At 61.0% G+C, this 47777-nt stretch carries 48 protein-coding genes and 1 pseudogene (1 of these 49 cut by a window edge); 32 read left to right on the forward strand and 17 right to left on the reverse strand.

Annotated features, from left to right (window positions below; translation table 11 throughout):
• The 3 genes in view from JZ00_RS24140 to JZ00_RS24150 are tightly spaced (at most 10 nt apart) and all read left to right on the forward strand, a layout consistent with a single transcriptional unit that may run on beyond the window.
• Positions 1 to 1026: the 3' portion of an FUSC family protein gene (locus JZ00_RS24140; protein ID WP_039593835.1), read on the forward strand. Its footprint begins 975 nt before the window's first position; only the last 1026 of its 2001 coding nucleotides appear in the window; the start codon falls outside the window, past its left edge; it ends in the stop codon at positions 1024 to 1026.
• Complete coding sequence (locus JZ00_RS24145) at positions 1013 to 1219, forward strand: DUF1656 domain-containing protein (protein ID WP_039593791.1); 207 nt, start codon at positions 1013 to 1015, stop codon at positions 1217 to 1219. The genes JZ00_RS24140 and JZ00_RS24145 overlap by 14 nt, the downstream gene beginning before the upstream one ends.
• Before the next feature lie 10 nt (positions 1220 to 1229).
• Positions 1230 to 2093: an efflux RND transporter periplasmic adaptor subunit gene (locus tag JZ00_RS24150; protein ID WP_039593792.1), complete on the forward strand. Its 864-nt coding sequence runs from the start codon at positions 1230 to 1232 to the stop codon at positions 2091 to 2093.
• A gap of 54 nt (positions 2094 to 2147) precedes the next feature.
• Here the strand turns inward: JZ00_RS24150 and JZ00_RS24155 are convergent, their stop codons facing one another.
• Together JZ00_RS24155 and JZ00_RS24160 are read right to left on the reverse strand one after the other, a co-directional pair.
• A complete protein-coding gene (locus JZ00_RS24155; protein ID WP_030139345.1) occupies positions 2148 to 2618 on the reverse strand; it encodes a MaoC family dehydratase in 471 nt (156 codons plus the stop codon).
• Positions 2619 to 2657: 39 nt separating this feature from the next.
• A complete protein-coding gene (locus tag JZ00_RS24160) occupies positions 2658 to 3602 on the reverse strand; it encodes an alpha/beta hydrolase (RefSeq protein ID WP_039593793.1) in 945 nt (314 codons plus the stop codon).
• Positions 3603 to 3828: 226 nt separating this feature from the next.
• Between JZ00_RS24160 and fadD2 the strand changes: the two genes are divergently transcribed.
• On the forward strand, positions 3829 to 5517 hold the full coding sequence (gene fadD2 / locus JZ00_RS24165; protein ID WP_039593794.1) for a long-chain-fatty-acid--CoA ligase FadD2: 1689 nt from the start codon (positions 3829 to 3831) through the stop codon (positions 5515 to 5517).
• A 367-nt stretch (positions 5518 to 5884) separates the two neighbouring features.
• Positions 5885 to 7576, forward strand: coding sequence for a long-chain-fatty-acid--CoA ligase FadD1 (gene fadD1, locus JZ00_RS24170; protein ID WP_039593795.1), 1692 nt, complete (start codon positions 5885 to 5887; stop codon positions 7574 to 7576).
• 51 nt (positions 7577 to 7627) lie between these two features.
• Here fadD1 and JZ00_RS24175 read toward each other — a convergent pair whose 3' ends face one another.
• Positions 7628 to 8005 (reverse strand): hypothetical protein, encoded by a 378-nt coding sequence (locus JZ00_RS24175; RefSeq protein ID WP_039593796.1) that lies wholly within the window; start codon positions 8003 to 8005, stop codon positions 7628 to 7630.
• A 246-nt stretch (positions 8006 to 8251) separates the two neighbouring features.
• On the opposite strand from JZ00_RS24175, the gene JZ00_RS24180 reads away from it, so the two are divergent.
• On the forward strand, positions 8252 to 9202 hold the full coding sequence (locus JZ00_RS24180) for a YihY/virulence factor BrkB family protein (protein ID WP_039593797.1): 951 nt from the start codon (positions 8252 to 8254) through the stop codon (positions 9200 to 9202).
• The gene (def, locus tag JZ00_RS24185) at positions 9199 to 9738 is read left to right on the forward strand and encodes a peptide deformylase (protein WP_039593798.1); all 540 of its coding nucleotides are present in this window, start codon (positions 9199 to 9201) and stop codon (positions 9736 to 9738) included. The genes JZ00_RS24180 and def overlap by 4 nt, the downstream gene beginning before the upstream one ends.
• Positions 9739 to 9770: 32 nt before the next feature.
• Here def and JZ00_RS24190 read toward each other — a convergent pair whose 3' ends face one another.
• The 3 genes from JZ00_RS24190 to gntR all read right to left on the reverse strand — a co-directional run bounded on the left by JZ00_RS24190 (position 9771) and on the right by gntR (position 11995).
• On the reverse strand, positions 9771 to 10193 hold the full coding sequence (locus JZ00_RS24190) for a GNAT family N-acetyltransferase (protein WP_039593799.1): 423 nt from the start codon (positions 10191 to 10193) through the stop codon (positions 9771 to 9773).
• 86 nt (positions 10194 to 10279) lie between these two features.
• On the reverse strand, positions 10280 to 10804 hold the full coding sequence (locus tag JZ00_RS24195; protein WP_039593800.1) for a hypothetical protein: 525 nt from the start codon (positions 10802 to 10804) through the stop codon (positions 10280 to 10282).
• A 159-nt stretch (positions 10805 to 10963) separates the two neighbouring features.
• Positions 10964 to 11995 carry an HTH-type transcriptional regulator GntR gene (gntR, locus tag JZ00_RS24200; protein ID WP_039593836.1) on the reverse strand — a complete coding sequence of 344 codons (1032 nt, stop codon included), beginning with the start codon at positions 11993 to 11995 and terminating at the stop codon, positions 10964 to 10966.
• Positions 11996 to 12211: 216 nt separating this feature from the next.
• Here gntR and JZ00_RS24205 point away from each other — a divergent pair, with 216 nt between their 5' ends.
• On the forward strand, positions 12212 to 12745 hold the full coding sequence (locus JZ00_RS24205; RefSeq protein WP_039593801.1) for a gluconokinase: 534 nt from the start codon (positions 12212 to 12214) through the stop codon (positions 12743 to 12745).
• Between the two features lie 92 nt (positions 12746 to 12837).
• Positions 12838 to 14190 carry a GntP family permease gene (locus JZ00_RS24210; RefSeq protein WP_039593802.1) on the forward strand — a complete coding sequence of 451 codons (1353 nt, stop codon included), beginning with the start codon at positions 12838 to 12840 and terminating at the stop codon, positions 14188 to 14190.
• Between the two features lie 120 nt (positions 14191 to 14310).
• Here the strand turns inward: JZ00_RS24210 and alaC are convergent, their stop codons facing one another.
• A complete protein-coding gene (gene alaC / locus JZ00_RS24215) occupies positions 14311 to 15528 on the reverse strand; it encodes an alanine transaminase (protein WP_039593803.1) in 1218 nt (405 codons plus the stop codon).
• A 207-nt stretch (positions 15529 to 15735) separates the two neighbouring features.
• Here alaC and JZ00_RS24220 point away from each other — a divergent pair, with 207 nt between their 5' ends.
• Complete coding sequence (locus JZ00_RS24220) at positions 15736 to 16398, forward strand: LysE family translocator (RefSeq protein WP_039593804.1); 663 nt, start codon at positions 15736 to 15738, stop codon at positions 16396 to 16398.
• Between the two features lie 79 nt (positions 16399 to 16477).
• On the forward strand, positions 16478 to 16966 hold the full coding sequence (locus JZ00_RS24225; RefSeq protein ID WP_039593805.1) for a GyrI-like domain-containing protein: 489 nt from the start codon (positions 16478 to 16480) through the stop codon (positions 16964 to 16966).
• 36 nt (positions 16967 to 17002) lie between these two features.
• Here the strand turns inward: JZ00_RS24225 and JZ00_RS24230 are convergent, their stop codons facing one another.
• Together JZ00_RS24230 and JZ00_RS24235 are read right to left on the reverse strand one after the other, a co-directional pair.
• Positions 17003 to 17605: a pyridoxamine 5'-phosphate oxidase family protein gene (locus tag JZ00_RS24230; RefSeq protein ID WP_039593806.1), complete on the reverse strand. Its 603-nt coding sequence runs from the start codon at positions 17603 to 17605 to the stop codon at positions 17003 to 17005.
• 3 nt (positions 17606 to 17608) lie between these two features.
• Complete coding sequence (locus JZ00_RS24235; protein ID WP_039593807.1) at positions 17609 to 18124, reverse strand: GNAT family N-acetyltransferase; 516 nt, start codon at positions 18122 to 18124, stop codon at positions 17609 to 17611.
• 141 nt (positions 18125 to 18265) lie between these two features.
• Here JZ00_RS24235 and JZ00_RS24240 point away from each other — a divergent pair, with 141 nt between their 5' ends.
• From JZ00_RS24240 to JZ00_RS24250, 3 genes are all read left to right on the forward strand, one after another.
• Entirely contained in the window at positions 18266 to 18700 is a 435-nt protein-coding gene (locus tag JZ00_RS24240; protein WP_039593808.1) for a YybH family protein, read from the forward strand.
• Positions 18701 to 18756: 56 nt separating this feature from the next.
• Positions 18757 to 19101, forward strand: a complete 345-nt coding sequence (locus JZ00_RS24245) for a YciI family protein (RefSeq protein ID WP_039593809.1) — start codon at positions 18757 to 18759, stop codon at positions 19099 to 19101.
• A gap of 92 nt (positions 19102 to 19193) precedes the next feature.
• A complete protein-coding gene (locus tag JZ00_RS24250) occupies positions 19194 to 20429 on the forward strand; it encodes an RNA polymerase sigma factor (protein WP_039593810.1) in 1236 nt (411 codons plus the stop codon).
• Positions 20430 to 20528: 99 nt separating this feature from the next.
• On the opposite strand, the gene JZ00_RS24255 is transcribed toward JZ00_RS24250, so the two are convergent.
• From JZ00_RS24255 to JZ00_RS24270, 4 genes and pseudogenes are all read right to left on the reverse strand, one after another.
• Complete coding sequence (locus JZ00_RS24255; RefSeq protein WP_039593811.1) at positions 20529 to 21872, reverse strand: imelysin family protein; 1344 nt, start codon at positions 21870 to 21872, stop codon at positions 20529 to 20531.
• 182 nt (positions 21873 to 22054) lie between these two features.
• A pseudogene (locus JZ00_RS24260) lies at positions 22055 to 24106 on the reverse strand (putative bifunctional diguanylate cyclase/phosphodiesterase).
• A 318-nt stretch (positions 24107 to 24424) separates the two neighbouring features.
• Positions 24425 to 25021 (reverse strand): superoxide dismutase, encoded by a 597-nt coding sequence (locus JZ00_RS24265; RefSeq protein ID WP_039593812.1) that lies wholly within the window; start codon positions 25019 to 25021, stop codon positions 24425 to 24427.
• A gap of 174 nt (positions 25022 to 25195) precedes the next feature.
• Positions 25196 to 25798, reverse strand: a complete 603-nt coding sequence (locus tag JZ00_RS24270; RefSeq protein ID WP_039593813.1) for a LysE/ArgO family amino acid transporter — start codon at positions 25796 to 25798, stop codon at positions 25196 to 25198.
• A gap of 97 nt (positions 25799 to 25895) precedes the next feature.
• Between JZ00_RS24270 and JZ00_RS24275 the strand changes: the two genes are divergently transcribed.
• From JZ00_RS24275 to JZ00_RS24290, 4 genes are all read left to right on the forward strand, one after another.
• A complete protein-coding gene (locus JZ00_RS24275) occupies positions 25896 to 26789 on the forward strand; it encodes a LysR family transcriptional regulator ArgP (protein ID WP_039593814.1) in 894 nt (297 codons plus the stop codon).
• Between the two features lie 56 nt (positions 26790 to 26845).
• Positions 26846 to 27838: an NAD-dependent epimerase/dehydratase family protein gene (locus JZ00_RS24280; protein WP_039593815.1), complete on the forward strand. Its 993-nt coding sequence runs from the start codon at positions 26846 to 26848 to the stop codon at positions 27836 to 27838.
• A 107-nt stretch (positions 27839 to 27945) separates the two neighbouring features.
• A complete protein-coding gene (locus JZ00_RS24285; RefSeq protein WP_039593816.1) occupies positions 27946 to 28824 on the forward strand; it encodes an ATPase in 879 nt (292 codons plus the stop codon).
• 188 nt (positions 28825 to 29012) lie between these two features.
• On the forward strand, positions 29013 to 29855 hold the full coding sequence (locus JZ00_RS24290) for a cache domain-containing protein (protein WP_039593817.1): 843 nt from the start codon (positions 29013 to 29015) through the stop codon (positions 29853 to 29855).
• Positions 29856 to 29927: 72 nt separating this feature from the next.
• On the opposite strand, the gene rapA is transcribed toward JZ00_RS24290, so the two are convergent.
• On the reverse strand, positions 29928 to 32774 hold the full coding sequence (gene rapA / locus JZ00_RS24295) for an RNA polymerase-associated protein RapA (protein ID WP_039593818.1): 2847 nt from the start codon (positions 32772 to 32774) through the stop codon (positions 29928 to 29930).
• A gap of 249 nt (positions 32775 to 33023) precedes the next feature.
• Between rapA and JZ00_RS24300 the strand changes: the two genes are divergently transcribed.
• The 3 genes from JZ00_RS24300 (at position 33024) to ccoM (ending at position 33881) form a co-directional block, all read left to right on the forward strand.
• A complete protein-coding gene (locus tag JZ00_RS24300; protein WP_039593819.1) occupies positions 33024 to 33365 on the forward strand; it encodes a hypothetical protein in 342 nt (113 codons plus the stop codon).
• Positions 33366 to 33457: 92 nt separating this feature from the next.
• Positions 33458 to 33619 carry a hypothetical protein gene (locus JZ00_RS31285; RefSeq protein ID WP_196304749.1) on the forward strand — a complete coding sequence of 54 codons (162 nt, stop codon included), beginning with the start codon at positions 33458 to 33460 and terminating at the stop codon, positions 33617 to 33619.
• 145 nt (positions 33620 to 33764) lie between these two features.
• Positions 33765 to 33881 carry a cytochrome c oxidase subunit CcoM gene (gene ccoM, locus JZ00_RS31815; protein WP_025212288.1) on the forward strand — a complete coding sequence of 39 codons (117 nt, stop codon included), beginning with the start codon at positions 33765 to 33767 and terminating at the stop codon, positions 33879 to 33881.
• Between the two features lie 185 nt (positions 33882 to 34066).
• Here ccoM and JZ00_RS24310 read toward each other — a convergent pair whose 3' ends face one another.
• Both JZ00_RS24310 and JZ00_RS24315 read right to left on the reverse strand, forming a co-directional pair.
• A complete protein-coding gene (locus JZ00_RS24310) occupies positions 34067 to 35542 on the reverse strand; it encodes an inorganic phosphate transporter (protein WP_039593820.1) in 1476 nt (491 codons plus the stop codon).
• A 354-nt stretch (positions 35543 to 35896) separates the two neighbouring features.
• On the reverse strand, positions 35897 to 36097 hold the full coding sequence (locus JZ00_RS24315; RefSeq protein ID WP_039593821.1) for a hypothetical protein: 201 nt from the start codon (positions 36095 to 36097) through the stop codon (positions 35897 to 35899).
• A gap of 559 nt (positions 36098 to 36656) precedes the next feature.
• Here JZ00_RS24315 and pcaR point away from each other — a divergent pair.
• The 11 genes from pcaR to pcaC all read left to right on the forward strand — a co-directional run bounded on the left by pcaR (position 36657) and on the right by pcaC (position 47402).
• On the forward strand, positions 36657 to 37499 hold the full coding sequence (pcaR, locus tag JZ00_RS24320) for a pca regulon transcriptional regulator PcaR (protein ID WP_039593822.1): 843 nt from the start codon (positions 36657 to 36659) through the stop codon (positions 37497 to 37499).
• A 109-nt stretch (positions 37500 to 37608) separates the two neighbouring features.
• Complete coding sequence (locus JZ00_RS24325) at positions 37609 to 38955, forward strand: MFS transporter (RefSeq protein ID WP_039593823.1); 1347 nt, start codon at positions 37609 to 37611, stop codon at positions 38953 to 38955.
• 239 nt (positions 38956 to 39194) lie between these two features.
• Entirely contained in the window at positions 39195 to 40055 is an 861-nt protein-coding gene (locus JZ00_RS24330) for a CoA transferase subunit A (protein WP_039593824.1), read from the forward strand.
• Positions 40052 to 40831: a CoA-transferase subunit beta gene (locus JZ00_RS24335; protein ID WP_039593825.1), complete on the forward strand. Its 780-nt coding sequence runs from the start codon at positions 40052 to 40054 to the stop codon at positions 40829 to 40831. The genes JZ00_RS24330 and JZ00_RS24335 overlap by 4 nt, the downstream gene beginning before the upstream one ends.
• A complete protein-coding gene (pcaF, locus tag JZ00_RS24340; RefSeq protein ID WP_200900498.1) occupies positions 40828 to 42033 on the forward strand; it encodes a 3-oxoadipyl-CoA thiolase in 1206 nt (401 codons plus the stop codon). The genes JZ00_RS24335 and pcaF overlap by 4 nt, the downstream gene beginning before the upstream one ends.
• 35 nt (positions 42034 to 42068) lie before the next feature.
• Positions 42069 to 42773: a protocatechuate 3,4-dioxygenase subunit beta gene (gene pcaH, locus JZ00_RS24345; protein WP_039593827.1), complete on the forward strand. Its 705-nt coding sequence runs from the start codon at positions 42069 to 42071 to the stop codon at positions 42771 to 42773.
• A gap of 1 nt (position 42774) precedes the next feature.
• On the forward strand, positions 42775 to 43341 hold the full coding sequence (gene pcaG / locus JZ00_RS24350) for a protocatechuate 3,4-dioxygenase subunit alpha (protein ID WP_039593828.1): 567 nt from the start codon (positions 42775 to 42777) through the stop codon (positions 43339 to 43341).
• A gap of 140 nt (positions 43342 to 43481) precedes the next feature.
• Entirely contained in the window at positions 43482 to 44777 is a 1296-nt protein-coding gene (locus JZ00_RS24355) for an MFS family transporter (RefSeq protein WP_039593829.1), read from the forward strand.
• Positions 44778 to 44821: 44 nt separating this feature from the next.
• The gene (locus JZ00_RS24360; protein ID WP_039593830.1) at positions 44822 to 46186 is read left to right on the forward strand and encodes a 3-carboxy-cis,cis-muconate cycloisomerase; all 1365 of its coding nucleotides are present in this window, start codon (positions 44822 to 44824) and stop codon (positions 46184 to 46186) included.
• Positions 46187 to 46198: 12 nt separating this feature from the next.
• Positions 46199 to 46999, forward strand: coding sequence for a 3-oxoadipate enol-lactonase (gene pcaD, locus JZ00_RS24365; RefSeq protein WP_039593831.1), 801 nt, complete (start codon positions 46199 to 46201; stop codon positions 46997 to 46999).
• 10 nt (positions 47000 to 47009) lie between these two features.
• On the forward strand, positions 47010 to 47402 hold the full coding sequence (gene pcaC / locus JZ00_RS24370) for a 4-carboxymuconolactone decarboxylase (protein ID WP_039593837.1): 393 nt from the start codon (positions 47010 to 47012) through the stop codon (positions 47400 to 47402).
• 149 nt (positions 47403 to 47551) lie between these two features.
• Here the strand turns inward: pcaC and JZ00_RS24375 are convergent.
• Positions 47552 to 47777 (reverse strand): OprD family outer membrane porin (locus tag JZ00_RS24375; RefSeq protein ID WP_152668465.1); only part of this gene is annotated, 226 nt, incomplete at its 5' end.

The raw sequence follows: 47777 nt of genomic DNA on the forward strand, positions 1-47777 counted from the left end.
GTGCAAGAGGGCAGGGCGGCGGCCGATCCCCCACGCACCCTGGCGCCGCATCGGGACCTGTCCTTGGCGATGGTGTTCGGCGCCCGCAGCGCCCTGGCGTTCCTGGCGGTCGCGTGTTTCTGGCTGGCGACTGCCTGGCCGGCTGCTTCGGGTGCTTTGCTGCTTACTTGCGTGGTGTGCAGCCTGTTCGCCAGCCGTGAAAACGGTGCGCAGATCGGCATGAGTTTCTTGCGAGGGATTCTCCTGGCGGTTCCGACCGCGTTTGTGATCGGTGAAATCATGCTGCCGCAATGGAGCAGCTTCGCAATGCTCGGCATGGCCATGGGCGTGCCTTTGTTCCTCGGGGCGCTGTGCATGGCCAAGCCGCCGCTCTACGCGACCGCCACCTCGTTCTGTCTGCATTTCGTGGTGCTGGTCTCGCCGCTCAACGCCATGAAGTACGACGTTGCGACTTTTTTCAATAACGCCCAGGCCATGATGATCGGTGTTGGCGCAGCGGTGTTGGCATTCAATCTGTTGATTCTGCGCAACCCGGCCTGGCACAGCCGCCGGTTGCTGGCGGCAACGCTGGATGACCTGGTGCGCTTGACCCATCGCAGTCTGCGCGGCGCCGAGAGCTGGTTCGGCGGGCGCATGGCCGATCGTTTGCTGCAACTGGCGCGTCACTATCCCGAGCTGCCGGTGCCGTCGCGCAGTCGTTGGGACGATGGTTTGCTGGGCCTGGACATCGGCGACGAATTGCTCCATCTGCGCTTGAGCCTGGCGGTCGCCCAGGTTCCGGAAAGTCCAGCCCAGCGCCATTATTTCGAAACGTTGGAACAGGTGCTGGAGCGCGGCCCGGCCGGCGACCAGGGCGACGCATTGGCCCAGGCGAGCGACGAGTACTTACGGGTGCTTTCGCAACAGCCGGCGAGCGACGCGCTGAAGCTGGCCCAAGGCGCCGTGGTGCAATTGCAAAACAGCTGGCGTGCCTGGTGCCGCCAGCACGAATCTACAGAAGGGAAACATAGCCATGGGCTTGCGTGAGTGGTCGATCGGCGGGGTGTTGCTCAGTCCGTTCCTGATTTATGTCGTGCTCGCCTTGTTGGTGACTGGGGGCCTGCGCCTGTTGCTCAGCCTGGTGCCGGCCGGGCGCTGGATCTGGCACGAAGCGTTGTTCGACTGCGCCCTGTATGTCTGCGTCCTGACTGTCATTACCCGGGTCCTCGGACCGTTATAAGGAGTTGAACATGCGTACTTCCGTACGTGTCGCCGTCACGCTGAGCGTGGTGGCCGTGGCGATCTTCGCCGGCCTGCATTTGTGGCAGTACTACATGCTCACACCCTGGACCCGGGATGCACGCATCCGCGCCGATGTGGTGGTTATCGCCCCTGACGTTTCTGGTTGGGTGCGTGAACTCAAGGCCGTGGACAACCAGCCAGTCAAGGCGGGGGATCTCTTGCTGAGTATCGATCGCGAGCGTTTCGAGGCCGCATTGGAGAAAGCTCGGGCGGTGGTCCAGACGCGCCAGCAGCAATTGAGCCTGCGCGAACACGAAGCCAGCCGCCGGGCGGCCCTGGGGCCCCAGGCCATCAGTGCGGAATTGCGTGAAAACGCCCAGATCAATGCGGGCATTGCCCGAGGCGAACTGCGCGAGGCCCAGGCCGAGGCCAAGGTTGCGGAGCTGAACCTGGCCCGCAGCCAGGTCCTGGCCCCACGTAGCGGTCACATCACCAACCTGCGCCTGGCCCAAGGCAACTACGTGAATGCCGGCCAACCGGTCATGGCATTGATCGATGATTCAACGTTCTACGTGCAGGCCTACTTCGAAGAAACCAAATTGCCGAGGATTCGCGTCGGCGATCCGGTCAAGGTCTGGTTGATGAGCGCCGGCCATGCCCTGCAAGGCCATGTGGAAAGCATCAGCCGAGGCATCACCGACCGCAACACCAATCCCGATGCGCAACTGCTGGCGGAAGTCGAGCCGACCTTCAACTGGGTGCGCCTGGCCCAGCGGATCCCGGTGCGGATCAAGCTGGACAAGGTGCCGGAGGGCGTGAGCCTGAGTGCCGGGATGACGGCGAGCGTGCAGGTCCTCGACACTGCGCGATAACTTGTGGCGCGGGGATAAATCCCCTCGCCACACATCACTTACTTTGGATCGCAATCAACCGACAGTAATCGCCGGCAACTCCGGCAACGTCACAGTCTGCTGCTTGCGCGGTGCGAGGATTTCCGCTTCGCCGTCCACCACCAGTTCATCGCGCTGATTGAATACGCGGGTCGCAATGCGTACGCGGAATTTTGGCAGTTTCTCCAGGATCTCCAGGCGTACGGTCAGGGTATCGCCAATCTTCACGGGTTTCTGGAAGCTCATCTGCTGGCCGATGTAGATAGTGCCCGGCCCAGGCAACTCGCACGCCACTGCCGCGCTGATCAGTGCGCCGCTGAACATGCCATGGGCAATACGCTCCTTGAACATGCTGGCGGCGGCGAACTCGGCGTCCAGGTGCACCGGGTTGTGATCGCCGGACATGGCGGCGAACAGCTGGATGTCGCGCTCTTCGACGGTCTTGCTGTAGCTGGCGGTCTGGCCGACTTCGAGGGCTTCGTAAGGGATGTTGGTAACCTGGGTCATGTCTGGATCCTGTGACGTGTAGAGAAAAACGCTGCAAACCTACTCGCTGCGTGGCGGCCGCCGATGGCTCAGGGCCTGGGCAATCCAGGCCAGCACGTCGGCGGTCACTTCATCGCGGTTGGTTTCGTTGAACAGTTCGTGCCGGGCCTGCGGATAGATCTTTAACTGCAAATGCTGGTTGCCGCCGTCGCGCAGGGCATCGGCCAGATCTTTCAGACGCTTGCCTTCGCTCACCGGATCACATTCGCCGCCGATCACCAGCAACGGCAGGCCTGGATCGATCTGCGCGAGAGTGGACGCTTTGCTGATCTGCTGCAACCCGCCGAGCAGGTCGACCCACAGTTGATTGGTGCAACGAAAGCCGCATAGCGGGTCCTGGACGTACTTGTCCACTTCCGCGGGGTCGCGGCTGAGCCAGTCGAAGGGCGTGCGCACGGGTTTGAATTTTTTGTTGAAACTGCCGAAGGACAGCCACTCGATCAGCGCGCTGCGCCCTGTGGGTCCCTGGCGTCGTCGCTCGAAACGGGCGATCAGTCGCGCCGCGCCGTAAAGCGCCACGGGCTGGAAATTCGAGCCGCTGAGGATGGCCCCGTGCAGGCTGGCGCTGTGGTGTAACAAATATCCCTGGGCGATATAACTGCCCATGCTGTGGCCCAGTAGCAGGATTGGTATTTCTGGATGTTGCTGGCCGATTTGGTGGTTCAGGCTCGCCAGGTCGCCGACAACCTTGGTCCAACCGTCGTGGTCGGCGAAGTGACCGAGGATCGCTGCTTCGCCGGTCTTGCCATGCCCACGCAGGTCCGGCGCGTAGATGCCATAGCCCTCATCGCACAGTGCCTGGGCCAGGCGCCCATAGCGGCCGCTGTGTTCGGCCATGCCGTGGGCCAGCATGATCACCGCCCGCGGGGCGGTTTCGGGTAGCCACTGATTGACGAACAAGCGGCTATGATCGGTCGCGGTCAGCCAGAACGTTTGGTGGATCATGGCGGTTCCTTTGCACAAAGTCAGACGCAGCGTCGCTGCATTGTATAGCGCATCCGTTGCGTCTCGCCTGAACAGGCCAAGGCAATTCAGGAAGATTCACACAATCTATGACGCAAGTTGCCATATTTGCCTGATTGGCCATAGCTGCTAGTGTCCCATGAGCTCCGCCTGTGCAAGCGATACGCAAGCGGTCCCCGGATATGTTCAGGTAAAGAGGACAAAAACAATGCAGCCTGATTTCTGGAATGACAAACGCCCGGCCGGCGTGCCCTCGGACATCGACCTGAGTGCCTACAAGTCGGTTGTCGAGGTGTTCGAGCGTTCCTGCAAGAAATTCGCCGACCGTCCGGCCTACAGCAACATGGGCGTGACGCTCACCTATGCCGAGCTGGAGCGCTACAGCGCGGCCTTTGCCGGCTATCTGCAAGCCCATACCGACCTGGCGCCGGGCGATCGTATCGCCGTGCAGATGCCCAACGTCCTGCAGTACCCGATCGCGGTCTTCGGCGCCCTGCGCGCCGGGCTGGTGGTGGTCAATACCAACCCGCTTTATACCCCCCGGGAAATGCGTCATCAGTTCAAGGACTCCGGTGCCCGGGCGCTGGTGTACATGAACCTGTTCGGGCAGAAAGTCCAGGAAGTGCTGCCCGACACCGACCTGCAATACCTGATCGAAGCGAAGATGGGCGACCTGATGCCCACCGCCAAGGGCTGGCTGGTCAATACGGTGGTGAGCAAGGTCAAGAAGATGGTCCCGGACTATTCACTGCCCCAGGCCATTTCCTTCAAGAGTGCCTTGCGGCTGGGACGAGGCCAGGGCATCAAGCCGCTGAGCGTCGGCCTCGACGACATTGCCGTGCTGCAATACACCGGTGGCACCACCGGCTTGGCCAAAGGTGCCATGCTGACCCATCGCAACCTGGTGGCCAACATGCAGCAGGCCCGCGCCTGCCTGGGGCAGATCGGCGACGACGGCCAGCCGTTGTTGCGCGAGGGCCAGGAAGTGATGATCGCACCGCTGCCGCTGTATCACATCTATGCCTTCACGGCGAACTGCATGTGCATGATGGTCACCGGCAACCACAACGTGCTGATCACCAATCCCAGGGACATCGGCGGTTTTATCAAGGAGCTGAAGAACTGGCGGTTTTCGCTGCTGCTGGGGCTGAACACGCTGTTCGTCGCGCTGATGGACCATCCTGATTTCAAGACGCTGGATTTCTCCAACCTCAAGGTCACCAACTCAGGCGGCACCGCACTGGTCAAGGCCACCGCGGAGCGTTGGAAGCAGATGACCGGTTGCGGTATTACCGAGGGCTACGGGTTGACCGAAACCTCGCCAGTGGCCAGCGCCAATCCTTACGGTGGCAAGTCGCGCCTGGGCACGGTGGGGCTGCCGGTACCGGGTACGCTGATGAAAGTCATCAGCGACGACGGCGTCGAGCTACCTTTGGGCGAGCGCGGCGAGCTGTGCATCAAGGGGCCGCAGATCATGAAGGGCTACTGGAACAAGCCCGAAGCGACCGCCGAAGTGCTCGACAGCGAGGGCTGGTTCAAGTCCGGTGATGTCGCGGTGATCGATCCCGATGGGTTCGTGCGCATTGTCGACCGCAAGAAGGACATGATCATCGTCTCGGGTTTCAACGTGTATCCAAACGAAATCGAGGACGTGGTGATGGCCCATCCGAAAGTCGCCAGTTGCGCGGTAATCGGCGTGCCGGACGAGCGTTCGGGGGAGGCGGTGAAACTGTTCGTCGTGGCCCGTGAGTCGGGGGTCAGCCTTGAAGAGCTCAAGGCGTACTGCAAGGAGAACTTTGCCGGCTACAAGGTTCCCAAGCACATCGTGTTGCGGGAATCGCTGCCGATGACCCCAGTGGGCAAGATCCTGCGCCGGGAACTGCGCGATATCGCCTGACGATAAACAGCCTGTCCAGTACTAGATCCTGTGGGAGCCTGCTCGCGAAGCGGTATGACAGCGCCAGAGATATGGACTGGCACGCCGCTTTCGCAAGCAGGCTCGCTCTCACAATATTCAGGTATCCAGCGAAATCATACGGGGCTTAGAATTTTTACTCTAAAAATGACCATTGAATATTCTTGAGTCAAGTTTATGACTGTAGGGGCCGTTTTTGGCTCTAGGCGACCCTTGGCAAAGCTGCTACTCTCGGCGCGCTTTTGTGACTTCTCGGCCTTTATCCAAGCCAGATTCACCAATAGACACACACCAATAATAATCGCATCAAATGCGGTGAGAATTCGCGTTGCTGAGGAGTGGGGCTTCCATGATTGAAAACTTTTGGAAGGATAAATACCCAGCTGGGATTGCTGCCGACATCAATCCAGATGAGTATCCGAATATTCAGGCGGTGCTGAAGCAATCCTGCCAACGCTTCGCCGACAAGCCGGCATTCAGCAACCTCGGCAAGACCATCACCTATGGTGAACTCTACGAGTTGTCCGGTGCCTTCGCCGCGTACCTGCAACAGCATACCGATTTGCAGCCGGGCGATCGAATCGCCGTGCAGCTGCCCAACGTCCTCCAATACCCAGTCGCTGTGTTTGGTGCCATCCGCGCCGGCCTGATCGTGGTCAATACCAACCCGCTCTACACCGCGCGGGAAATGGAGCACCAATTCAACGACTCCGGCGCCAAGGCGCTGGTGTGCCTGGCAAACATGGCGCACCTGGCCGAAAGCGTGGTGCCCAAGACTGGCGTCAAGCACGTCATCGTCACCGAAGTGGCCGATTTGCTGCCGCCGCTCAAGCGCCTGTTGATCAACAGCGTCATCAAGTACATCAAGAAGATGGTCCCGGCTTATCATTTGCCCAAGGCCATCAAGTTCAACGACGTGCTGAGCAAAGGCCACGGCCAGCCCGTGAACGAAGCCAGCCCGACCAGTGATGACGTGGCGGTGCTGCAATATACCGGCGGCACCACCGGCGTGGCCAAGGGCGCGATGCTGACCCACCGCAACCTGGTGGCGAACATGCTGCAGTGCAAGGCGCTGATGGGTTCCAATCTCAATGAAGGCTGCGAAGTACTGATCACGCCGCTGCCGCTGTACCACATCTATGCCTTCACCTTTCATTGCATGGCGATGATGCTGATCGGCAACCACAACATCCTGATCAGCAACCCGCGCGATTTGTCGGCGATGGTCAAGGAACTGTCGAAGTGGAAATTCAGCGGCTTCGTCGGCCTCAATACTTTGTTCGTGGCGCTGTGCAACAACGAAGCCTTCCGCAAACTGGATTTCTCGGCGCTGAAGGTCACCCTGTCTGGCGGCATGGCTCTGCAATTGGCAGCGGCGGAACGTTGGAAAGCGGTCACCGGTTGCCCGATCTGCGAAGGCTACGGCATGACCGAAACCAGCCCGGTGGCCACCGTGAATCCGATCCAGAACATCCAGATTGGCACCATTGGCATCCCGGTTCCGTCGACGTTGTGCAAGGTCATCAACGACGCGGGCGAAGAACTGCCTTTGGGTGAAATTGGCGAATTGTGCGTGAAAGGCCCGCAAGTGATGAAGGGCTACTGGCAGCGCCAGGATGCCACCGACGAGATCCTCGACAGCGAAGGCTGGCTCAAGACCGGGGACATCGCGCTGATCCAGCCGGATGGCTACATGCGCATCGTCGATCGCAAGAAAGACATGATCCTGATCTCCGGCTTCAACGTTTACCCCAACGAGCTGGAAGACGTGTTGGCGGCCCTGCCGGGCGTGCTGCAATGCGCGGCCATCGGCGTACCGGATGAGAAATCCGGCGAGGCGATCAAGATCTTCATCGTCGTGCGTCCGGGCGTCACGCTGACCAAGGAACAGGTGATGGAACACATGCGCGCCAATGTCACCGGCTACAAAGTGCCCAAGTCGGTAGAGTTCCGCGATGCACTGCCGACCACCAACGTCGGTAAGATCCTGCGGCGCGAGTTACGTGATGAAGAGCTGAGGAAGTTGGGGCTGAAAAAGTAAGACAGCCGCCAATAAAAAGCCCCGCGATGCGGGGCTTTTTATTATGGAGCGCTACAACCGGAACTGCGCGAAATCCAGGTTGGTGCCACCCGGCCGCATGTCCTGCAGGTAGGAATCCTTGTCGGCACTGAGTTCCAGGCTCAGGGCGGCCTTGCGTTTGCCCTGGTTGCGCACTTCCAGGCCTTCCATTTTTTCTCGCAGGAATACGGTTGGCACCTTCAGGTGCAACAACTCGTCGGTGGCCGGTGTGTGCAACAGCAGATGAATCCATTCGTACTGCCCGATGGCCAGGCGAGCCACCGGAATGTCGAACCAGAAGATGTTGCGGTTGCGGTTCAGTTCGCTGAAATGGCAGTTGTTGACACCCAGGACGGCGCCGCCCAGTTGCTGGTTCCTGCGGGCGATGGCCTGCTTTTTGTCGAGTTTCATAACGTTCCTACGGGATTGGAGCTTCGGGCCAGGCCGGAATAGAGAGGCATTCTCGACGGTTGCCGGGCAAACATAAAGCCCCGCCTGTGCGAACGATGAAACTTGCCTCGTGAATCGCCGGTCAATTCTGCGTCGGCGGGAAAAACGCTGACAGTGTTCCAAAGTCGCCAAACCGGCTACTTTGATGTAGAAAACGGCCCTTGAGTCGCCACGGACTCCTCTTTCTTGCGGCGAAAGGAGACGCTTATGATGTTCCCGGCCTTGAAAGGCTTGCCCCTGCATCGCGTGATGATGCGCACGGTGACAGAGTTTCTCGACGACGAGATGTCGACCTATGCCTCCGCGCTGGCATACCAGATGCTGTTTTCGCTGTTTCCCTTCATTCTTTTCCTGATTGCACTGATTGGCTTCCTTCATCTGCCGGATTTCTTTTCCTGGCTGCGCCTGCAATCGGAACTGGTGCTGCCGCCCCAGGCGTTGGAGCAAGTCAACCCGGTGATCGACCAGCTCCAGCAATCCAAGGGCGGATTGCTCTCGGTGGGTATCGTGGTTGCGCTGTGGACCGCGTCGGCCGGCGTGCGATTGATGATGAGCGCGATGAACGCCGCCTACGACGTGGTAGAGGGACGTCCGGCCTGGAAGCGCTTTCCGCTGTCGATTCTCTACACCGTCGGCATTGCCGGCATGCTGCTGGCCGCCGCGGCCTTGATGGTACTGGGTCCGCAAGTGATGGGTTGGATTGCCGCGCAGATCGGGCTGGAGGAATTCATCGTCACGGTCTGGACTATTGCGCGCTGGCCGGTCATCGTGTTTTTGCTGATGGTGGCGGTGGCGCTGATCTATTACGTGATGCCGGACGTCAAGCAGGAGTTTCGCTTCATCACGCCGGGTTCGGTATTGGCTGTTGTGGTGTGGATCATCGCGTCCCTGGGCTTCGCGTTCTACGTCAAGACCTTCGCCGACTACAACGCCATGTATGGCAGTATCGGGGCAATCATCGTGCTGTTGTTGTACTTTTATATCTCGGCGGCCGTGCTGTTGCTCGGTGCGGAAATGAACGCGGTGATCGAGCACATGTCCGCCGAAGGCAAGGATCCTGGCGAAAAGAACCCCGGCGAGCACGAAAAACAGCATGTGTCGGGCCTGGGGCGCGACCATTCCATCCACCACACCCACACTGACGAAGCCCGACCATGATTCGCGAAATCCTCAAGATGGGCGACGAGCGCCTGTTGCGCATTGCCCCGCCGGTGCCGCCGGAAATGTTCGACAGTCCCGAGTTGTGGCAGTTGATCGACGACATGTTCCAGACCATGGAAAGCGTCGGCGGCGTCGGCCTGGCGGCGCCGCAGATCGGTGTAGACCTGCAACTGGTGATCTTCGGCTTCGAGCACAGCGAGCGTTATCCCGATGCCGAGGCGGTGCCGCAGACAATCCTGATCAACCCGTTGATCACGCCGCTGAGTCCGTTGATGGAGGAAGGCTTTGAAGGCTGCCTGTCGGTGCCAGGCTTGCGCGGCGCGGTGGATCGCTACCAGCAGATCCGCTACGAAGGTTTCGACCCCAAGGGCGAGCCGATCGTGCGCATCGCCTCGGGCTTTCATGCGCGGGTGGTCCAGCATGAATGCGACCACCTGATCGGTCGCTTGTATCCGTCGCGCATCACCGATTTCAGCAAGTTCGGATTCACCGAGGTGATGTTTCCGGATCTGGACCCCACGGCCGACGATTGAACATCCACACACCTCTGATATGAGCTGCACCTTCAGGACTGTTTATTCCGCTTCAGTCCCATCGCGATCATCGGCTTGCTGCGCGCATAACGACTCAGGCGCTCGGCCATCGCGTAGGGCAGGTCAGGGTCGAAACCGAACCCTTGTCGCTCGTAAAAACGGCGTAGATCGGGGTGGCAAAACAACCACACCGGCGCGTCCAGGTTTTTCACCGCTTCGGCGATCAACCGCCCCGCGATGCCCTGCGTGCGGTACGCCGGGTCGACAAACAGCCCCGTCAGCCAATGCCCACCCGAAACCGGTCGCAGGCACAGTGCTGCGACGATTTCCTCGCGCCGCGCCACCCACAGCTGTGCGTCGCGCACGGCTTTCATCGAGGATTGATGGGCGCGGTAGAACTTGTTCATCAACGGCCACAGGGGTTCGTCGAGACGTGTGCAATGGAATTCGGACATGGCGCAGGTGCGGTGGGGAATGAAAGCGGGGGATTGTAAGGGAGCAAACAATGCGCCGGGAGACTCCCGGCGCTTGTCTGACGGATTCACAGCGAGGCGAGGAACATGTCCGTGGCCGGGTTTTTCTCATCCGACCGGCTTTCCTGGGCTTTTTCAACCTGTGCCATTGCCGCCTTGTCCTGCATGCGCTGGGCAATTTCCTCGCCGACCGCCAGCTGCTTCTCGGGCGGCATCGCCTCGTATTCCTCTTCGGTAATGCCCATCTCTTCGAGGATGCTGTCGCGCAGGCGCTCTTCCGGCGTCTTGCTCATGTAGTCCTTGAACTGCGCCATGGCAGAGCTGATGTCTTCAGGGGCTGAAGAGCCAACCGTCTGCAGTTGCACACGGGTCTTGGCGAAGGCTTCGTCGACGTTGTCGCTGATGGCGGTAGCTGCGTTGACCTGTTGTGTGGCTTGTTCCGTCGCGGACTCCTGGACCTGGGCGCCATGGAGGTTATCGCGCAGCGCTTGTAGCGCGGCGCTCTGAAGGCCGCTGGCGGCTTCGGCGGCAGGGTCCCTTTCCGACCGCTTGATCGGCATGATCATCGCTTGCTGTTTGGCACTGACCAACATGATGTGTACCTGTGGGTAATGGCTGAGCGATGGGCAGGAGCATTTCCCGTGCCATCGCCGCAGGGGCCCGTATTTCAAGGGCTGCGGGAAAGTTGCTTGCAGCGGAGGCGGCCAATCCTTGCCGTTCGTCGGCAGGGATCGACCGCATCGTGCCGAGCCTCAGGTACTTTCGCGAACCTTGAGTTCGAAACCCAGGTCCACGACCGGCTGGGCAATGCGATTACCAGCCATCAACGTGAGCATCTGCTCGGCGGCGCGGCGGCCAATGGCTTCCCGCGGGGTGCTGATGCTGCTCAAGCGCGGGACCATGTGAGCCGAGGCGGGCAGGTCGTTGAAGCCCAGGATCGAAACCTGCTCGGGGACCTTGATGCCATTGCGCAACGCTTCGAGCAGGGCACCGTGCGCCAGGTCATCGTTGCCGAAGAAGATGGCGTCGACGTCCGGATGGCTGGCCAGCAGTTGCAGGAATAACTCGCCGCCCAGACCCACCGATGACGGGCGAGGGGTAAGCACTTCCAGATCAGGATCGTAAAGCCCGGCCTTCTGCAGCGCGCGACGAAAACCTTCGCCGCGCAGCAACGTACGTTGGTCCAGTTGCGCGCCGATGTAGGCCAGGCGCTTGCGACCTCGGGAAACCAAGTGCTCGGCGGCGGTCTCGCCGGCCTTGAGCTGGGAAAATCCCACGCAGTTGAGGCCGGCGCCAGGGTCCAGTTCCATCATGTACACGCATGGAATGTTGCTGGCCTCGATCATGCGCCGGGCGCTTTCGGTACGGTCGAATCCGGTCAGCAACAAGCCACGGGGCTGGTAGGCCATGTAGTTGCGCAGCAGGTTTTCTTCTTCATCCCGTGAGTAGTGGTAGTTGCCGATCACCACTTCGAAGCCCTTGGGCCGCAGGACCCGATGGATGGCTTCCAGGGTGTCGATGAACAACAGGTTGGACAACGACGGCACCAGCACCACCACCGAATGGCTCTGGGCCGAGGCGAGGGCGCGGGCGGCGGGGTTGACGACATAGTTGAGCTCCACGGCGGCCTGGCGGACTTTTTCCACCAATTCAACGGCCACGGTGCTGACGCCGCGCAGGGCCCGAGAGGCGGTGATGGGGCTGACACCGGCCAGGCGTGCGACTTCATTGAGCGTGGGGCGACCGGTGGTGCGTGTATTCTTATCGTTTTTAGGGACGGTCATCAGGGCGGCTTGCCAAACAAAAATCAAGGCACTAAGGTAGCGCTGTCTCGACGCGCCTGCAAATGCATGAACGGGGGTTGCCTGATCCTCCAACCGTTGGTGTCGTGGACGAACATGCTGCAACCACAAAAATGACAAGAAGGCGTCGGCAACTTCTGCTTTTGCTGCGGTGTCATAACTGGCAAAGGTAGCGCTGTCTGCGCGCTGAGGTGTTACATGAATAATCCAATCACCGCCCTGGTCATCATGGGCGTTGCCGGTTGCGGCAAAACCTGCGTCAGCCAGGCCCTGTGCCAATTGAGCGGCGCCACCGCCATTGAAGGCGACACGTTTCACCCTGCGGCCAACATCAAGAAGATGAGCGCCGGTATTCCCCTGAATGACGATGACCGTGCCGGCTGGCTCGACAGCCTGTGCGACGAGTTGCGCCGTGTCGACGCGACGGGTGCACGCCCGGTGCTGACCTGCTCGGCCCTCAAGCACAGCTATCGCGAGCGTCTGCGCAGTGCCTTGCCGGGCCTGGGTTTCGTATTCCTTGAATTGACCCCCGAAGTGGCCGCCGACCGTGTTTCCCACCGTCCCGGCCATTTCATGCCGTCGACCTTGATCGACAGCCAGTTTGCCACCCTTGAATCCCCTGTCGGCGAGCCCCTGACCCTGGCTCTGGACGCGTCCAGCCACAGCATCGACGAGCTGGCCCGCCAGGCTTACGTCTGGTGGTTGGCCCACGGTTTGAAGCTCGCCAGTTGAGTTTCATAAAAATCGCGTCAGAAAGATAGCGCTGTCCCGACGGCCCATAAATAACTGCTTCAATAACAACAACAAATCAGGAGACACCTCCCATGTTCGGCATGTCCCACGAGACGTTCCTACTGCTTGATGCAGTGGTCACGGTGATCGGACTCATCGTCCTCATCACCAAGTTCAAATTCCACCCGTTCATTGCGCTGACCATCGCCGCCGCGTTCCTCGGCCTGACGTCGGGCATGCCGACCGGCACCATCATCAAGGCGTTCCAGGACGGCTTCGGTGGCGTGCTGGGCTTTGTCGGCATCATCCTGGCGCTGGGCACGATGCTCGGCAAAATGATGGCCGAGTCGGGCGGGGCCGACCAGATCGCCCAGACCCTGATCCGTGCCTTCGGCAAGGATAAGGTGCAGTGGGCGATGATGTTCGCTGCGTTCCTGGTGGGCATCCCGCTGTTCTTCGAGATCGGCTTCGTGCTGCTGATCCCGCTGGTGTTCATCGTGGCGCGCCGTACCGGCGTTTCGATCATCAAGATTGGTATCCCGTTGCTGGCGGGTCTTTCCGCAGTCCATGGCCTGGTGCCGCCGCACCCGGGTCCGCTGCTGGCGATCGGCATCTTTGGCGCCGACATCGGCAAGACCATTCTCTATGGCCTGATCGTCGCGCTGCCGACTGCCATCATCGCCGGCCCGATCTTCGGTACGTTCATTGCCAAGCACATCCCCGGCCATCCGAACCAGGAACTGGTGGACCAACTGGCTCGCGAGACGAACTCCGCCGAGCTGCCTAGCTTCAGCATCACCTTGATCACCGTGCTGTCGCCGGTATTCCTGATGCTGCTCAAGACGTTCGCTGACGTGGCGCTGCCGGACGGCAACCTGTTCCGCGTCTGGATGGACATGATCGGCCACCCGATCTCGGCACTGTTGCTGGCATTGCTGCTGTCGCTGTACACCTTTGGCTACAAGCAGGGCATCGGTTCCAACCAAATGCTCAAATGGCTGGACGCCAGCCTTGCACCGACCGCCGCGATCATCCTGATCATCGGCGCTGGCGGTGGCTTCAAGCAGATGCTGGTGACCAGCGGCGTGGGCGATGTGATCGGCCACATGGCGGTGAGCGCGCAGATTTCGCCGATCCTGTTGGCGTGGCTGGTGGCTGCGGTGATCCGCATCGCCACAGGCTCGGCGACCGTGGCGACCATCACCGGTGCCGGGATCGTGGTGCCTGTCGTTGGGATGATGCCAGGCGTGAACCGTGAGCTGCTGGTACTGGCGACCGGTGCCGGTTCGTTGATCCTGTCCCACGTAAACGATGCAGGCTTCTGGCTGGTCAAGCAGTACTTCAACATGACCGTGGCCGAAACGTTCAAGACCTGGACCGCGATGGAAACCATCCTGTCGGTGGTGGGCTTGATCTTTATCTTGCTGCTGTCGTTGGTGATCTGACAACCACTGCAAAATAACTGTGGGAGCGGGCTTGCTCGCGAAGACGATTTAACACTCAACCTGTTTGTTGACTGTCAGTCTGCCTTCGCGAGCAAGCCCGCTCCCACATTGGGTCTTGTGTCAGGCGCCAGGTTTGCTTACCAACCCATCCGCCCGGAACATCCCTCGGATTCCCCGCACCGCCTGGCGAATCCGGTCCTGGTTCTCGATCAGTGCGAAGCGCACGTGATCATCCCCGTATTCCCCGAACCCCACCCCCGGCGAGACGCAGACCTTGGCCTCGGCCAGCAGCTTCTTGGCAAATTCCAATGAACCCATGTGCGCATAGGCTTCGGGAATCTTCGCCCAGACGTACATCGACGCCTTCGGGTTTTCCACCATCCAGCCCAGCTCATGCAGGCCCTTGACCAATACATTGCGGCGTTGGCGGTACTGCTCGGCGATATCGCGCACGCATTGCTGGTCGCCTTCGAGGGCGGCGATGGCGGCCACTTGCAACGGAGTGAAAGTGCCGTAGTCGTGGTAGCTCTTGATCCGCGCCAGGGCGTTGACCAGTTCCGGATTGCCGACCATGAAGCCGATGCGCCAGCCGGCCATGTTGTAGCTCTTGGACAGGGTGAAGAACTCCACCGCGATGTCTTTTGCTCCCGGCACTTGCATGATCGACGGGGCTTTCCAGCCGTCATAGACGATGTCGGCGTAGGCCAGGTCGTGGATCACCAGGACATCGTACTGCTTGGCCAGGGCGATGACCCGTTCGAAGAAGTCCAGCTCCACGCACTGGGCGGTGGGGTTGGACGGAAAGCCCAGGATCATCATCTTCGGCTTGGGGATCGAGCCGCGAATGGCCCGCTCCAGTTCGTCGAAGAAATCCACGCCAGGCACCAGCGGCACCGAACGCACCTGGGCGCCGGCAATCACCGCGCCGTAGATGTGGATCGGGTAGCTGGGGTTGGGGACCAGCACCGTGTCGCCCTGGTCCAGGGTGGCCAGCATCAGGTGCGCCAGGCCTTCCTTGGAACCGATGGTGACGATGGCTTCGCTTTCCGGGTCGATGTCCACTTCATAGCGGTCTTTGTACCAGCGCGAAATGGCGCGGCGCAGGCGCGGGATGCCTTTGGACGTGGAATAGCCGTGGGTGTCTTCACGCTGGGCGACAGTGACCAGTTTTTCCACGATGTGTGGAGGCGTGGCGCCGTCTGGGTTACCCATGCTCAAGTCGATGATGTCTTCGCCGCGCCGACGCGCAGCCATCTTCAGCTCGGCAGTGATATTGAATACGTACGGGGGGAGTCGATCGATGCGCGCAAAGCGGCGCGGCGAACCTTGTTCGGCCATTGTTGCCTCGAAATACGTGAGCGCCCGGAACCGTCCGAGCGACGTTGGCCACTGCGGTGGCCTGCGGCGCAAGATAATCGGCCTGATATCAAATTGTCCAGTAGCCGCGCCGAACATTTTTCGACGACACTGTCGCCCTGGCTGCAGGGCCACCGAACGACCTTGCGGACGGCTGAATACGCATACCCAATCCTGATGGAATGAACAATGGAATTTTCCAGCGGTTTCCTGCTGAGCCTTTCGCTGTGCCTGGACATTGGCGTGGCCAACATCGCGATGATCACCCTGGCGATGCAGCGGGGCTATTTCCAGGGCTTCGCCTTGGGCCTTGGCACCTGCGTGGGGGACTTGGTCTACGCAATCCTGGCGTTGGCCGGAATGACCGTTCTGTTGCAATACGAAGCGGTGCGTTGGGTGTTGTGGATCGGCGGCTCGGTGCTGCTCCTGTATTTCGCCGCGAAGATGATTCATTCGGCGATCTATCACAGCGCGGTGCTGGCTGAGGCGGGCGAGACTCGAGGCAACTCGCCGCGCCAGGAATTTTTCCGCGGGATTTTCCTCGCCATGTCATCGCCCAGCGCCATCCTCTGGTTTGCCGCGGTGGGCGGGACGCTGATCGCCCGCTCAGGTGGTGGCACGGTGCTCAGTTCGGCGTTGTTCCTGGGTGGATTCCTCAGCGCCGGCCTGCTGTGGAGTGCGGGGCTGTGCCTGGCAGCGACCCAGGGTGGAAAATTGCTGGGCGATAAATTGCTGCGCTATTCCTATTGGGCATCAGCGGCGATCTTCTGTTATTTCGCGGTCTATGTGATTGTTTCTGGTTATAACGAGTTCGTAGGAAAAGTAAACGCGGCCGGCTTGCCCGGACTTTGACAAGCGAAACGGCCTGGCAATTACGGTTTGGCTTCTATACTGCCAAGCCCGACTTCAGATTTTCCGGAGTGTTGAAGCAATGGAAACGCAAGAACGCGTTAACGCAGCCGAGCCTCGCTTCGAGCAGGGACGCTTTCAGCTCATCGCCGGTTTCGGCGCGCGTTTTACCCAGGACACCGCCGAGGACATCCCGCAGCTCTGGGAAAAATTCCTGCCTTGGCTCGGCAAGGTTCCGGGGCAAAAAGATGAAGTAACCTACGGGGTGTGCTGCAACCCGGACGGTAAGGGCGGCTTCGAATACATCGCTGGCGTGGAAATCAGCCGCCTCGACGATCTGCCCGAACAATACCGTTGGATCGAGGTCCAGCCCGGGCCGTACGCAGTGTTCGAGCACAAGGGGCCGCTGAAAAACCTGCCGGAGACCTTCCAGTACATCTGGAAGGAATGGCTGCCGCAATCCGGCCATCAGGCGGCTGATGAGCCGGAGTTCGAGCGCTACAGTGAAGATTTCAACCCTCGTACCGGCGAAGGCAGCCTGGAAATCTGGATACCCCTCAAGCCAAAGTGACTTGGTCCATTGGTCCTTGAGCGCGAAGAGGGTTGTTCAATATAGGCTGGCCTGCACCCGGGCAGGTGTCTCGCGGTCGTAGGCCTCGGCATCGAACCCCTCATCCAGACGCTTGTGGATCGCTCCGGCGCTAGGGACTGTCGAGCGATCAAGGTGGCGCTCCGGGTTCCACAGCTGCGAGCGCACGATGGCCTTGGAACAATGAAAAAATGCCGCTTCGACCGTGACCAGCAATACCGTGCGAGGCAGCTTCCCATCGACTGCGAAGCGCTCGAGCAGCTCGGGTTCGGCGCTGACGCGCGCGCTGCCGTTGACTCGCAACGTTTCGCCGATCCCGGGGATAATGAACAGCAGCGACACCCGCGGGTCATGAAGAACGTTGCGTAGGGTGTCGATGCGGTTATTGCCCGGGCGGTCGGGGAGCGCCAAGGTGTGTTCGTCGAGGATCTGCACGAAACCCGGTGCGTCGCCACGGGGCGAACTGTCCAGGCCATCCGGCCCTGCCGAGCCGATGACCACCATTGGCGAGGCCCGGACCATCGCCTGGTAATCCTCGTTGAGAAAAGGGATCTGTTTGCGTACTGCCCGTTCATGGGGCTGGCCGTAGATGGCTTCCAGTTGTTCAATCGATGTCAACATGGTTCAGGCCTCCCCGGCGGCAGATTCGTCTGGCTGGAACACCAAGCCCATCCGCCGTTCATAACCGATGCGGCCCTTGTAGGCTTCTCCGCTGTCGACCCAGCCCAGCCGGGTATAAAGACCAATGGCCGAGTCGTTGTCCGCATCGACCGACAGCTCCAGTCCCTTGATTTCCGGCCACGCCGCGCGAGCCGCGGCGGGTAGCGCTTGCAGGCAGGCCTTGCCGTAGCCTTTGCCCTGGGCGCGATGGTCGACTTGCAAGGCGTGCAGGGTCGCGCTGTGCTCGTCGGCCCAGGCCGGCAGCACGGGCGGACGCTTGAGCAGCAGGAAGGCCACCGGCACTTCGCCGGCCAACAGCGCGAAACCCTTGACCCCTGGGCCGGGCTTGGACAGCAACGTGTGCAGCGCACCGTGGATGTCGCCGGAGAATTTGATTTGTTCGGGGTGGATTTCGATGGATTCGACCTGTTGCCGTTGCAGCGGGGTCAGGTCTTCATAAGGTACGAGCTGAGCGGTCACGAAAACGTCCGTTGTTTGCTGACAGAATGGACCTTGGATTCTAGCGAAATTTTTTCTTTGGATTATTTTTGTTTAGCTGTCGATTTGCCGTTTCTCCAATCGACAAAGGGTGTCTCTAACAAAAACCTGCGGAGAATCACCATGAATACCCAAGCTGCCGAAACCGAAATCCAGACGCTGATCGACACTTATCGCCAAGCCGTGATGGCCAAGGACGTGAAGAAGGTCATGGCGCTGTATGCCGACGACATTGTTTCATTCGATGCCATCCAGGCCCTGCAATTCAAGGGCAAGGTCGCCTACCAGGCTCACTGGGAGGCCTGCATGGAGATGTGCCCGGGCCCGCACAAGTTCGATTTTCACCAGGTCCAGATCAGCGCGGCTGATGACATTGCGTTCGCCCATTGGTTGGCCTATTGCGGTGGCACCAACGAAAAAGGCGAGGAACAGGCCTGCTGGATGCGCGTGACGGCCTGCTACAAGCGTTCGGCTGGGCAGTGGAAAATCGTCCATGAGCATTGGTCGGCGCCGTTCGATCCGATGGCCGGGACAGCGATTTTCGACCTGCAGCCCTGAGCGGCTGCGGTTCGCTTCTGCCATCCTTGTCGATCAGCCTGATCACGGAGCTTTCCATGAAGTATTTATGCCTGGTTTACAGCAACGAACAGGTCCTGCATAACTCGGCGGACAGTCCCGAGGACGCCGAGTGCATGGACTACGCCGAATCGATCCAGCGCAGCGGCCGGATGGTTGCGGCCGAAGCCCTGGAGTCGGTGCAGACCGCCACCACGGTGCGCATGCGCGGCGGCAAGCTGTCGATCACCGACGGCCCGTTCGCCGAAACCAAGGAACAACTGGCGGGCTTCTACCTGATCGACGCCAAGGACTTGAACGAAGCCATCCAGGTCGCCGGCAACATACCGGCGGCCCGGGTTGGCTGCGTCGAGGTCCGGCCGGTACGCCAACTGAATGTCTGAACAATGGTCATCGACAGGATCGCCTCCATGAGTCTTGAGCCAGCTTGCTCCACACGATTCAACAGTCCGTCAATCCAAGGCCATCCCGATTGATGTCGGCCGAAGCGGTCAAGGCACGGGTCGAGCAGGTCTACCGGCAGGACTCGCGGCGAATCCTGGCAACCTTGATTCGCCTGCTGGGGGATTTCGACCTCGCTGAAGAAGCCCTGCACGAGGCCTTCTTCATCGCGGTCGAGCGCTGGCAGCGCGACGGAGTACCGGACAATCCGCGGGCCTGGCTGGTATCGGCCGGGCGTTTCAAGGCGATCGACAGCCTGCGTCGGCGGGCGCGCTTCGTGGCGTCGCAGCCGATGTTGATTGCACAGATCGAGGCATTGGAGCAGGCCGAGTGGAGTGATGAAGACGTGGAGGACGATCGCCTGCGGCTGATTTTCACCTGTTGCCACCCGGCCCTGGCGGCTGACGCGCAGGTGCCGCTGACGCTGCGTGAAGTGTGTGACCTGACCACCGAGGAGATCGCCCACGCCTTTCTTGCCGCGCCAGCGGCCATTGCCCAGCGCATCGTGCGGGCCAAGGCGAAGATCCGCGATGCGAAGATTCCCTACCAGGTGCCGTCCCGCACGGAATTGCCCGAACGACTCGACAGTGTCCTGCGCGTGATTTACCTGGTCTTCAACGAGGGGTACTCGGCGTCGATGGGCGCCGAGTTGATCCGCGAAGACCTGACCCGCGAAGCCATACGCCTGGCGCGCCTGCTGGTGGAGCTGTTGCCGGAAGCCGAAGTCATGGGGTTGCTGGCGTTGATGCTGTTGCACGAATCGCGGCGACCGGCGCGGATGTCGATGGCCGGTGAGCTGGTTTTATTGGATGAGCAGGACCGATCGCTGTGGGATCAGGCAATGATTGCCGAGGGTTGCGCCATGGTCGAGGCCGCGCTCAATACCCGGCGGTTCGGACCTTATTGCCTGCAAGCGGCGATCGCTGCGGTGCACGCCGAAGCGCCGACAGCGCAGGAGACCGACTGGCCGCAGATCGTCGGCCTCTACGATGTGCTGCTGCGTGCACTGCCTTCGCCGGTCATCGAACTCAACCGCGCGGCCGCCCTCGCCAAGCGCGACGGGCCGCAGGCTGGGTTGAGTTTGGTCAATGGAATACTCGGCCGGGGCGATCTGGACGACTACCACCTGGCCCATTCGGCGCGGGCGGAGTTCTGTCGACAGCTCGGGCGGGTGGAAGAGGCGAGGGCGGCGTATCGACGTGCGCTTGAATTGACGCAGCAGTTGCCGGAGCGGCGGTTTATCGAAGCCCGGCTTGCCGGGTTGCAATAAGGGAGGCCGAGCACAGGGGTCCCTTATGTCCGTGCGCTGAAGACACGTCAAACAAAAAAGGCGACCCGAAGGTCGCCTCTTTCAATCGTCCGGCGTTGATCAGAACTCGTGATCAGCGCTGTCCGGGTTCAGGTCGCTGATGCCCAGCTTGCCGGCGGCCTGTTCGATCGAGCCGGTCTGCTTGACCAGCGCGGCGATGGCGTCGCGTACGATCTGGTTACCCGCAGTGTTGCCGGCGGCGATCAGTTGGTCGTAGTGCTCGCCCTTGTTGGCGTGATCGACCATGACCTGGATCTTGGCTTCGGTATCGGCCAGGTCGGCCTTGAGCGCGGTGTCGGCGGCCGGGTCGGCTTTCGCCACCAAGGAGGACAGGCTGGCGCCGGTCAGCTTGGTGCCGTCTACGCGGGTGTATTCGCCCAGGTAAACGTTACGCACACCCTTGGCATCGTAGAAGTGCGAGTTGTGGGTGTTGTCGCTGAAGCAATCCTGTTCGTCTTCCGGAGAGTTGGCTTCCAGGGAGACTTTCATGCGCTCGCCCGCCAGTTCGCCCAGGGACAGGCTGCCCATGCCGAACAGCATCTTGCGCAGGCCGCTTTCGGCCGGTTCGGCTTCCAGGGTGGCGCGGTAGTTGTCGGCCACGTTCGGCTTCCAGTTGCCGACCATTTCCTGCAGGTCGTTGACCAGCAGCTGGGTGACGGACTTCAGGTAGGCACGACGACGATCGTTGTGGCCACCAGTGGCGCCTGCGCCTTCCAGGTAGTCGGAGGCCGGGCGATTGCCAGCGCCAGGGCCGGTGCCGTTGAGGTCCTGGCCCCACAGCAGGAATTCGATGGCGTGGTAGCCGGTGGCAACGTTCGCCTCGGAACCACCCAGCTCGTTCAGGCTGGCGAGTTTTTCCGGGGTGATGTCCTTGACGTCGACCTTGTCTTCGCCGACCTGGACTTCGGTATTGGCGATGATGTTGGCGGTGGCACCCGGGTTACCCAAGGCGTGCTCGTAGGATTTATCGACGTAGTCGATCAGGCCTTCGTCCAGGGGCCATGCGTTCAGTTGACCTTCCCAGTCATCGATGATGGTGTTGCCAAAGCGGAACACTTCGCTCTGCAGGTAAGGTACGCGCGCGGCGACCCAGGCAGCCTTCGCGGCTTTCAGGGTATCGGCGTTCGGCTTGGCCAGGAAGGCGTCGACGGCGGTTTGCAGGGTTTTCGCGGTGGATTCGGCATCGCTGTAGACGGCGTAGACGATGTCGGCGTAATGCGCGACAACTGCCTTGGCGGCGGCTTCGTCGATCTTGCCAGCGGCAGCGGGGGCCGCCGGTGCAGCGGTGCTGGCGGCCGGCGTTGGCGCTTGCGGCGCGGCGGCCTTGTCTTTGCCTTCGCCGCAACCGGCGAGGGAAATAGCGATGGCCAACAGACTGGCGGTAGCCAGAGGCATACGAATCATGGCGAACATCCTGCTTCGGTGATGAATGGGACAGGCGCGAGGTCGCGCAAAACTGCGACATAATGCGAAAGATTTGCATTATGTGTAAAGGGTTGTGGCTGTAAATATTTCTTATTTGATAATGCAGGTAGCCGCCTTTCGGCGGCGTCTGTAGGCAATGTCGGGTTGCGCTTGCAGTAGGATCAGACGATGGAGGCCTTGATGCGCTCCGCCTGTTTCAGATAAAGGCCCAGCTCCCGCGCCGGCAGGGGTTTGCTGTAGTAGTAGCCCTGGCCTTCATGGCAGCCCTCGGCAATGATGTAGGCCTCTTGCTCGATCGTCTCTACGCCTTCGGCAATAACCTGCATTCCCAGGCTCTTGCCCAGCTGGATGATCGCCCGGACGATGGTTGCATCGTCTTCGTCATCGAGCAGGTCCTGGACGAAGCTCTTGTCGATCTTGATCTTGTCCAGCGGCAGGCTCTTGAGATAACTCAGCGACGAATAGCCGGTGCCGAAATCATCGATGGCAATCAGCGCACCGGAACGGCGCAGGCTCAGCAGGTGCTGGGCCGCGGTGGTAATGTCTTCCATCAGCCCGGTTTCGGTGACTTCAAGTTCCAGGCTGCGTGGCGGCAAGCGGTACATCTGCAGGAAGTTGTTCACCACCCGCGGCAGTTCGGCGTGGTGCAACTGCACCGTGGACAGGTTGACCGCCATGCGCAGGTCGACGAAGCCTTGGTCATGCCAGTCGCGCAACTGCTTGCAGGCCTGGTCCAGTACCCATTCGCCGATGGCGATGATGGTGCCGTTCTGTTCGGCCAGGGGAATGAACAGGTCAGGCGGCACCAAACCATGCTCAGGATGGTGCCAGCGAATCAGCGCCTCGGTGCCCACCACGCGCAAGTCGCGATAGCTGATCTGTGGTTGGTACACCAAAGTGAACTGCTCGCGTGCCAGGGCTTCACGCAGGTCCTTTTCCAACTCGCGACGACGGCGCATCTCACTGTCGACGCTGGCGATGTAGAACTGGTAGCGATTGCGTGACCGGGTCTTGGCCAGGGTCATGGTCTGCTCGGCTTTTTGCAGCAGCTTCTCGGTGCTGTCGCCGTCTTCGGGAAACAGGGTGATACCGATGGTCGCCCGCAGGCGGATTTCCTGGTCATCCAGCGCGAACGGCGCTTCCAGGTCATCGAGGATGCTCTGGGCCAGCTCTGCGGCCTCATAGGGTTGTTAGATATCGGCCTGGACCAGCGCAAACTGGTCACCCCCCAGTCGCGCCAGTGCGCCGAGGCGTCCGCTGTGGGCGCGCAGCCGATCGGCCAGGGCCAGCAGCAATTGGTCACCGGTCTGGTAGCTGAACTGCTCGTTGATGCTCTTGAAGTCATCCAGCCCCACGCACAGTACCGCGACGCGACGTTGCAGGCGTCCGGCGTCCACCAGGATCTTGTCCAGTTGCTGTTGCAGTTGCTGGCGGTTGGGCAGGCCGGTCAGGAAATCGTACTGGGCCATGCGCAACAGGCTGTTTTCCGCCTCATGGCGCAGGTGGGTATTGCGCTCGATAGAGGCCAGCAACTGGTTGGCAGTGTTGATCCACAGGCCCAGTTCGTTGTGCTCGTGACCCCGTAGTTGTGGGATCTTGTGGGCGCTGGGGCGGTCGGGGTTTATTTCGGTCAGGTGCTGGATGATTCGCGACAGTGGCTTGGTGAGCAGCCAGTGGTAGACCAGGTACAGCACCAGGCCCATGGCCAGGGCGCGCAACATTCCGGAAATGAAAATGATGACTGAACTGACGATAAAACCCTGGCCGTAGGTGGCGGTGTCCAGCGTAATGCTCAGGTCGCCGTAATATTCGCTGTAGGGCCCGCGGCCCACCAGTTGAGTGGTGAAGGTTCGTTCCTGGCCCAGGATCAGATCGGTCAGCCAGCGGCTTTCGGACTGCTGCAGGGGCCGGGTTTTTTCGGCGAGCATGGTTTCGCGCGGGTGGCCGATGGACGCCATGCGCACGGCTTCGTCCTGGAACAGGCCTTCGATCACCTGCATGCCCATCTCGCGGTCGAGGCTGTAGACCGCCTGGGTAGACGGGTCGCGGAACATATCGAGGATGCGCTGGGCGTCTTCGGCGACGGCCCGGTTGGTTTTGTAGGCGTCGAAAACGATCTGGGCGCAGCTCAACACCATGCCAACGATCAACGCCGAGAGGAGCACGACCCGGAGCAACTTCACAGACAAGCTGTTTTTGAGTTCCAGCTTCAAAGAGGGATTCCTTGTTCCGTGCGGGTAGCGTCAAGTTGCCATGAGTATTGGCAATCCTGTGATGTCAGTCAAAGGGACAATCAAACACAAGGGATTTCGCCTGAAACCTGGCCGTTATACGGTGTTAGCAGAGTGATTACTCTACGACCATTGTTTCGGTTGGAGAGGCCTGCAACTTGAGGCTTGGCGGGTTTTTTTATTGGTTTTCAGACGCGAGGTCATTTGCCGACGGCAAAGCCTTAATGGGCGCGATAAACCCGCGCAAAAAAAACGGCGCATTCCATGACGGAAAAGCGCCGTTTTCATTGGCATCACAACTTACGCAGTGAAGGTCTTGCCTTCGAACTGCTCAGCCACGAACTTCCAGTTGACCAGGTTCCAGAACGCCTCGACGTATTTCGGACGCACGTTGCGGTAGTCGATGTAGTACGCATGTTCCCAGACGTCGCAGGTCAGCAGCGGGGTGTCGCCGCTGGTCAGCGGGTTGCCGGCGCCGATGGTGCTGGCCAGGGCCAGGGAACCGTCAGCTTTCTTGACCAGCCAGCCCCAGCCGGAACCGAAGGTGCCGATGGAAGTCTTGCTGAATTCTTCCTTGAACTTGTCGAACGAACCGAAGGCTGCGTTGATGGCTTCAGCCAGCGCGCCGGTAGGTGCGCCGCCGCCGTTAGGCGTCAGGCAGTTCCAGTAGAAGGTGTGGTTCCAGACCTGAGCGGCGTTGTTGAAGATACCGCCCGAGGAAGTCTTGACGATTTCTTCCAGGGTCTTGCCTTCGAACTCGGTGCCGGGCACCAGGTTGTTCAGGTTCACGACATAGGTGTTGTGGTGCTTGTCGTGGTGGTATTCCAGCGTTTCTTTGGAGATGTGTGGCGCCAGTGCGTCGTGTGGGTACGGCAGCGGCGGCAATTCGAAAGCCATGGTGATTCTCCTAATCAGGTCAGTTGCGGTGAGCGCAAGGCCGATCACGGGCGGCCAGACTAGCGCCGGGGAGTTTGTACTCTTTGCGGCGCAGGAGTCGGATCATAGCACCGGGGGTGCGGCATAACCACGCAACAACTGTGTGGAATAGAGGTTCCAGAGCGGTTTGGAATATCAGCCCGATACGATCAGTTGCGCTGCCACCGTGAACATCATCACCGCCACCAGCAGGTCGAGGACGCGCCAGGTCGTGGGGCGGGCCAGCCAGGGGGCGAGCCATGCGGCGCCCAGGGCCAATGTGGAAAACCACAACAGCGAAGCACTGGCCGCGCCCACGACATAGGCGCCAGGCACGCTCTGCTGGGCGCCGAGGGAGCCGATCAGCAGCACGGTGTCGAGGTACACGTGCGGGTTGAGCAGCGTGACCGCCAGCGCGCTCAGCAGCACGGTTCCCAAGGACCGCGCGACCTGCTTGTCATCGCGCTGCAGGCTCTGTCTCGAACAGGCCCGACGCAGCGCCTGACTGCCGTACCAGAGCAGGAACGCAGCACCGCCCCAACGAGCGATCGAAAGCAGCAGCGGGCTCTGGGCCAACAGCGTCGCCAGGCCGAACACTCCGGCGGCGACCAGCAGCGCATCGCAGGCGATGCACAGCGCAGCCACCGGCAAGTGATGCTCGCGGCGCAGGCTCTGGGCGACAACGAACGCGTTCTGCGCGCCGATCGCCATGATCAATCCAAGGGCCACCAGCAGGCCATTCACATAGCTTTGCCACATAGCGTCGTCACTCCAATGGTTCACAATTGCTGGCCATTGTCCGGCTCATAGATGTATAAGAAAAACCAATCTTGCTGATCGGCCATAAGGAAAAATGATGTTTGACTACAAACTGCTTTCCGCCCTGGCAGCCGTCGTCGAGCAAGCAGGCTTCGAGCGAGCCGCGCAGGTGTTGGGATTGTCGCAATCAGCCATCTCCCAGCGGATAAAACTGCTGGAAGCGCGAATCGGCCAGCCCGTGCTGGTGCGTGCCACGCCCCCGGTGCCTACCGAAATCGGTCGTCGGCTGCTCAACCACGTGCAACAGGTCCGATTGCTGGAGCGCGACCTGCAAAGCCAGGTGCCCGCCCTGGACGAAGAGGGACGGCCGGAACGCCTGCGCATCGCACTCAACGCCGACAGCCTGGCCACGTGGTGGGCCAGCGCGGTGGGGGAGTTCTGTGCCGAGCAGCATGTGTTGCTCGATCTGGTGGTGGAAGACCAGACCGTAGGTCTCAAGCGGATGCGCGCCGGAGAAGTCGCCGCTTGCCTCTGCGCGAGCGAGCGCCCCGTGGCCGGTGCGCGCAGCGTGTTATTGGGGGCCATGCGCTACCGGGCGCTTGCCAGCCCCGCCTTTATCGCTCGGCATTTCCCCGAGGGGGTGCGTGCCGACCTGCTGGCCCGCACGTCGGCCCTGGTGTTCGGTCCGGATGACTTCCTGCAGCACCGGTACCTGGCTGCCCTCGGGGTCGAGGGCGGCTTCGAACATCATTTATGCCCATCGTCCGAAGGTTTCATTCGCCTCATCGAGGCAGGGCTTGGCTGGGGCCTGGTGCCCGAGCTGCAAGTGCGCGAGGCACTGGCACGCGGCGACTTGGTGGAACTGCTGGCAGATAAGCCGATTGATGTGCCGCTGTACTGGCATCATTGGCGCAATGGCGGTCAGTTGCTCGGTTTGTTGACCGAACAACTGATTGCAGCGGCAAGCAGCAAGCTGCAAGTGTTGAGCTGATCGCAACTGGCTCGCAGCTCGTGGCTTGTGGCTCGAAATTGGTCTAGGAGCACTTCATGAAAATTCTGGTCACCGGCGCAAGCGGCTTCATTGGCGGGCGCTTTGCGCGTTTCGCCCTGGAGCAAGGCCTGGGGGTTCGGGTCAATGGTCGCAGGGCTGAAAGCGTCGAGCATCTGGTGACGCGTGGCGCCGAATTCATCGCGGGCGACCTGGGCGACCCGATGCTGGCCCGCGACCTGTGCCGCGATGTCGACGCCGTGGTGCATTGCGCCGGTTCGGTGGGGCTCTGGGGACGCTACCAGGACTTTCACCAGGGCAATGTCCAACTCACCGAAAACATCGTCGAGGCTTGTCTCAAGCAGAAGGTCCGGCGATTGGTGCACCTTTCCTCGCCCTCCATCTACTTCGATGGTCGTGATCACTTGGGATTGACCGAGGAACAGGTGCCCAAACGCTTCAAGCATCCCTACGCCGCCACCAAATACCTGGCCGAGCAGAAAGTCTTTGGTGCCCAGGAGTTCGGCCTGGAAGTACTGGCCTTGCGTCCGCGATTCGTCACCGGCGCCGGCGACATGAGCATCTTTCCGCGCCTGCTTAAAATGCAGCGCAAGGGGCGGCTGGCCATTATCGGCAACGGCTTGAACAAGGTGGATTTCACCAGCGTACAGAACCTCAACGAAGCGCTGCTGAGCAGCCTGCTGGCCACCGATTCGGCCTTGGGAAAAGCCTACAACATCAGCAACGGGGCGCCCGTTCCGCTGTGGGATGTGGTCAATTATGTGATGCGGCAGATGGAAGTCCCGCAGGTCAGGCGTTACCGCTCTTATGGGCTGGCCTACAGCGTCGCGGCCCTTAACGAAGGGTTTTGCGCGATCTGGCCCGGACGGCCTGAACCGACGCTGTCGCGCCTGGGCATGCAAGTCATGAGCACCAATTTCACCCTGGATATCAGTCGTGCCCGGCATTATCTCGATTATGATCCGAAGGTCAGCCTGTGGGCGGCGCTCGATGAATTCTGCGCCTGGTGGCGCAACCAGCATGGCCGCTGATCGCCCCGTCATGAACCGAGTGCCCGGTTCGGGGTCAATGGGTGCGGCGGGCGAGGGGGTTATACTCGCCGCATCGAGTCACCACCGATTTTCCAAAGGTTGAACCCATGCCCACGCGTAACGATGCCAACGACGACTTCGACGATGTACCGAGCCTGCGGATGCGGGCGGACATCCCCGATGACGATGACTTCCTGAGCAACCGCCAGCCCCACGTGCAGGCGCGTCCGGCGTCCGTCGCCGCGGCCAAGGTCAAGGCTCCGACCACCGGGCCGCTGTGGGCATTGGTCGGCGCCTTGCTCTGCGCACTGGCTTTCCTGGCGTGGTGGAGTTTCCAGCAGATTTCCATGATGGAACAACAATTGGTGGCCACTCAGGAAAGCTTCGCCCGGATCAGTGAGGACGCGGCTGGTCGCCTGCAGGACATTTCCGGCAAGGTGGTCGCCGGACAATCCAACGTCATGAGCGACAGCGAAGCCTTGAAACTGCAGATCAAACAGTTGGAAAACAAGCTGCAGGAGCAAAACCGGCAATTCGAGGGCAAGCTGCAAGAGCAATATAAGGCGCTGCAAGGCGCGTTCGGCCCGTCCGCCGACCTCGACACACAACTGGCCAAGATGATCGCCCAGGCTTCGCAACAGGAAAACACCAACACCCAGCTGCAAGCGTCCAACAAGGAACTCCAGGCCCAGGTCAAGGCGTTGGCGGCCGAAGTGTCGGCCTTGAAGAACCAAGGCGAGGGCGGTGCCCTGGATGCCCAGCTCAAGAGCATCGGTGCCGACATCACGGCCTTGAAACGCGCCACTTCCAACTCGGCCATCGACCGTCTGGAGCAAGACATGGTCGTGCTCAAGAGCCAACAGGAAAACCGTTCCGGCAACACCGCCGAGTTCGATGCCTTCCGTGGCCAGGTGACGCGCAACATCAACACCCTGCAATCGCAGATCCAGTACCTGCAACAGCAACTGAGCAACCGATCCCAGTAACGAACCCTGTGCGAGCCTGCTCGCGAAGACGCCAGCCTGTCCGGCATCTTCATTGAGCTGATGTTGCCATCGCGAGCAGGCCGCTCCCACCGGGGTTGCAGGTTCACCTGCAACAGTCCGCTGAATACTCGAACATTACCCTGCGGCGTCTACGCTCTTGGAACACCAACAAGAACGAGGGCGTGCCCATGGGTTTTATTCGAAGGACGGCCTGGCTGGCTGCGATGATGGTGCTGATGCTGGGACAGGCCCAGGCTGCTACGCCGGATGACGGCCAGGCTGCCCGGACGCTGCTCGAAAAGGCCCTGGCTTATTACCATGACCAGGGTGACAAGGCGTTTGCCGCGTTCAGCCGCCAAGGCGAATTCGTCGACAAGGACCGCTACGTGTTTGTGGTCGATACCGAAGGCGTGATGCTTGCCAGCGGCGGGCCCTCGTCCGCGCTGATCGGTCGAGACGTGTCCGAGGTGTTGGGGCCGGATTTACGCAAGGCTTTCAAGGACGCCCTGAAGATCCCTGAAGGCAGCGGTATCCAGCAGGCCGAGTACCGCTGGCACAACTGGGCGGATGGCAAGGTCGAGCGCAAGCACGTGTATTTCCAACGAGTGGGCGAGCGGATCCTGGCGGTCGGCTACTACCTGCCCAGGGCGTCGGCCGATCAGGCCAGGGCGCTGCTGGACAAGGCCGCCGGTGATCTATCGAAGAACGAGAAAGCCACCCTGACGGCGATCAATTCCCTCAAGGGCGGCTATCTTCAGGACGATCTGTATGTCTTTGTCGTTGATCTCGATACTCGCCGTTATGTTGGGCACGGCACTAACCTGCGCCTGATCAACACCGATTTCACCAAGGTCAAGGACCCGGATGGGAAACCGGTGGGCGAGCCGATCCTGGGCATGATGGGCAAGCAGGAAACGGGGGAGTACGAATATCGCTGGAAGAATCCGGTGACGGGGAGGGTTGAAAACAAGCATGCGTATTTGAAGAAGGCGGGACGGTTGTTGGTGGCGGTGGGGTATTACAGTCCTTGATCTTTGGTTTCTGGGTGTATAGCAGCTGCCGCAGCAACGGCTATACACCCAAGACCATGAACCCAGCCGAAATCAGCCCGCCACCAATACCCGAATCGCCTCCAACCGCAACGCCGCCTTCTCCAGCATCGCCAACCCTTGCTCACGCTGCTGGCGCAAGGCCTCCAGCTCGCTATCCCGAACGGTAGGGTTGACCGCTTGCAGGGCGGTCAAACGTGCCAATTCTTCTTCGGTATCAGCCGCAAGACGACGTTGAGCCTCGGCCACGCGCTCGGCATGGCGCGGGGTGATCTTCTGCTCGCCGGCGTTGATCCGCGGCGCGAGCTGGTCGCGCTGGGCCTGGATGAACTTGTTGGCGCTGGCGCGGGGCACGCTTTCGAGCTGGTCGTTCAGGGTTTCGAACGAGACCCGGGCGGCCAGGTCGTTGCCGTTGGCGTCCAACAGGCAGCGCAGGGCGGCCGGTGGCAGGTAGCGACCCAGTTGCAGTGAGCGCGGCGCAACCACCTCACTGACATAGAGCAGCTCCAGCAACACAGTGCCGGGCTTGAGCGCCTTGTTCTTGATCAGCGCCACGGCGGTGTTGCCCATGGAACCGGACAGCACCAGGTCCATGCCGCCTTGCACCATCGGGTGCTCCCAGGTAATGAACTGCATGTCTTCGCGAGACAAGGCCTGGTTGCGGTCGTAGGTGATGGTCACGCCTTCGTCGTCGCCCAAGGGGAAGCTGGCGTCGAGCATTTTTTCGCTCGGCTTGAGGATCAGCGCGTTGTCGGAGTGGTCCTCGCTGTCGATGCCGAAGGCGTCGAACAAAGTCTCCATATAGATCGGCAGGGCAAACTGGTCGTCCTGTTCGAGAATGGCTTCCACCAGCGCATCGCCTTCACCCGCGCCGCCGGAGTTGAGCTCCAGCAGGCGGTCACGGCCGGTGTGCAGTTCGGCTTCCAGGCGCTCGCGTTCTGCGCGGGCCTCGTCGATCAGCGCTTGCCAATCGCCATCGTCGGCTTCTTCCAGCAGCGGCAGCAGGCGCGGGCCGAACTGGTGCTGCAAGGCATTGCCGGTCGGGCAGGTATTGAGAAAGGCATTCAGCGCTTCGTGATACCACTGGAACAGCCGCGCTTGCGGGCTGGTTTCCAGGTAGGGCACGTGCAGCTCGATTGTGTGTTTCTGGCCGATACGGTCCAGGCGGCCGATCCGCTGTTCCAGCAGGTCCGGGTGCGACGGCAGATCGAACAGGACCAAGTGATGAGCGAACTGGAAGTTGCGACCTTCACTGCCGATTTCCGAACAGATCAATACTTGCGCGCCGAATTCTTCATCGGCGAAGTAAGCGGCGGCGCGGTCGCGTTCCAGAATGTTCATGCCTTCATGGAACACCGTGGCCGGGATGCCGGAGCGTACGCGCAGGGCATCTTCCAGGTCCATGGCAGTTTCGGCGTGGGCGCAGATCACCAGGACCTTGGTGCGCTTGAGCATTTTCAGCTGGTCGATCAGCCATTCGACGCGCGGGTCGAATTTCCACCAGCGCTCTTCTTCGCTGGCGTCCGGCTGGGCCTGGAAGCTGACTTCCGGGTACAGCTCGGCGTGATCGCCCAGCGGCAGTTCGAGGTATTCGTCCGGGCAAGGCAGCGGATAGGCGTGCAGCTTGCGCTCCGGGAAGCCCTGTACGGCGGCGCGGGTATTGCGGAACAGCACCCGGCCGGTGCCATGGCGGTCGAGCAATTCGCGAACCAGGCGGGCGCTGGCTTCGATGTCGCCATCATTGACGGCGGTCAGCAGCGCTTCGCCTTCGTTGCCCAGGAAACCATGGATGGTCTGGTGGGCTTCGGGCGACAGGCGACCTTTGTCCAGCAGTTCCTGGACGGCTTCGGCCACCGGGCGATAGTTCTCGCTTTCGGCGCGGAAGGCTTGCAGGTCGTGGAAGCGGTTCGGGTCCAGCAGGCGCAGGCGGGCGAAATGGCTGTCCTGGCCCAATTGCTCCGGCGTCGCGGTCAGCAGCAGTACGCCGGGAATGGTTTCGGCAAGTTGCTCGACCAGTGCGTATTGGGGGCTGACATGGTCTTCATGCCAGACCAGGTGATGGGCTTCGTCGACCACCATCAAGTCCCAGCCGGCGGCAAACAGCGCGTCCTGGGCCTTCTCGTCGTCTACCAGCCACTCCAGCGCCACCAGCGCCAGTTGGGTGTCTTCGAATGGATTGCTGGCATCGCTTTCGATGAAACGTTCTTCGTCGAACAGCGCAACCTGCAGATTGAAGCGTCGGCGCATTTCCACCAGCCATTGATGCTGGAGGTTTTCCGGGACCAGGATCAGGATGCGGCTGGCGCGCCCGGAAAGCAGCTGGCGGTGGATGATCAGGCCGGCTTCGATGGTCTTGCCCAGGCCCACTTCGTCCGCCAGCAGCACGCGTGGCGCAATGCGATCAGCCACTTCGCGGGCGATGTGCAGTTGGTGGGCAATGGGTTGGGCGCGGACGCCGCCCAGGCCCCAGAGCGGGGACTGCAATTGGCGGCTGGTATGTTCCAGGGTGTGGTACCGCAGGGAGAACCAGGCCAGTGGGTCGATCTGGCCGGCAAACAGGCGGTCGCTGGCCAGGCGGAACTGGATAAAGTTCGACAGCTGGGTTTCCGGCAGCGTGACGACTTCGTTCTGCCCATTCAGACCGTGGTAGACCAGCAATCCGTCGACATCGTCGACTTCGCGCACGGTCATTTTCCAGCCTTCGAAATGAGTGATCACGTCGCCCGGCGAAAACCGAACGCGGGTCAGGGGCGCATTCCGTAGCGCGTACTGGCGAGTGTCGCCAGTGGCCGGATAGAGCACGGTCAACAAGCGGCCATCCTGTGCCAGAACGGTGCCTAAACCCAGCTCGGCTTCGCTGTCACTGATCCAGCGTTGCCCCGGTTGATACTGCTGCGCCATGCTGCCTGACTCCCGCCGTGAAAAAGCCGGCTATCTTAACGGAATGAGCCGCCAGACCAAAGGATTTACGCACATATCCCGGCCTCATGCAGGCTTGCCCCGTCAACCTGGCCAAGGGAACTTAAACGGGTTGCGCGATCAAACAAGCTTGTGGGCCGGCAGGGCGGAATGCCAACCGGGTCACAACTTTCGGACCAGCGGTTAAAGCTGGCCCCGCCACAGCCGACAACCTGAAGACAGGAGACCTTTATGTTGCCACCCATGCTTCCTTTGAGCGCCGTACCCGTTACCGCGCAGCAGGATCCGATCCGTCCGCGACCGGATATTCCGCCCGTGGTCCCTGTCCAGCAAAGCTCCAACGAAAGCACCATCGACCTGCAAAAGCGTGATCCTGAAGAAACCGCTTTATTGCTGCGCGAGGAACAGCGTCGCCAGCAGGACCGGGAACGGCGCCGCCGTGAAGCCGATGAAGATCCCGAGGAGCACCTGGCGGTGCCGGGCACCGAGCTGAACGCCGATAACACCGTGCCGGTCGTACCGCTGGTGGAAGGAGAGGCGCGCCAAGGCCTGTGGGTCGATATCCAGATCTGATCCAGGCCTGCCGAGACGGTCGGGCTGGTCAAGGCCGGCTACAGTCCGCATCATGGGCGCATTCGCAATTCACCGTACGATGCCGACACACCATGAGCCAAGAAAACAAGCTGATTGACCTGGGCGCTGAGCGTGCCAAGCGCGTTCACGACCTCAATGAAAAACGCCTCAATGAAGTTCGCCAGGCTTTCGAGCAGGCCATGCCGCTGGGCAAACCAAAGAAAAAACCGAAAAACAAACCGAAAAAGCGCTAAGCCCCCCTCGATTCATTGATGCAGATCAGTTATTCCCCCTCCTTTTCGCTCCGTCGCGAGCGTTATTGACGCCGGTCAATTTTCATCCAGGCCTGATTGGTTAACTTGGCTCCAACGAAACAGGGGCAAGACCAGGAGGCCAGTCATGTTTTTCGATAATGTGGTGTTTGCCGGTGTGTTGACGGTTGGCCTCATGTTCGTGTTCTTCGCAGGTTTTGGATTATTCATCTGGAAAGATGCACACAAGCGCAAGAAGCCGTAGGTCTTTCCAGCGACAACGAGCACGCAAGGCATTTTGGGCGACTTCGGTCGCCCTTTTTTTTGGGCAGACTTTCCTGTTTCACACAAAAGCCATTTGTGGGAGCGTGCTCGCAGGAGTCAGGTGTCCGGGCATAAAAAAAGGTGCGAACCGCAAGGAACGCACCTTTTTCAATTACTGCCGAGGGCTCAGCCGCTGATGGCCTTGGACGCCAGCCAGAACAGCGCCGCCGACAGCGCCACTGTCGCCGGCAAGGTCAGCACCCAGGCCAGGAGGATGGTCTTGACCGTGCCGCCTTGCAGGCCGCTCTTGTTGGCGACCATGGTGCCCGCCACGCCGGAAGACAATACGTGAGTGGTGGAAACCGGCAGGCTGAAGATGTTCGCCGCGCCAATCATGCAGGCGGTGGTGATCTGGGCCGACATGCCTTGGGCGTAGGTCATGCCTTGCTTGCCGATCTTCTCGCCGATGGTCAGTACCACGCGTTTCCAACCGACCATGGTGCCAAGGCCCAGTGCCAACGCGACCGCCAGGATTACCCAGAACGGTGCGTATTCGGTAGTCGCCGTCAGGTCCTTGCGCAGCTTGTTCAGGTCGTCTTTCTCACGCGCCGCCAAGCCTGGCAGCTTGCCGACCTTCTTCGCCGTGTCATCCAGGCAGAGCAAGTAGCGGCGCACCTCGATACGGCTTTCCGACGGCAGCGAATGATAGTCCGCAACGCCTTTCAGCGTGTCGAGCAGCGCGTTGATGGTCGGTTCGGTCTGTTGCGGGTTGCAGCGGAATTTCTCCGGCAGGTCGCCTTCGACGCTCTTGCCCAAGGCGAGGAATTCGCCAAGGGACTCACTGTTACGCTTGTAGAACTGGCTCAAGTGCAGGGTCGCGTCACGAGTCCGCTCGATCTGGTAGGTGGTGCTGTTCAGGTCGAGAACGAACTGTGCGGGCACGATACCGATCAACACCAGCATGATCAGGCCGATACCTTTCTGGCCGTCGTTGGAGCCATGGACGAAGCTGACGGCCATGGCGGAGATCACCAGTACCAGGCGATTCCAGAATGGCGGATGTTTCTTGTCGTCGATCTTGCGGCGCTGTTCCGGCGTCTTGTGCATCTTCGACAGCGGGCGCCACCATTTCAGACTGATCAACACCAGGGCGGCGATCAGGAAGCCGGCCATGGGCGAGAACACCAGGGAAGCCCCGATATCGATCGCTTTCTGCCAATTCACCCCATCGCGCAGCGCAATGTCGTTGATCAGTGCGTTGGCCAGGCCGACGCCGAGGATCGAGCCGATCAGGGTATGGGAGCTGGACGCAGGGATACCGAAGTACCAGGTGCCCAGGTTCCAGGTGATGGCCGCCGCGAGCAGCGAGAACACCATGGCCAACCCGTGTCCGGTGTTCACGTTGATCAGCAGTTCCACTGGCAGCAAGTGAACGATGGCATACGCCACCCCCACGCCACCCAGCAGCACGCCGAGGAAATTGAACACACCGGAAAAGAACACCGCCAAGTGAGGCGGCATGGCTTTGGTGTAGATAACAGTGGCAACCGCGTTAGCGGTGTCATGAAAGCCGTTGATGAACTCGAAGGCGAGGACAAAAGCCAGGGCGAGCAAGAGGCTCACGAGCACCCAAGCATCCAGTCCGCTGAATAAATCGATCATGAAGGTTTTCTGACCCGGTCATAAGGGGGCGCGATTATGCCAGAAAACCTCACTAATCGATGCATTGCCTGCTAATCGGTAACAATCTTCTGCTAAGCGACCGGGGCCGGGCCTGTCCCGTGCGGGGTCCGTTTGGGAGGCGCAAGCCTTTGTTTACAAGGCCAAAAGCCCTGTTGCCGGGTTCGCCTCGGTTGGGACCAGCAGGGGGAAAAAAACTGAAGGGAGGAGCGATCTTTCCAGTTCCCCGACCGATGGCTGGGCAGTAAAGGTGGCCCGCTTTTGGCGGGCATTCCTTTGCGAATCCGGCCTGGGTGGCGACCGGACACGGTCGGCAAGAACATCAAGTGCGCGAGGTCATCCTTCTTCGGTCTTGAGTTCCTTCTCCATCTTTTGAAGTTCCTGGCTGAAAGCCTGGTCCTGAACGGTGGCGCGTTTACGCCAAGGTTTGCGTTCCGGCTCGGGCTGCGCGGCGTAGGTGGTGATCTCCCCGCCGTAGACTTCCTTGTAACGTTGTTCCTGGCGCTCAAGTTCCGCGCGCAGTTCGTCTTTCGTCACAGTATTACCTAATGAATTGAAATTAATCTGGTGATACGCACTGCATGCGGTCATGCAGACGGCCACGGCACCAGAGCTGACAGCTGACGTAGCATCAGGACTTCGGGATATTGCCGATACAGGGGAAGCGGTCATGGGTGCTTCACGCACCGGCTGCCGGCACAACAGTAGAGAACTGCAGTGCCTGCGGACAGGACAGGCCGAATGGCCGCACCGTCACTGAGCGCATTATAGCGGTCCATCTGAATAACACTATCGGTAAAAGTTAAAACAACCGTCGCCTTGTGTGAACCAATGTTTGTTTGTACTAGTTGTGTCAACAGAGTTCCGAGACGTGCCACAAGTTCAATAATGGGCGTGCGTTTGCCAATTCAATCGCCAGGCTGTTTTATTCTCAGCTGAGCGAGCGCATTGGCACGGTATCGAAAGGCGCTGGGTCGTTCGCGCGAATTGCGATTATCGGTCGCCGGTTCGATAATCGAACGGTCTTGGTGGCCAAGTCCTTGCCTCTGGGCCGGGCAGCCGCTTGTAATAGCCGTCAATCTCCCGAGGACCGGACATGAATGACCAATTGCGCAACGCCTTCACGTCAGTAGCGCCGCCGATTGTCGCCTCGCCGGCCAAGCGGATCCAGGCCATGACGGGCGATCCGGATTTCATGACCTCACTCGCCCGTGGGCTGGCCGTGGTCCAGGCTTTCCAAGAGCGCAAGCGGCACCTGACCATCGCTCAAATCAGCCATCGCACGGAAATTCCCCGCGCGGCTGTCCGCCGTTGCCTGCACACCTTGATCAAGCTCGGTTATGCGACCACGGATGGACGTACCTATTCATTGCTGCCCAAAGTCCTGACCCTGGGCCATGCCTATCTGTCGTCGACGCCGTTGGCCGTGTCCGCCCAGCCCTATCTGGATCGCATGAGCGAACAGTTGCATGAGGCCTGCAACATGGCCACGCTCGAAGGCGACGATATTCTCTACATCGCCCGGTCGGCGACGACCCAGCGATTGATTTCCGTGGACTTGTCCGTCGGCGGCCGGCTGCCGGCCTACTGCACGTCCATGGGCAGGATCCTGTTGGCGGCTTTGGATGACGCTTCCCTGCGCGATTACCTCGACCATGCCGATCTGCAAGCCAAGACCAGCCGGACCCTGCATACACCCGAGGCGCTCCTTGAATGTTTGCAGCAGGTTCGTCAACAAGGCTGGTGCATCGTCGATCAGGAATTGGAACAGGGCCTTCGCTCGATTGCCGTGCCGGTCTATGACGCGTCGGGCCAAGTGGTCGCGGCGCTGAACGTCAGCACCCATGCCGGGCGTGTCAGCCGCAATGAGTTGGAGCAACGCTTCCTGCCGGGCCTGCTGGGGGCCAGCCGCGATTTGAGCGCGCAGCTGTTCTCTTAACCTGTTCGATAAACGCACACACTCGGCTGTGGCGAATTGACGGTATTCGCCCGGCCTCATTAATGTCGCGCAGCGTCATCTGGCGTTTCTTGCGTGGAATAAAAATAAAATGAACCAGCCCCAGACTTCCGTAGGCACTTGCCTCGATGTGCAGTCCTTCATCAATGCTCAACCGATCTCGCGTTATCAATGGCGCGTGGTCATTCTCTGTTTCCTGATTGTTTTCCTCGACGGCCTCGATACCGCGGCAATGGGCTTCATCGCGCCGGCCCTGTCCCAGGATTGGGGCATCGACCGGGCCAGCCTTGGGCCGGTGATGAGTGCCGCGTTGATCGGCATGGTCTTCGGCGCGTTGGGTTCCGGCCCGTTGGCCGATCGCTTTGGGCGCAAAGTCGTGCTGGTCGGGGCCGTCGTCCTGTTTGGCGCGTTCAGCCTGGCCTCGGCCTACAGCACCAATGTCGACCAATTACTGGTGTTGCGTTTCCTGACGGGCCTGGGCCTGGGCGCTGGCATGCCGAACGCTACGACGCTGCTTTCCGAGTACACGCCGGAGCGCAAGAAGTCACTGCTGGTCACGAGCATGTTCTGCGGCTTCAACCTTGGCATGGCCGGTGGCGGTTTCATCTCGGCCAAGTTGATCCCTGCATTCGGCTGGCACAGCCTGCTGCTGATTGGCGGCGTCCTGCCATTGATGCTCGCGGTCGTGCTGTTGTTCTGGTTGCCGGAGTCGGCGCGTTACCTGGTGGTGCGTAACCGTGGCACGGACAAAGTACGCAAGACCCTGGCGCCGATTGACCCGCCGACCATCGCTCAGGCGTCCAGCTTCAGCGTGCCGGAACAGAAAACCGTTAAGGCGCGCAATGTGTTGGCGGTGATTTTCTCGGGCACGTACAGCGCGGGGACGTTGTTGCTGTGGCTCACCTATTTCATGGGCCTGGTAATTGTTTATCTTCTGACCAGCTGGTTGCCGACCCTGATGCGCGACAGTGGCGCGAGCATGGAGCAGGCGGCGTTCATCGGCGCGCTGTTCCAGTTCGGTGGGGTGCTTAGCGCCGTTGGCGTGGGCTGGGCGATGGACCGGTTCAATCCGCACAAGGTCATCGGTATTTTCTACCTGATGGCCGGGATATTTGCCTACGCGGTAGGGCAGAGCCTGGGCAATATCACTCTGCTAGCGACCTTGGTGCTGGTGGCCGGGATGTGTGTCAACGGCGCCCAGTCGGCGATGCCGTCCCTCGCGGCGCGTTTCTACCCGACCCAGGGCCGGGCCACCGGTGTTTCGTGGATGCTGGGCATCGGCCGGTTCGGCGCTATCCTGGGCGCCTGGATGGGCGCCACGCTGCTGGGGCTGGGGTGGAACTTTGAACAGGTCCTGACCGCGTTGGTCATCCCCGCAGCCCTGGCGACCACGGCGGTGGTGATCAAGGGCATGGTCAGCCATGCGGATGCGACCTGAGATTTTCTGAGCCTGAGTCCTCACCTGTGGCGAGGGAGCAAGCTCCCTCGCCACAGGTCCCGCGTGTTTTCGATGGCAGGGCAAATCGATAGCCAAACAACAATCTGTTCGATAAACGCACACTGTGTCGATTATCGGATTGTTTTGCCGTCTTCCCGAAGCTTAATCTTCAGCCACTCCGGCGCTTGATCTCGCGCTGCTTCTTCATGTCGGTCTACTGGAAAACGGGAGCCTGCCCCATGGCTGAAATCCTTTCGCTGCACGACGCGGTGAAGCAATTCGTCAACGACGGCGATACCGTCGCGCTCGAAGGCTTCACCCACTTGATCCCGACAGCGGCGGGTCATGAAATCATTCGTCAGGGCAAAAAAGAACTGACCCTGGTCCGCATGACGCCCGACCTGATCTATGACCAATTGATCGGCGCCGGTTGTGCTCGCAAGCTGATTTTTTCCTGGGGGGGCAACCCTGGCGTGGGCTCGTTGCACCGGTTGCGTGACGCGGTGGAAAAACAATGGCCGCACTCACTGGAAATCGAGGAGCACAGCCACGCCGACCTGGCCAATGCCTACGTCGCCGGCGCCTCCGGCCTACCGTTCGCGGTGCTGCGAGCCTACGCCGGTTCCGACCTGCCGAAGGTCAACCCGCTGATCAAGAGCGTGACCTGTCCCTTCACTGGTGAAGTCCTGGCCGCCGTGCCTTCGGTGCGTCCGGACGTTACGGTGATTCACGCGCAGAAAGCCGACCGCAGGGGCAACGTGCTGTTGTGGGGCATCCTCGGCGTGCAGAAAGAAGCCGCCCTGGCTGCCAAGCGTTGCATCGTCACCGTGGAGGAAATCGTCGACGACCTGAACGCGCCGATGAACGCCTGCGTGCTGCCGACCTGGGCATTGAGCGCCGTGTGCCACGTCCCCGGCGGTGCTCATCCGTCCTACGCCCACGGTTACACCGAACGTGACAACCGTTTCTACCAGGCGTGGGATCCGATCGCCCGGGACCGTGAGACCTTTACCGCATGGATCAACGAATACATCCATGGCACCCGGGACTTCAGTGAATTCCAGGCCCGATTGGCAGCCGCTTCGCAGGTGAAACCATGAGCTACTCCACCAACGAAATGATGACCGTCGCCGCGGCGCGGCGCTTGAAGAACAATGCCGTGTGCTTCGTCGGCATCGGCCTGCCGTCGAAAGCGGCCAACCTGGCGCGGCTGACTTCGTCACCCGATGTAGTCCTCATCTACGAATCCGGCCCGATCGGTGCCAAGCCCAGCGTATTGCCGCTGTCCATCGGCGACGGTGAACTGGCTGAAACCGCCGACACCGTCGTCCCGACCGGTGAGATTTTTCGCTACTGGTTGCAGGGCGGACGTATCGACGTCGGTTTCCTCGGCGCGGCCCAGGTCGACCGTTTCGGTAACATCAACACCACGGTGGTGGGCGACTACCATCAACCGAAAGTGCGCTTGCCGGGTGCCGGTGGCGCGCCGGAGATCGCCGGTTCCGCCAAGAGCGTGCTGATCATCCTCAAGCAGTCGGCGCGTTCGTTTGTCGACAAGCTGGACTTCATCACCTCGGTCGGTCACGGCGAAGGCGGCGATTCGCGCAAGCGTTTGGGCCTGCCGGGCGCCGGCCCGGTAGGGATCATCACTGACTTGTGCATCATGGAGCCGGAGGCCGGCAGCCATGAATTCGTGGTCACCTCCCTGCATCCCGGCGTCACCCGCGAGCAAGTCATTGCGGCCACCGGGTGGGCGATCCGTTTCGCCGATCAGGTGCAGACTACCGCCGAGCCGACCGAAGTGGAGCTGCGCGCATTGCGCGACCTCGAAGCCCGTACCGCGTCGGCCCATGGCCAGACACCGGGAGAAGCCTGATGCGCGACGTTTATATCTGTGATGCGATTCGAACCCCCATCGGCCGGTTTGGTGGCGGTTTGGCCGCCGTGCGTGCCGATGACTTGGCGGCGGTGCCGATCAAGGCACTGATGGAGCGCAACCCATCGGTAGATTGGAACGCAGTGGACGAGGTGTTTCTCGGCTGCGCCAACCAGGCCGGCGAGGACAACCGCAACGTGGCGCGCATGGCGCTGCTGTTGGCGGGCCTGCCGGAAAGCATTCCCGGCGTGACCGTCAATCGCCTCTGCGCCTCGGGCATGGACGCCATCGGCACCGCGTTCCGCGCCATTGCCTGCGGCGAGATGGAACTGGCCATCGCCGGCGGTGTTGAATCGATGTCCCGCGCGCCGTTCGTGATGGGCAAGGCCGACGCGGCGTTTTCCCGCAACATGAAGCTGGAAGACACGACCATCGGCTGGCGCTTCATCAACCCATTGATGAAAGCCCAGTACGGCGTGGAAGCGATGCCGCAGACAGCGGATAACGTGGCTGACGATTACACAGTCTCCCGCGCCGATCAGGATGCTTTCGCCGTGCGCAGCCAGCAACGGGCGGCAGCGGCCCAGACATGCGGTTTTTTCGCCGAGGAAATAGTGCCGGTGCGCATCGCCCATAAAAAAGGCGAAACCGTGGTCGAGCAGGACGAGCATCCCCGTGCGGACACTACCCTGGAGACCTTGAGCAAACTCAAGCCGGTCAATGGCGCTGACAAGACTGTCACCGCCGGCAACGCTTCGGGAGTCAACGATGGCGCGGCGGCACTGATCCTGGCATCGGCCGAAGCGGTGAAAAAACATGGCCTGACGCCGCGCGGCAAAGTGCTGGGCATGGCCAGCGCCGGCGTTGCGCCACGGGTGATGGGCATCGGCCCGGTGCCGGCGGTGCGCAAGCTCACGGAACGTCTGGGCCTCGCGGTGGCGGATTTTGATGTGATCGAGCTCAATGAAGCGTTTGCCAGCCAGGGTCTTGCGGTGCTGCGGGACCTGGGGCTGGCCGACGATGCGCCGCAGGTCAACCCGAACGGCGGCGCCATCGCCCTCGGCCATCCCCTGGGCATGAGCGGGGCGCGGTTGGTGATGACGGCGCTGCATCAATTGGAAAAAACGGGCGGCAAGAAAGGCCTGGCGACCATGTGCGTCGGCGTCGGCCAAGGTCTGGCGCTGGCGATCGAACGCGTCTGACGGTCGCTCTACTAATAAGAACCGAGGAATGCTTCATGACTGACAAGCCTGGTTACCGTCGCCCGCAAGCGGGCACTCAGCCGGAGTACCTGCACCCGTCCTACCAGTCCACCAACCTGCGCTCGCCGTCGAAGCCGCTGGTGTATTTGCCCCATTCGCTGTCGGAAATTACCGGCCCGACCGTAGGTGCTGATCGCCTGAAGGAAAAGGACCACGACCTGACCGCCCAGCATGCCGGTGAGCCGCTCGGCGAGCGGATCATCATCCACGGACGCGTGCTGGATGAGCATGGCCAGCCGGTGCCGGGCATCCTCGTGGAGATCTGGCAGGCCAACGCCGCCGGTCGCTATAACCATGACCGCGACAACCATGACGCGCCGCTGGACCCGAACTTCACCGGCACTGGTCGCACCGTCACCGACGCCGATGGCTGGTATCAGTTCCAGACCATCAAGCCCGGCGCCTATCCGTGGGGCAACCACCACAACGCCTGGCGCCCGGCCCATATCCATTTTTCACTGTTCGGGCCGAGTATCCTGACGCGCCTGGTGACGCAGATGTATTTCCCGGGCGACCCGTTGCTGGAATACGACCCGATCTACAACTGCGTGCCGGACACCCGTGCCAAGGAACGCCTGATCGCCCGTTTCGACCTGGAAAAAACCGTCCCTCACTACGCCCTCGGTTATCGCTGGGACATCGTCTTGCGCGGCCGCGATGCCACGCCGATGGAGAAATAAGATGACGCTCAACGCCACTACATCCCATACCGTCGGGCCTTACTACCACATCGGCCTGACGTGGCTGAACCGTGAAGACCTGACCGACGCCCAGACCCTCGGCCAGCGCGTGGCGATCACCGGGCAGGTGGTCGATGGCAATGGCCAATTCGTCAACGACGCGATGCTGGAAGTCTGGCAGGCCAACGCCGCCGGCAAATACGCCCATCCGGAAGATGACCAGGACAAACCCCTGGACCCGCACTTCGAAGGTTTCGGCCGGGTGCCGGTGGATGCCGAAGGGCGCTTCCGCTTCACCACCATCAAGCCGGGCACTGTGCCGGGGTTGGGCGGTACGACCCAGGCGCCGCATCTTGTGGTGCTGGTGTTCGCTCGCGGGTTGGTCAAGCACTTGCTGACGCGGATCTACTTTGACGGTGAACAGGCCAACGAAGCTGACCCGCTGCTGGCCTGCGTGCCCGAGGAGCGTCGCGGCACCATCATCGCCAAGCCGGATGCGTCGGGGATGTATCAGTGGAATGTGATCCTGCAGGGCACGGATGCCGAGACGGTGTTCTTCGATTACTGATTGAAACCCGTGGCGAGGGCGCACCGCTCTGAGAGCGCGCTTGCTCGCGATGGCGGCGCGGTGCTTGAAAGCCTGTTTGTGGAACGGGACTGTTACGAAGTGTGTCTAGACGTCGTCAGTCCCCAACGAGTGAATAGCCTATGACCACCCCAATCAGCCACTACACCGGTGAGGAGCGCAGCAAACGCATCTTCGCCATCGTCGGTGCCTCATCCGGCAACCTGGTCGAATGGTTCGACTTCTATGTCTATGCATTCTGCGCGATCTATTTCGCGCCGGCGTTCTTCCCGTCGGACAACCCCACCGTGCAACTGGTCAACACCGCAGGTGTGTTCGCCGCCGGGTTCCTGATGCGGCCCATCGGTGGCTGGATTTTTGGCCGGGTGGCGGACCGTCACGGGCGCAAGAATTCGATGATGATCTCAGTGCTGATGATGTGCTTCGGCTCGTTGCTCATCGCCTGCCTGCCCACCTACAACGACATCGGCGTCTGGGCGCCGGTGCTGTTGTTGTTCGCTCGTTTGCTGCAAGGCCTGTCGGTGGGCGGCGAGTACGGCACCACCGCCACCTACATGAGCGAAGTCGCACTGAAAGGCCAGCGCGGCTTCTTTGCCTCGTTCCAGTACGTGACGTTGATTGGCGGCCAACTGCTGGCGGTGTCGCTGGTGGTGATCCTGCAACAGTTTCTCAACGAAGACGAATTGCGTGCCTACGGCTGGCGGATCCCGTTCGTGGTCGGCGCCGTGGCGGCGTTGATTTCCCTGTTCCTGCGCCGCTCGCTGAAAGAAACCAGCAGCAAGGAAATGCGCGAAAACAAGGACGCCGGCAGCATCGCGGCGTTGTTTCGCGACCACAAGGCGGCGTTCATCACCGTACTGGGCTACACCGCCGGCGGTTCGCTGATTTTCTACACCTTCACCACTTATATGCAGAAATACCTGGTGAACACCGCCGGCCTGCACGCCAAGACCGCCAGCTACATCATGACCGGCGCGCTGTTCCTCTATATGTGCATGCAGCCGCTGTTCGGCATGCTGGCGGACAAGATCGGCCGGCGTAATTCGATGCTCTGGTTCGGTGGCCTGGGCGCGCTGTGCACGGTGCCGATCCTGCTGACGCTCAAAAGCATCAGCAGCCCGTTCCTGGCATTCGTCCTGATCACGCTGGCGCTGGCGATCGTCAGTTTCTACACCTCCATCAGCGGCTTGGTGAAAGCCGAAATGTTTCCACCTGAAGTGCGCGCGCTGGGAGTAGGGTTGGCCTACGCGGTGGCGAATGCGATTTTTGGCGGATCGGCCGAATACGTCGCCTTGAGCCTGAAGGCCCAGGGCATGGAAAACGCCTTTTACTGGTATGTCACGGTGATGATGGTGGTGGCGTTTCTGTTCAGCCTGCGCCTGCCCAAGCAACCGGCGTATTTGCACCACGACCTTTGACCCAACCGCGCCGGCCGTGAGGCCGGCGCACCCAAGGATTGTTTATGAGCGAACGACCGGGCAATCAGCTGTTCGATGCCTACTTCACCGCCCGCGACATGCGCGAAGTGTTCTGCGATGCGGGGCGGGTGCAAGCCATGCTGGATGTCGAGGCTGCATTGGCCCGGGCACAAGCGCGAGTGGGGTTGATACCCCAGGACGCCGTGGCGCCGATCGAGAACGCCTGTCGTGCCCAGCTGTACGATTTTTCGGCGTTGAGCGAAGCGATTGCCAGCGCCGGCAATTCGGCGATCCCGCTGGTCAAGGCGTTGGGCAAGCGCATCGCCACCGACAGCGCCGAAGCTGAGCGTTACGTGCATTTGGGCGCCACCAGCCAGGATGTAATGGACAGCGGGCTGGTGCTGCAACTGCGCCAGGCGTTGGGCCTGATCGAGTATGAGTTGGCGCAACTGGCGATCACCCTGGCCCGACAAGCCGAACGTTATGCCGCGACGCCGCTGGCCGGACGCACCTGGCTGCAACACGCCACGCCGGTGACCCTGGGCATGAAGATCGCCGGTTGGCTGGGGGCAATCACCCGCAGTCGCCAACGCTTGCGCGAACTCAAGCCGCGCTTGCTGGTGCTGCAATTCGGCGGCGCGTCCGGGACGCTCGCTGCCTTGGGTGAACATGCTCTGCCGGTCGCCGAGGCGCTGGCTGCCGAGCTGCAATTGGACCTGCCGGAACAGCCGTGGCACACCCAGCGCGATCGCCTGGTGGAGTTCGGTGCGGTGCTGGGCCTGATCGCCGGCAGCCTGGGCAAGCTGGGGCGCGATATGAGTTTGTTGATGCAGACCGAGGCCGGCGAAGCGTTCGAACCCTCTGCGGCGGGCAAGGGCGGTTCGTCCACCATGCCCCACAAGCGCAACCCCGTGGGAGCTGCCGTGCTGATCGGCGCGGCAACACGGGTGCCTGGCCTGCTGTCGACGCTGTTCAGCGCCATGCCCCAGGAACACGAGCGCAGCCTGGGCCTGTGGCACGCCGAATGGGAAACCCTGCCAGAGATCTGCTGCCTGGTATCGGGCGCGCTGCAACAGGCGCGCCTGCTGGCCGACGGGCTGGAGGTGGATGCCGTTCGCATGGCCCGCAACCTGGAACTGACCCAAGGGCTGGTGCTGGCTGAAGCGGTGAGCATCGTCCTGGCCCAGCGTGTGGGGCGTGATACCGCGCATCATCTGCTTGAACAATGCTGCAAGCGCGCCGTGGCCGAACAGCGGCATCTGCGCGCTGTGCTCGGCGATGAACCGCAAGTCACCGCACAGTTATCCGCGACCGAGCTGGACCGCCTGCTCGACCCGGCCCATTACCTGGGACAAGCCCGGACCTGGGTCGCCCGGGCCGTGGCCGAACACCTTGCCTTGAACGCCTGAAAGGAGATTGTTGTGGGATTCGTCAAACTCGCCGAGGGCGATCTGAACTACCGATTGGACGGGCCGGAAGATGCACCAGTGCTGGTGCTCTCCAACTCCCTGGGCACCGACCTGCATATGTGGGACGAGCAGATCCCGGCCTTCAGTGAACACTTTCGTGTGCTGCGTTTCGACACGCGAGGTCATGGCCAGTCGCTGGTGACCGAAGGCCCCTACAGCATCGAACAACTGGGTCGCGATGTGCTGGCGATGCTTGATCAGTTGAATATCGACAAGGTGCATTTCTGTGGCTTGTCCATGGGCGGGTTGATCGGTCAATGGCTGGGAATCAACGCCGGCGAGCGGCTGCTCAAACTGGTGATCTGCAACACCGCAGCCAAGATCGGCGACCCATCGGTGTGGAACCCGCGCATCGAAACCGTGCTGCGCGACGGCCAAGCGGCGATGGTGGCGCTGCGTGACGCCTCGATTGGCCGCTGGTTTACGCCGGACTTCGCCCAGGCGCATCCCGCGGCGGTAAAGAAAATCACCGACATGCTGGCTGCGACCTCGCCCCAGGGTTATGCGGCCAACTGCGCGGCGGTGCGTGATGCCGATTTGCGCGAGCAACTGTCGTCGATCCGCGTGCCGTTGTTGGTCGTGGCAGGCACCGAAGATGCGGTGACGCCGCCGTCGGGCGGGCACTTTATCCAAGCGCGCGTCAGTGGCGCCGAATACGCCGAGTTCCATGCCGCGCACCTGTCCAACGTCCAGGCTGGCGCTGCTTTCAGCGCGCGGGTGCTGGATTTCCTGCTTGATTCTGGCCGTGCCTGAGGAGTTTTTTGTGGACGAGAAACAACGTTACGACGAAGGCATGCAAGTGCGCCGCGCCGTGCTGGGCGATGCCCATGTCGATCGCAGCCTCAATGCCCTGACCGAATTCAACAGTGAATTCCAGGAGATGATCACCCGCCATGCCTGGGGCGACATCTGGACCCGCCCGGGCCTGCCGCGCCATACCCGCAGCCTGATCACCATCGCCATGTTGATCGGCATGAACCGCAACGAAGAACTCAAGCTGCACCTGCGCGCCGCCGCCAACAATGGCGTGAGCCGTAGCGAGATCAAGGAAGTGATCATGCAGAGCGCCATTTATTGCGGCATTCCGGCGGCCAATGCCACTTTCCATCTGGCCGAGTCGGTCTGGGATGAACTGGGCGTCGAATCGCGGGATTAAGACATTTCCCCGATCCCTGTGTGCGAGCCTGCTCGCGAAAGCGGTGTGCCAGTTAGCGATGATATTGGATGTGCCAAAGTCATCGCGAGCAAGCTCGCGATAGCGATAGATAAGCCAACATCAATGCCGACTGGCCCACCACGTCAGCTTTACAGCAAACTGATTGGATAGCTGACGATCAATCGGTTCTCATCGAACTCATTGGTGCTGAAATCCCGACGCATCGTCGAGTTACGCCACTTCACATTCAGGCTCTTCAGCACACCGCTCTGCACGGTGTAGGCCAGCTCACTCTCGCGACCCCATTCCTTGCCATCATCGACGGTGGCGGTGTGCACGTTGTCACCGCTGATGTAGCGGTTCATCAGGGTCAAG

This window comes from Pseudomonas frederiksbergensis (assembly GCF_000802155.2).
GTDB lineage: Bacteria > Pseudomonadota > Gammaproteobacteria > Pseudomonadales > Pseudomonadaceae > Aquipseudomonas > Aquipseudomonas frederiksbergensis_A.

Excerpts from the sequence above, each read along its gene's own strand:
- JZ00_RS24300 (WP_039593819.1), top strand. The coding sequence starts at position 33,024 with ATGTTGCCACCCATGCTTCCTTTGAGCGCCGTACCCGTTACCGCGCAG.
- pcaH (WP_039593827.1), top strand. The coding sequence starts at position 42,069 with ATGACTGACAAGCCTGGTTACCGTCGCCCGCAAGCGGGCACTCAGCCG.
- JZ00_RS24290 (WP_039593817.1), top strand. The coding sequence starts at position 29,013 with ATGGGTTTTATTCGAAGGACGGCCTGGCTGGCTGCGATGATGGTGCTG.
- rapA (WP_039593818.1), bottom strand. The coding sequence starts at position 32,774 with ATGGCGCAGCAGTATCAACCGGGGCAACGCTGGATCAGTGACAGCGAA.
- def (WP_039593798.1), top strand. The coding sequence starts at position 9,199 with ATGATTCGCGAAATCCTCAAGATGGGCGACGAGCGCCTGTTGCGCATT.
- JZ00_RS24220 (WP_039593804.1), top strand. The coding sequence starts at position 15,736 with ATGGAATTTTCCAGCGGTTTCCTGCTGAGCCTTTCGCTGTGCCTGGAC.
- fadD1 (WP_039593795.1), top strand. The coding sequence starts at position 5,885 with ATGATTGAAAACTTTTGGAAGGATAAATACCCAGCTGGGATTGCTGCC.
- JZ00_RS24155 (WP_030139345.1), bottom strand. The coding sequence starts at position 2,618 with ATGACCCAGGTTACCAACATCCCTTACGAAGCCCTCGAAGTCGGCCAG.
- JZ00_RS24265 (WP_039593812.1), bottom strand. The coding sequence starts at position 25,021 with ATGGCTTTCGAATTGCCGCCGCTGCCGTACCCACACGACGCACTGGCG.
- pcaR (WP_039593822.1), top strand. The coding sequence starts at position 36,657 with ATGAATGACCAATTGCGCAACGCCTTCACGTCAGTAGCGCCGCCGATT.
- JZ00_RS24195 (WP_039593800.1), bottom strand. The coding sequence starts at position 10,804 with ATGTTGGTCAGTGCCAAACAGCAAGCGATGATCATGCCGATCAAGCGG.
- JZ00_RS24210 (WP_039593802.1), top strand. The coding sequence starts at position 12,838 with ATGTTCGGCATGTCCCACGAGACGTTCCTACTGCTTGATGCAGTGGTC.
- fadD2 (WP_039593794.1), top strand. The coding sequence starts at position 3,829 with ATGCAGCCTGATTTCTGGAATGACAAACGCCCGGCCGGCGTGCCCTCG.
- JZ00_RS24255 (WP_039593811.1), bottom strand. The coding sequence starts at position 21,872 with ATGATTCGTATGCCTCTGGCTACCGCCAGTCTGTTGGCCATCGCTATT.
- JZ00_RS24230 (WP_039593806.1), bottom strand. The coding sequence starts at position 17,605 with ATGTTGACATCGATTGAACAACTGGAAGCCATCTACGGCCAGCCCCAT.
- JZ00_RS24270 (WP_039593813.1), bottom strand. The coding sequence starts at position 25,798 with ATGTGGCAAAGCTATGTGAATGGCCTGCTGGTGGCCCTTGGATTGATC.
- ccoM (WP_025212288.1), top strand. The coding sequence starts at position 33,765 with ATGTTTTTCGATAATGTGGTGTTTGCCGGTGTGTTGACGGTTGGCCTC.
- JZ00_RS31285 (WP_196304749.1), top strand. The coding sequence starts at position 33,458 with ATGAGCCAAGAAAACAAGCTGATTGACCTGGGCGCTGAGCGTGCCAAG.
- JZ00_RS24225 (WP_039593805.1), top strand. The coding sequence starts at position 16,478 with ATGGAAACGCAAGAACGCGTTAACGCAGCCGAGCCTCGCTTCGAGCAG.
- JZ00_RS24160 (WP_039593793.1), bottom strand. The coding sequence starts at position 3,602 with ATGATCCACCAAACGTTCTGGCTGACCGCGACCGATCATAGCCGCTTG.
- alaC (WP_039593803.1), bottom strand. The coding sequence starts at position 15,528 with ATGGCCGAACAAGGTTCGCCGCGCCGCTTTGCGCGCATCGATCGACTC.
- JZ00_RS24205 (WP_039593801.1), top strand. The coding sequence starts at position 12,212 with ATGAATAATCCAATCACCGCCCTGGTCATCATGGGCGTTGCCGGTTGC.
- JZ00_RS24330 (WP_039593824.1), top strand. The coding sequence starts at position 39,195 with ATGGCTGAAATCCTTTCGCTGCACGACGCGGTGAAGCAATTCGTCAAC.
- JZ00_RS24285 (WP_039593816.1), top strand. The coding sequence starts at position 27,946 with ATGCCCACGCGTAACGATGCCAACGACGACTTCGACGATGTACCGAGC.
- JZ00_RS24180 (WP_039593797.1), top strand. The coding sequence starts at position 8,252 with ATGATGTTCCCGGCCTTGAAAGGCTTGCCCCTGCATCGCGTGATGATG.
- JZ00_RS24310 (WP_039593820.1), bottom strand. The coding sequence starts at position 35,542 with ATGATCGATTTATTCAGCGGACTGGATGCTTGGGTGCTCGTGAGCCTC.
- JZ00_RS24250 (WP_039593810.1), top strand. The coding sequence starts at position 19,194 with ATGTCGGCCGAAGCGGTCAAGGCACGGGTCGAGCAGGTCTACCGGCAG.
- JZ00_RS24240 (WP_039593808.1), top strand. The coding sequence starts at position 18,266 with ATGAATACCCAAGCTGCCGAAACCGAAATCCAGACGCTGATCGACACT.
- JZ00_RS24325 (WP_039593823.1), top strand. The coding sequence starts at position 37,609 with ATGAACCAGCCCCAGACTTCCGTAGGCACTTGCCTCGATGTGCAGTCC.
- gntR (WP_039593836.1), bottom strand. The coding sequence starts at position 11,995 with ATGACCGTCCCTAAAAACGATAAGAATACACGCACCACCGGTCGCCCC.
- pcaG (WP_039593828.1), top strand. The coding sequence starts at position 42,775 with ATGACGCTCAACGCCACTACATCCCATACCGTCGGGCCTTACTACCAC.
- JZ00_RS24275 (WP_039593814.1), top strand. The coding sequence starts at position 25,896 with ATGTTTGACTACAAACTGCTTTCCGCCCTGGCAGCCGTCGTCGAGCAA.
- JZ00_RS24150 (WP_039593792.1), top strand. The coding sequence starts at position 1,230 with ATGCGTACTTCCGTACGTGTCGCCGTCACGCTGAGCGTGGTGGCCGTG.
- JZ00_RS24175 (WP_039593796.1), bottom strand. The coding sequence starts at position 8,005 with ATGAAACTCGACAAAAAGCAGGCCATCGCCCGCAGGAACCAGCAACTG.
- JZ00_RS24335 (WP_039593825.1), top strand. The coding sequence starts at position 40,052 with ATGAGCTACTCCACCAACGAAATGATGACCGTCGCCGCGGCGCGGCGC.
- JZ00_RS24280 (WP_039593815.1), top strand. The coding sequence starts at position 26,846 with ATGAAAATTCTGGTCACCGGCGCAAGCGGCTTCATTGGCGGGCGCTTT.
- JZ00_RS24360 (WP_039593830.1), top strand. The coding sequence starts at position 44,822 with ATGAGCGAACGACCGGGCAATCAGCTGTTCGATGCCTACTTCACCGCC.
- JZ00_RS24245 (WP_039593809.1), top strand. The coding sequence starts at position 18,757 with ATGAAGTATTTATGCCTGGTTTACAGCAACGAACAGGTCCTGCATAAC.
- JZ00_RS24190 (WP_039593799.1), bottom strand. The coding sequence starts at position 10,193 with ATGTCCGAATTCCATTGCACACGTCTCGACGAACCCCTGTGGCCGTTG.
- JZ00_RS24355 (WP_039593829.1), top strand. The coding sequence starts at position 43,482 with ATGACCACCCCAATCAGCCACTACACCGGTGAGGAGCGCAGCAAACGC.
- JZ00_RS24145 (WP_039593791.1), top strand. The coding sequence starts at position 1,013 with ATGGGCTTGCGTGAGTGGTCGATCGGCGGGGTGTTGCTCAGTCCGTTC.